The following is a 55,127-nucleotide window of genomic DNA, read 5'->3' as shown; positions in this document are numbered from 1 at the left end:
CCGCTTGAGGCCCTGGACGATCCGGCGGTCAGCGAGATCGTCGGCCGCAAGTCGGCGCAGGTGGCCTGGACTTCCGGTGTGCTGGGCAACGCACTGGGCAAATGGATCGACATCGATCCGTCGCCGATCCTGGTGCTGTTCCCCAAGGCGGAAGCGGCCAAGCAGTACGTCGGCGAGAAGCTTGAACCGATGATCGAGGCCACCCCACGGCTGCGCAAGAAGGTCGACCTGCGCAGCCGCAAGCTGCAGCAGCGGCAGGACTTCAAACGGTTTCCCGGCGGGTTCCTGAAACTGGTGGGCTCCAACAGCCCGGCCAGCGTGAAATCCACGCCGGTGCCTCGGGTGGCCATCGAGGAGCCCGACGACTGCAACCTCAACCTGCGAGGCCAGGGCGACAGCATCAAGCTGGCCAAGGAGCGTCTCAAGACCTTCCGGCGATCCAAGATCATCATCGGCGGCACACCGACCATCAAAGGCCTGTCGGCCATCGATGCGGAGCTGGAGCTGTCGGACAAGCGCGTCGGCCTGGTGCCGTGCCATGAGTGCGGCCAGGAGCACGCACTGAGCTTTGACAACCTGCACTGCGACGAGGATCCGGACTACCTCCACGAGGTGTACGGCAAGAAGCGCCCGGAGAAGGCGTTCTACTCCTGCCCGCACTGCGGTGCGATCTGGGACGACAACCAGAAAAACGCCAACCTCAAGCATGGGCGATGGTCGGCCACCGCCGAGTTTCGCGGCATCGCCGGCTACATTCTCAACGAGCTGTACGCGACGTTCTGGGGATCGCGCTTCCAGGTGCTGGTGGAGAAGAAGCTCCAGGCCGAACACGCGGCGGCGCAGGGCAACATCGGCCCGATGATCGCCTTCGTCAACAGCTCCAAGGGCGAGAGCTACGAATTCCAAAGCGACGCGCCGAAGTCAGACGAACTGGAGAAGCGCGCAGAGCCCTATGCCGAACTGACGGCGCCGAAAGGCGTACTGCTGGTCACCGTCGGCGTCGACGTGCAGGGCGACCGCCTCGCGCTGGTGATCACCGGCTGGGGGCGGGGCGAGGAGTCATGGCGGCTCTGCTGGGGCGAGCTGCATGGCAACCCCATCGACCCGCACGACAGCGTCTGGCATGAGCTGGACCGGGTCATCTCCCGGGCGATCCCCACCGAGGGCGGCGCGCAGCTGGCGGTCTCGGCGGTCAGCATCGACAGCTCGGACGGCAACACCAGCGATGCGGTGTACGCCTACGTGAGGGATCGCCAGCGCTACAACGTCATGGCGATCAAGGGCGCCTCCAAGGACAGCATCGACAAGGAGATCTTCACCAAGCCGCCGCAGTCCGTGGACACCTCGCAGGACAACACCAAGGCCGCCAAGTACGGACTGCGCGTGCACATCGTGGGCACCCACAAGGCCAAGACCCTGATCGACGGCCGGCTCCGGTTGAGGGGCGCCGGTCCAGGGCGCATGCACTGGTACAGCGAAATCCGCTCGGACTACTACGAGCAGCTCACCAATGAGGTGCTGGCCCCGCACCCGCGGACCCCGAGCAAGATGGTCTGGCAGAAGAAGGCCGGGCGCCGCAACGAGGCGCTGGACTGCGAGGTGTACGCCCTGCACGCCGCCCGGAGCCTGAAGACCCACCTGCTGCGCGATCACGAATGGGATCAGCTGGAGCAGCAACTGCTGCAGCCAACCCTGTTCAACAACGAACAACCCGTCGCCCCGATGCCGCGCCGAGCCGTGGCTCGCGGACGGGGCACCCGCAGCCGAGCGGGCTACTGAGGAAACAATCATGACAGACGCACAACAGCGCCTCGCGGAAGTGCGGGCGGCGATCTCTGACATCCTGAAAAAAGGGCAGCGGCTGCGCCGTGCGGACCGCGAGCTGCAGCGCGCCGAACTGAACAGCCTGCGCCTGCTGGAGCAGCAGTACGCCAGGGAGGTCGCTCTGGAGCAGGCCCAGCAGCAGGGCCGTGGCCGTAACCGCATCTCCTACCTGGCAATCTGACCATGGGCTTCTTTCGAAAGGATCCGGCCGAGCTGCTGATGCGCGAGGCCATCAAGCTCGCCAAGTCGGCCACCGGGGCACCGCCCATCGTCGCCCAGGGCGGAGGTGGCGGCGCCGAGACCCGCTGGCGTGGGGCCTCCCGCGTACTGCGCAGCATGGCCAGCTGGATCCCCGGCCTGGGCAGTCCGCGCCGGGATCTCGACCAGAACGAGCGGCGCATGCTGGTGGCCCGGTCGCGGGACGCCATGCGCAACCACCTCATTGCACGGGCGGCCATCACGCGTCTGCGCACCAATGTGGTGGGAACCGGCCTGGTCTGCCGCTCGCAGGTCGACCACTCGGCACTCGGCCTGAGCGAAACGCAGGCCGACGAACTCAATGCCCAGCTCGACCGGCTCTGGTCGCTGTATGCCGATGACCCGCGTGAGTGCGACGCAGAGGCGACCCTGAACCACTATCAGCTGCAGGCGCTGGTGATGGTCTCCTCCATGGTCGGCGGCGACGTGCTGATCGCCAGCCCCGACGACGAGCGTCCGGGCTGCGTCTTCAGCACGCGCCTGCAGCTGATCGAGTCGGATCGGGTGTGCAACCCGGCAGGCCGGCTCGACGGTGCGAACCTGGTGGACGGCGTCGAGTTCGACCGGCTCGGCGCGCCGGTGGCCTACCACGTCTGCAGCGGCTACCAGAACGAGTACACCAGCGGTCAACCGCTGACTTGGGAACGCCTGCCGGCGTTCGGGGCGCTGACCGGGCGGCGCCGGGTGATGCACGTCATGGCCGACAAGGAGCGCCCCGGCCAGAAGCGTGGCGCGCCGTACCTTGCGCCGGTGCTGGAGCCGCTGCAGAAGCTGGAGCGCTACAGCAGCGCCGAACTGATGGCGGCAGTGATCTCGGCCATGTTCACCGTCTTCATCAAGAAGACCAACGACTTCCAGGTCGGGAACCTGCCGATGACCGCTCTGGCGAATGAAGGCGGCGGCCCTGGTGGCGACACCACCGGGGATGGCGAACTGGCCTTGGGCGAGGGCGCGATTGTCGACCTGGGGCAGGGCGAGGAACCGATGATCGCCAACCCGGCGCGACCCAACGCGCAGTTCGACCCGTTCTTCACCGCCGTGGTGAAGGAGATCGGCGCCGCCCTGGAACAGCCGATGGAGGAGCTGCTGCTGCACTACAGCAGCAGTTACAGCGCGGCCCGCGCAGCGATGCTGCAGGCTTGGCGCTTCTACAGCCTGCGCCGCTGGTGGCTGATCTGCGACTTCTGCCAGCCCAGCCGCGAGCTGCTGATCGACGAGGCTGTGGCTCGGGGGCTGATCAGCTTGCCCGGCTATGCGGATCCCGCCACGCGCAAAGCCTACTGCCAAGCGATTTGGATCGGCCCGGCCCGTGGCGCCATCGATGAGCTGAAGGAGGCCAACGCCGCCGGCAAACGCATCGAGATCGGCGTCAGCAACGAGACGCTGGAGACCGCCGCGATGACCGGTGAGCCGTGGCAACAGGTGTACCGGCAACGCGTTCGGGAAGTCGAGCAACGCCGTAAGGACGGCCTGCACACCCTCCCCAAAGGGCGCGAACAGGAAGCGCCTCCCAACAAACCCGACGAGGAATAACCATGCCCCGCGCATTCGAGCTGGCTGCCTCGCAGCCGTGGCTGATGCTGCCCGGCGCCCTGGAAAACCTGCTGACCATCGCAGACCGAATGGGCGACCCGGCGGCTCTGGAGACCCGCACCGGCACGCGGCTGGACAACAGCCGCACCGTCAGCGTGCGCAACGGAGTTGCGATCATCCCGGTGGTCGGCCCCGTGTTCCGCTACGCCAACCTCTTCACCGAGATCAGCGGCGCGACCAGCACCCAGGTGCTGGCCACCGACCTGCAGAAGGCGCTGGACGACCCCAAGGTCAGCGCAATCATCCTGAACATCGACAGCCCCGGTGGCGTTGCCGCCGGCATCAACGAGCTGGCCGACCTCATCCATGCGGCCCGAGACCGCAAGCGCATCGTCGCCTACATCGGCGGCACCGGAGCCAGCGCGGCCTACTGGATCGCCTCGGCCGCCGGCGAGATCGTCATCGACGAGACCGCGCTCGCCGGCAGCATCGGCGTCGTGGTCGAGGCGGTGGTGGAGGGTGAGGCCGCCACCGGGCGCAAGCGCTACCAGATCGTCAGCCGCAACGCACCCAACAAGCGGGTGGATCTCTCCACCGAAGAAGGCCGGGCCAAGGTCGGCGAGACCGTCGACGCCATGGGCGACGTGTTCGTGGCCAAGGTCGCCCGCAACCTGGGCGTGGATCCGGAGCGCGTCCCCGAGATGGGCGACTTCGGCGGGTTGCGCGTCGGCGCCGCCGCCGTCGAGTCCGGCCTGGCCCACCGGCTGGGCTCGCTTGAAGCACTGATTACCGAACTGGCCAAAACGGCCACAAACCAACCGAGGAAATTCAACATGACCACCGTCAGCAGCACGGCGGAGTTGCGTGAGGCGCTGGCCGCCGGCACGGATCCGCAGACCATCCAGATCGCCCAGGCCAGCCAGCCGGATCTGGAGAGCATCCGCACCCAGAGCCGCGAGGAAGGCGCTACCGCCGAACGGCAGCGCATCACCGGCATCAACGCCCTGGCCAGCAAGGGGTTCGAGACCGAGATCGCCGCCGCCATTGATGCCGGCACCTCGGTCGAGGCCACCGCGCTGCAGTTGTTCAAGGCAGCCCAGGACCGCGGCATTTCCCTGAGCGCGATCAAGTCCGACGCCACGGGCACGTCGGCCTCGACACCGACCGGTGACGCTGGCCAGGGCGAGCGCAAGGCCGTGGTCAATGCCATCGTCGTGGGCGCCTCGCGCCGCTGACAGGAGAAGAGCATGAGCAATCCAGAACGCCAAACCTACGTGCCCGAGCAGCTCTCGGCGGGCGCCTTCCCCGTGATGATCGACACCGCCGTGATCGCCGCCGGCCAGAACCTTCCGCTAGGCGCGGTGCTGGGGCAGGTCAAGGCAAGCGGCGAGTACGTGCTGTGCAAGGCCGCAGCCAGCGACGGCTCCGAGGTGCCGTCGGCGATCCTCGACCAGGCCACGGACGCCAGCAAGGGCGCACAGGCGGCGCCGATCCGACTGACCGGCGAAGTGCTGGCCACCCAACTCACCCTCGGCGAAGGGCTCACTGTGGCGAAGGCGAAAGCCTCGCTGCGTGCCCTGTGCCTGTTCGTTCGCTAACCGGAGTTTCCGATGGATATTTTTGATACCCGCACCATGCTGGAAGCGGTCGAGCAGATGCCGACCGCACGCCGATTTCTGCTGAACACCTTCTTCAATGGCGGCAACCCGGTGACGTTCCCGACCAAGTCCGTGGACATCGACATCGTCAAGGGCAAGCGCAAGATGGCGCCGTTCGTCAATCCGCGCCTGCCGGGCAGCCTGTCGCTGCGCGAGGGCTACACCACCAGCACCTACTCGCCGCCGTACATCCAGCCCAAGCGCGAGACCACCGCCGAACTGGTGCTCAAGCGTGCAGCCGGCGACAACCCGTACTCCACCCGCACCCCGCTGGAGCGTGCCGGCCAGTTGCTGGGCAAGGATCTGCGTGACCTGGACGACGAGATCGTCCGCCGCGAGGAGTGGATGTGCGCCCAGGCGCTCACCACCGGCAAGGTCCGAGTGATCGGCGAGGGCGTGGACGACACCATCGACTTCCTGATGGCGAGCGACCACCGGATCAGCCTCGGCAGCGGGCAATGGAACACGGCCGACGCTGACCCCATCAGCAACCTGCGCACCTGGAAACGCAAGATCGCCAAGGACTCCGGCCGCACGGCCAACACCGTGGCCATGAGCGGCGAGGCGCTGGACGCCTTCCAGTCCAACGCGACGGTGATGAAGCAACTCAACACCCGCCGCGTCGACATGGGCATGATCAAGCCCGAGGAGCTGCCCGATGGTGTGACCTACCTGGGCTACCTGAGCGATCCGGGCGTCGACCTGTACGGCTATGACGAGTGGTATCTGGCCGATGGCGAAGAGGACGAAGAGCTGCCGATGATCCCCGCCGGTGGCCTGATCCTCGGATCCACCTCGACGCGCAACGCCATGCTGTACGGTGCGATCCAGGATCTGGCGGCCGTCGAAAGCGGCCTGGTCGAAGCGGCGCGCTTCCCGAAAAGCTGGGTCACTGAAGAGCCGAGCGCCCGCTGGCTGAAGCTGCAGAGCGCCGCCTTGGCCGGCCTGCTGGAGCCGGACGCCTTCATCTACGCCAAGGTGGTGTGACATGGCCAAGAAAGCCGAATACCTGGTGATCGACGGCTGCGTGCAGGACGGCCGCAATGTGGCGGTCAAGGGCCAGCCGTACAACCCGCCCAGCAAGGAGGTGGCGGACGCGCTGGTGGCCGAGGGGCGCATCGCCGCCATCAAGGATCCGCGTGCCCAGCAGTTGCTGCAGGAGAGCCCGGACGCAACCGACGACGCAGACGACGGTGCGTGACCGTGGGCTTTCGCGAGCTGAGCGACGACATGGATGCCCTGGTGCTGGATGGGCTGGGTGACACGGGAACGGTCGGCGGTCGGGAGATCGCCGGCTTCTTTTCCGCACCATGGCTGCAGCCACGCATGGGGCGGATCAACACGGGGCTCCGTGAGCCGCGTTTCGAGATCCGCGTCTGCGATGCGGACGGGGTCGAGGAGGGGCAACTGGTGGACATCGACCTGCCGGCGCAGGACGGTGGCGGCCTTTATGACCTGGTGAAGCTAGAACCTGACGGCGACGGCTGGGTGGCATTGCTGTTGAGGGCCAGATGATGAGCGTAGGCAGTCATTTCAAGCCATCGGCCAGCGGCGGGATGATCTCGCTGCAAGCCAACTCCGCAGAGCTGAAAGCGTTCCAGGACTTCGCGGCCCTGGTGCCCAAGGCCGCCGCCAACGCCCAGCGCAGGGCGATCAACAAGACACTGCGCTGGCTCGTCACCTACATCGCCAGGGCCGTCGGCCGTCAGGAGCGGATAGCGCTCAAGGCGGTGAGGCAGCGCCTGCGGGCCTATCCGGTCAGCGGCGGGGCCAACAGCGGCAAGCTGTGGTTCGGCCTCGACTCCATCGAGGCCAGCCGCATCGGCAGCGTCCGCCAGGGCAAGACCGGCGTGTCGGTTGCAGGCCGCCGGTACGCGGGCGCCTTCCACAAGAAGGTGTACGGCAGCCAGGCGGACATCTGGATCCGCACGGCCAGCAAGCACTTCGACGCCGCCGACTACCCGGACAGCGACGTCAGCGCGGCCGGCGGGGCCAGCTCCGGATGGATCGCCGAACACGGCAGCCGCTTCCCGCTGGCCAAGGCCAAGGTCTCACTGGAGCAAGCCCGGCCTCTTTTCGAGGCTTGGGTGCGAAAGGCGGATGAACACCTGGTGCATGTGCTGCAGCAGGAACTCAACTTTGAACTGCAGAAGCACCTGAAGGGGAACTGACGCGATGGACGAACCGGAAATCCCGTTCAGCCTTGAACGGCTGTTCCGGGCCATTGAGATGCGCATCCAGGCTCACCTGCCGGACGTGCGGACGGTGTCCATGTGGCCCGACATCAGGGATCGCATACCGCTGCCGGCGGTGCTGCTCGAACTGGCGGAGCTGGAGCCCGGCCACGATCCGGGCACCGGCGAAACCAGCCTGACCTGCAAGTTCGAGGCGCGGGTGATCACTGACCCGATCCACCGGGATCATCACCAGCAGGCTGTGTTCCTGGTCGGCCAACTGGCGGTGCTTCTGCGCCTGCAGACTTGGGGCGTGGAGGTCGAGCCCGCCGAGTTCGTGCAGGCCATGCCGGACTGGACCAAGCCCGAACTGGACGGCTACACCGTCTGGGCCGTGGAGTGGACGCAGCAGGTCTACCTGGGCGAGGCGCAATGGCCTTGGCCGGACCAACCGCCGGGCACCCTGGTGCTGAACATTGATCCGGGCGACGGCCCGTTCCGGCCGGAGGACGTGCCATGAGTTCGGGCTACGTCGCGGCCCAGCACGACCGCATGCTCGCCGGCCTGGTCAAGGACTGCTACGTGGTCGCGGTGGATCTCGCCGCGTCCCCTCCGGCCTGCCGGGTCTCGGACGGCGAATGGGTCAGCGGCTGGGTGCGCTGGCACAGCATCGCCGCCGGCAAGGCCCGGCACTGGCGGGCGCCGAGCCTGAACGAGCAGGGCACCCTGATCAGTGCCAGCGGCGACGTGGCCCAGGGCACGTTCATCCCGGGCCTTTACGGCAGCGGCGGGCCGCCGCCGGACAACCGCGACCACGTCGAGGTCTGGCGCTTCGAGGACGGCGGATCCCTGGTCTACGACTGGCAGGCCAAGAGCTACGCCATCAGCCTGCCGACCGGCACGGTCACCATCAACGTCGGGGGAACCCAGGCCGAGGTGACCGACAGCGCCGTCACGGTGAAGTCGGGAACGATCGATCTCGAAGGCAAGGTGAACATCAAGGGGCCGGTCAACATCGACGGCCCGCTGCACGTCACCCAGGACGTCACCGGCGGCGGGAAGATCCTCGACACCTCGGGCAACAGCAGCAACCACAAGCATTAGCGATTACCCATTGACCCGGCCCGCCCTGCGCGGGCCTTTTTCTACCCGGAGCAATCATGGCCAAACCCCAAGACGATCCAGCGGCGCAGGCACCTGCCGCCGTTCCGACGGTGCCGGCGGCCCCGTCGGTCACCTTCCGCGACACCCTCTACACCTCTCGCACCGTCATCCTGCCGGACGGCCGCACGCTCGCCGTGGCCGGCGCCCTGGTCACGGTCGAGGCCGGCGACGACACCGCGCTGAAGTGCCTCAAGGCCCATCCCGAATACGAGCAGCTCAAGGAGTAGTCCCGATGATCGGAATGGATCGCCACACCGGGCAACCCATCTCCGGCATCGAGCATCTGCGCCAGTCCATGGCGGACATCCTCGGCACCCCCTTGATGAGCCGGCGCGAGCGCCCGGAGTACGGCAGCAAGCTGCGGCGCATGGTCGACCTGCCCATCAACGAAGGCTGGAAGAGCGCCGCGCAGGCCGAGGCCGCCCGGGCGCTGCGCCAGTGGGAGCCGCGCCTGCGGCTTGAGCGCGTCGTCGTCATGTCGGTGCTGGGCGGCCAAATCAATTTCAAGATAAGCGGCGAATACCTCGGTGAGCGCGGCACGTTGGAGGTGTGGGTATGAGTACCTTGGTGGATCTGTCGGAGCTGCCGGCGCCGGACGTGCTGGAGCCGCTGGACTTCGAGGACGTGTACGGCGAGGCGCTGGAGGTGTTCCGGGGGCACATGGGGCAGAACTGGACGGCGTCGCTCGAGAGCGACCCGGTGACCAAGCTGCTGGAGGTCGGCAGCTACATCAAGCTCGGCAACCGGGCGCGGGTCAACGACGCGGCCAAGGCGCTGCTGCTGTCCCACGCCACCGGATCCGACCTGGACCAGCTGGCGGCCAACGTCAACCTGAAGCGCCTGGTCATCCAGGCGGCCGACCCGCTGGCCGTCCCGCCGGTCGAGGCGGTGAAGGAGTCGCACGACGCCCTGCGCGAGCGGGTGCAGTTGGCCTACGAGGGGCTGACCACTGCCGGCCCGCGCAACAGCTACATCCTGCATGCGCGCAACGCCTCGGCGCTGGTCGCCGACGCCACGGCGGAAAGCCCGGGGCCGGCCCGCGTCGACGTCACGGTGCTGGGGCTGGAGGGCGACGGCACGGCCGGTCCGGAGCTGCTGGCCCTGGTCGCGGCGGCGGTGAACGACGATGACGTGAGGCCGGTCGCCGACCGCGTCACCGTGCGCGGCGCCGAGATCCTGCGCTACAGCGTCGACGCCGTGCTGCACATGAAGGGCGCCGGCCCGGAGAACGACGCGGCGCTCACCGAGGCGATCCGGCGGCTGGGCCTGTGGATCAACCCACGGCGCCGGCTGGGCGTCGAGGTGGCGCGCTCCGGCGTCGACGCGCAGCTGCACGTCGCCGGTGTCGCACGGGTGGAGCTGCGGGGATGGCAAGACCTGAAGCCGACCAAGGCCCAGGCCGCCTACTGCACGGGTTACAGCGTCGTGCTGGGGGACTGACATGCGCAGCCTACTACCGCTCAACAGCACCCCCTTGGAGCGGGGCATCGAGGCCACGTTCGCCGAGACCACCCTGATCCCGCTGCGCGCCTTGTACAACCCCGACAACTGCCCGGTGCACCTGCTGCCGCACCTGGCCTGGGCCTGGTCGGTCGACCGCTGGGATCCGGCCTGGCCGGAGCCGGTCAAGCGCGCCGCGATCAAGGCCTCGTTCTACATCCACAAGCACAAGGGCACCATCGGCGCCCTGCGCCGGGTGGTCGAGCCGCTGGGCTACTTGATCGAGGTGCTGGAGTGGTGGCAGACCGCACCGGAAGGCGTGCCCGGCACCTTCGCCCTGAAGGTCGGCGTCCTCGACACCGGCATCACCGAGGAGATGTATCGGGAGCTGGAGCGCCTGATCGACGACGCCAAGCCGGTCAGCCGGCAGCTGACGGGCCTGGCCATCAGCCTCGAAACCAAGGGCGACCTGAACATCGCCGCGACCCTCTACGACGGCGACGAGATCGACGTCTACCCGCCGGTGATGCGTGACATCGAGGTCACCGGAAGCTTCGGCGTGGTCGGCCGCGAACACACCATCGATACCCTGGACATCTACCAATGACTGATGCGAACACGCAGTTCTTCGCCATCCTCACCAACGTGGGGAAGGCCAAGCAGGCGAACGCCGACGCGCTCGGCATCCCCTGGAGACTCTCCGACATGGGCGTCGGGGACGCCAACAACATCGATCCGGTCATCCCCTCCGAGGGGCAGACCAAACTGATCAACGAATGGCGGCGCCGGCCGCTCAACCGGCTGATGACCGATCCGGTCAACCCGGCGGTGCTGATCGCCGAGCAGGTCATCCCGGCCGACGAGGGCGGGCGCTGGATCCGCGAGATCGGCCTGTACGACGCCGACGGCGACCTGGTGGCGGTGGCCAACTGCGCGCCGAGCTTCAAGCCGCTGCTGTCGCAGGGCTCGGGCCGGACGCAGATCGTGCGGATGAACTTCATCGTCACCAGCACCGGCAACATCCAGCTCAAGGTCGATCCGGCGGTGGTACTGGCCACGCGGGCCTACGTGGAGGCGGCCATCCTGGAGGTGCTGCCCAAGAACAAGACTGCCGGACAGTACACGCGGGTCAAGGTCAACGAGCGCGGCATCGTCGAGTCGGGTGACAACCCGACAACGCTGGCGGGATACGGCATCACCGACAGCTACAGCAAGACGCAGGTTGATCAAAAGGTCAGCGATGCGCTGGCCGCCACGACTCCGAACCGCCTGCTTGGTCTCCGACGTATCCGATCCGCGCAGGGCTATACGCAGATCTACAACGCAACGCCAGGCACCGGTAAGGTCCGGGTTCGCGGCGAGGGCGCGGGTGGTGGAGGCGGCGGCGCGTACTCGACAGCCGCTGGGCAAATTTCCGGCGGTTGCGGCGGGAGCGCTGGGGCGTTCTTCGACACTTGGATCACCAGCGGCTTCAACGGCGTCCAGGTGACACTCGGCCGGGGCGGAATAGGCGTCCTGGCGGCCAAGGGCGGCAACGGCGGCGCCACGTCGTTTGGGGCTTTTGCCACGGCGCCGGGCGGTTATGGCGGCGGACTGGTGGGGAACATCGCGCCGCCGGTGTACCTGGGGCGCACGCCGAATTCAGAGTATGCGACTGGCGGGGCTTTCGCGAACAGCTCGGGGCAAGGCGGTGGTGGGTTCTTAGCTCCCATGGCCGGGTTCTGTGTATCCGGTGAGGGTGGCCCGAGCCGCTGGGGAGCGGGCGGCAACTCAATCTCTCAGAGCGGCAACGGTACTCCCGCTGGCACGCCTGGGGCGGGCGGCGGCGGGGCCGTGGCCCAGCCGTCCTACCCCTCACACCTGAAGGGCGGCGACGGCGGAGACGGTTGGATTGAGATCGAGGAATGGACATGAGTGTTTATGTGCGTGTGAGTGCCGGCGAGGTGTTCGAGCGGGTCGAGACGGACGGCGACATCACGAAAATGTTTCACCCGTCGATGGTCTTCGTCTGCATAGACGGCATCGAGCCGCCCCCTTTGGAGGGCTGGCAGGCCATCGAGTCCGGCGGCGCCTGGCGGTTCTCGCCGCCGGACGCGCCGGTCACGACGCCGGAGCAACAGGCCGCCCTGGTCGCGGCCGAGCGGTTCAAGCGCGAGGCGACCGGCGTCCTGGTCGACGGACTGTCCATCGAGACGACCCGCGACAGCCAGGCGCTGATCGCCAGCACCGGGCTGGCCGCGATCTACGACCCGGAGTACCGCTGCAACTTCAAGACCGCGACCGGCTTCGTCGAGATCGGCTCGGCGGAAATCGTCGCGATTGCCACGGCGGTGCGCGGCCATGTGCAGGCCTGCTTCGACCGCGAGCTGGAACTGCTGCGCCTGATCGAGGAGGGCGAATACCGCGACGAGCTGCTCCACCAGGGCTGGCCGGCACCGACGCCGCCGGATCCGCCAAAGCTGCAATGAACGCCCCGCACCGTCGGGGCGTTTTCCTGTCCGCTACAACCTGCACGACCCATCCAATAGCCTCGCTCACGCGGGGCTTTTTCGTTTCTGGAGATTGACCCTCATGAGCTTCTACCACGGCGTCACGACCGCCTCGGTCGATACCGGCGCACGCACCATCTCGCTGCCGTCCTCCTCGATCATCGGCCTGTGCGACACCTTCACCCCCGGTTTGCTCGGCGGCGGCACGGCCAAGGCCGGCGAGCTGAAACTGATCACCACCGAGCGCGAAGCCATCGCTGCGTTCGGCGCGGAATCGGCGATCACCAAGTCCTGTAAGGCGATCTACGCCAAGGCCAAGGTGGTCATCGTCGCCATCGGCGTGCCGAAGATGGACGACCCGGCGCTGCAGACCTCGGCGATCATCGGCGGCGTGCTGACCTCCGGGCAGCGCACCGGCTTGCAGGCGCTGCTCGACGGCAAGAGCCTGTTCAACGCGCAGCCGCGGCTGCTGATCGCGCCAGGACATTCGGCGACCCAGGCGGTGGCCACGGCCATGGACGGCCTGGCGCAGAAGCTGCGGGCCATCGGCATCATCGACGGGCCGGGCACCACCGACGAGGCCGCGATGGCCTACGCGAAGAACTTCGGCAGCCGCAACCTGTTCATGGTCGACCCCGGCGTGCAGTACTGGGACACCGCCGAAAGCAAGACCGTTGACGCGCCGGGCTCGGCGTGGGCAGCCGGCCTGTTCGCCTGGACCGATGCCGAGTACGGTTTCTGGGCCTCACCGTCGAACAAGGAGTTCACCGGCATCACCGGCACCGGACGGGCGGTCGAGTACCTGGACGGCGACGAGACCTGCCGGGCCAACCTGCTCAACAACGCGAACATCACCACGATCATCCGCGACGACGGCTACCGGCTGTGGGGCAACCGCACCCTGTCGAGCGACCCGAAATGGGCGTTCGTCACCCGCGTGCGCACCCTGTTCATGATCATGGACGCAGTGCAGGCCGGGCACAAATGGGCGGTCGACCGCTCGATCACCAAGACCTATGTCAAGGACGTCACCGACGGCCTAGAGGCGTTCATGCGCGACTTGAAGAACCAGGGCGCGGTGATCAACTTCGAGGTGTTCCCCGACGAGGAACTGAACACCGCGAGCCAGATCGAGCAGGGCAAGGTGTACTGGCGGATCCGCTTCACCGACGTGCCGCCGGCCGAGAACCCGAATTTCCTTTTTGAGGTCACCAACCAATGGATGACCGAAGTGCTTGAACCCGCCTGAGGAGGCCACTGATGAATCCTGAAGTTTTGTCCAACAGCGTGGCGTTTATCGACGGCGTCAGCTTCTCCGGCGAAGTCCCCAATCTGACGCTGCCCAAGGTGGTGCTGAAGATGGAAAGTTACCGGGGCGGCGGCATGGCCGGCGAGATCGAGATCCCGGTCGGTGTCGAGAAGCTCGAAGCCGGTTTCACCACCACCGGCGTGCGGCGGGAGGCGCTCAAGTGGTTCGGCCTGTCCGACCGCACCGCCTGCAACGCGGTGTTCCGGGGCTCGTTCAAGGGCTACAAGGGCAAGGTGACCCCGGTCATCGTCACCATGCGCGGCGGCCTCAAGGAGGTCGACATGGGCGACTGGAAGCCGGGCGAAAAGGCTGAGACCAAACACAACATGGCATTGACCTACTACAAGCTCGAAGTCGGCGGCCGGGTGGCCTTCGAGATCGACATGGTGGGCATGGTGCTGGTGATCGACGGCGTCGACCACCTCGCTGAAGAACGTGCGGCCCTGGGCCTCTAAGGAAGAGTGAAATGAACCAAGATATCCAACCGGTCTTCCCAAAAAAACTCCCCAAGTGGCTGCAGCTCTCGGAAGAGGGCTACCGCATTCGCCTCCGTTGGCCCATCGAGCTAAACGGCGTGAAGGTAGACACCCTGGCGATGCGCGCGCCTTGTGTGCGTGATGTACGTGCGGCGCAGGCGACCTCCAACGGCGACGCGGAACAGCGCGAGATCTCGCTGTTCGCCTCCCTAACCCAGACCTCCGAGGCGGAGCTGGGTGCGCTGAAGGTGATCGACTACGGACGATTGCAGGCTGGCTACTTTCGTCTGGTCGAGGACGACGAGGTGTGACGTGACCACGTTGAAGGCCCTGGCCAAACGCATGGCCAGGGAGACCGGGTTCTCGGCAGCCGAGATCACGGGCATGCCCTTCAACGAACTGGTGTGGTGGCTCTCCGACTGAGCCACCGCTCAACCCCCTTTGACGCATAAGGCACGCACATGGCGAAGAACCTCGCGCTCGGCTTTGTCATCGGCGGCGCCGTCGACCCGACGGTGGGCAAAGCTTTCAAGGACGTCGAAAGCAAGATCAAGCACCTGGAGTCCGTGGGCTCGAAGGCCCGCGTGCTGCAGAACACCATCGGCGACACCATGCGCCTGCGCGATGAGTGGCGCAAGGCGCACATGACCGGCGCCGAAGGCGCGGGCAAGCTGCTGGCCAAGTACGAAAAGAACCTCGAACTGCTCAAGAAACAGGGCGTCGAGGTCGGCCGCCTGAGCAAGGCCTACGCTACCTTGGGCCGCGTTGCCGCCGGCGCCGAACTCAAGGCGCTGGGCCACCAGCAGATCGAGGAAGGCCGGTCCGGCCTGAAAAGCTCCATCGGCCAGGCCGGCGCGCTGACCGCCGCCGTCGCCATCCCGACCAAGGTCAGTGCGGACTACGGCGCGATCATTCGCGACATCGCGATCAAGGCCAACATCGCCAACTCGTCAGAAGAGGCGAGACTGTCCAAATCCGTTATCGGCACGTCACGCGACACGGGCATGGCGCGTAACCAGGTGGCGGAGGTCGTCAACGCCTTGGTCGGTGCCGGCATGGAGCTGGACAAGGCTCAGTCCTATACGACGATGGCGGCCAAGTTCTCCGTGGGCCAGGGATCGGAAGGTGCCGTGACGGCCAAGATGATCAACGCCCTGGGGCAGAACGCCAAGATCACCGATCCGGCGATGATGCAGAAGGCGCTGGAGACTATCGCCTACCAAGGGCAGGCGGGCAGCTTCGAGGCGGTCGACATGGCCCGCTGGTTCCCCGAGCTGTTGGCCGGCATGGGCAAGCTGGGCATCACCGGGATGGACTCGGTGACGCAACTGGGCGCCATGCTGCAGGTGCAGATGAAGACGGCCGGCGGTTCGGACGAGGCGGCCAACAACCTCAAGAACTGGATGGAGAAGATTGGCTCCGGCGAGACGGTCAAGGCCTACGCTAAGGCCGGCATCGACTACAAGGGGTCGATGCAGACCGGACTGCAGAACGGCAAGTCCACGCTAGAGTCCAGCTTTGCGCTGGCCCAGAAGTACATCGAGGCGACCGACCCCAAGCGGGCCGCTGAGATGGCTAAGGCCACGGCTGCCATCAGCAAAGAGGCCGATCCCGAGAAGGCCAAGGCCATGATGAAGTCCCTGGAGGAGGCCCTGCGCACCGGCGACCTGTTCGCCGACATGCAGGTCAAGGCCGCCCTGACCGCGTACATGCAGAACAAGGATCTGTATGAGCAACTGAAGAAGGACTCGGCGGGTGCGACCGGGATCCTGGACAAGAACCTCGCCGAGCGGCGGCAGACCTCGGCGCAGAAGTGGGCGGAGATGGCCCAGTCCATGGACGACGCCATGCGCAGCATCGGCGATGCGCTGCGGCCGGTCACCGACGGCGTGGCCGACGGCATCAACAATGTCAGCCGCAGGCTTTCGGGACTGGCTGACGAGTTCCCACGGGTGACGCTCGGCATAGGGGCGGCAGTGGCCGGTCTGATCGCGCTCAAGGGCGCGGCGAGCGCCTTCAAGATAGGCAAGGGCCTGATGAACCTCGGGCGCGGCACCCTGCTTGGCAACCCGAACATCCCGCAGAAGGTGATCGTCACCAACCTGCCGGGCAAGGGAGGCGGGCTGGGTGCCGATGGCCTAGATGTCGGTGGCGACGACAAGAAGGGCAAAGGCGGCAAGGGTGACGGCCTCGGTCGTAGGGACAAGATCGTCAACGGCATGAAAGGCCCGGCGGCGCTGGCGGTGGTCGATGCCGGCCTCAAGGCATTGGACACCTACCAGAACGCCGAGACCCGCGATGAAAAGGCCGAAGGCTACGGCGAGGCGGCGGGCGGGCTGGCCGGCACGCTGGCCGGTGCGGCCGCCGGTGCAGCCATCGGGACGGCGGTGCCGATCATCGGCAACATCGTCGGCGGCCTGATCGGCGGCTACCTGGGTTACCTGGGCGGCGATGCGGCCGGCGGCTTCTTGGGCAAGAAAATGTTCGGCACTGACGAGTCGCTCAAGCGGGTGCCGGATGCCGGGCCGCTGATGATGGCCAACGCCGGGCAGAACCTGCCGCCGGTGATGGGTGACATCGCCCGGTCCTTTGCGCCGAAACCGGCCACCGGTCCGCTGGCCCCTGGCGCGGCGATGGGCGATGTGGCCCGTTCGCTGGCTGCACCTGCCGGTGCACCGGTTCCGCCGGCATTGCTGGCAGCACCGATCCCGGCGGCCAAGGCCGAAGCTACGAAGGTCGAGCAACGGGTCGAGATCACGGCGCCGCTGCAGATCACCGTGCAGGGCGACGTCAAGGATCCGGCCCAGATGGCGCGCGAGCTGCAGCCCTACATCGCGCAGCAGATGCAGCAGGCCACGCAACAGCTGCAGAACCGCACGCTGTACGACGAACCGCATGTGTAAGGAGGGCCGATGGCCTACATGGAACAGCTGCAGTCAGGGCTCAAGCAACTGGCGGCAGCGGGGGAGACCGGGCGGCGCAGCCTCGATGGCATGATGGGGCCGGTCAACGGCGCGATCAGCGAGATCAGCGGCGCGGCCTCGGAGCTTGAGGGCATCCCGATTGTCGGCCCGGCGGTCGGGGAAAAGCTGCAGCGCGTGATGCGCGGGGTGAACGCGGCCCAGGCCAAGGTCGGCCAGGTGGTGGCCACCTACAACAAGGCCACCCGCGCCCTGTCGCAGATCGACGAGCGCATGGGCGAGCTGAAGGAACAGGCGGCCCGGGCGTCCACCGCGATCAACAAGATCGCCGGCAAGGTCAGCCCCTCGCTGGGCAACATCCTGCCGACCGGTGCGCTGGCCGGCGACGCTACGCCGGTGCCCGAGGCGGTCAAGCCGTTCCCGCACCTGCTGATCATGCAGCCGCTGGATCCCAAGGAGGTGCCGTACTACTTCAACCTGGACACCGCCGCCTTCGACGAGCTGCGGCGCTCGACGGAGTACCGCTGGGCCTCGCAGGAGCGCCTGACCCGGCGGCCGGCGCAGCAGGCGGTGGGCATCGGCGAGGAAAAGATCACCCTCAAGGGGGCGATCTTCCCCGGCTTCAAGGGCGGCATCCGGCAGCTGGACACCCTGCGCAGCCTGGGCGCCCAGCTCCAGCCGCTGACACTGACCACCGGCTACGGCGACGTGCTGGGCACCTGGTGCCTGAAGAACATCGAAGAAGAACAGAGCGCGCTGCTGCAGGGTGGGATCCCGCGCAAGCAGGCGTTCACCTTGGAGCTTGTGCGCTATGGCGACGACCTGCAGAACGTCTGACGGAGACCTGCTCGACACCCTTTGCTACCACGCCTACGGGCACCTCAACGGCACAGTGGAGGCGGTGCTGGACGCCAACCAGGGGCTGGCCGACGAGCCGCAACCGTACCGCGCCGGCATCGTGATCGAGCTGCCGGATCTGCCGCCACCCGACGACAGCGAGGTGATGCTGTGGGGCTGACGCCTTGTTCGCCTGTCGCTGATCGACTCAACCGGCCCGCCCAGCGCGGGCCTTCCTTTGGATGGAATCATGACCCCAACCTTTCGCGTCGTCGCCGACGGCGCCGACATCACCCAGCGCATCAACGACCGGCTGCTGCAGCTCAAGACCACTGACAAGCCCGGCATGGAATCCGACGAGTTCGAACTGCGCATCGATGATCGCGACGGCGCGGTGGTGCTGCCTCCTCGCGGGGCCAGCATCGAGGTCTACCTGGGCTACGCGGAAACCAAGCTGACCCGCATCGGCCGCTACGTCGTCGACGAGATCGAGCTGTCCGGTCCGCCGGACACGCTGGTGATCACCGGCAAGGCCAGCGACATGCGCGGCAGCGGCAAGACCACCCGCAGCGGTAGCTGGGAGAGCGTGCCGCTGTCGCGGATCGTCGCCGACGTCGCCGCCCGCAACGGCTGGCAGGTGGTGTGCCCGGTGCAGACCAAGGTGCCGCGAGCCGACCAGCTCAACGAGTCGGACTTCAACTTCATCACCCGGCTGGCCAAGCAGTACGACTGCACGGCGAAGGTCGCCGACGGCAAGTTGCTGGTCATGCCGCGCCAGGGCGGACAGAGTGCCTCGGGCAAGGCGTTCGGCGTGGTGACGATCCAGCGCCCTGATGTCAGCCGGTTCCAGTTCAGGCTGGGCGACCGTAACACCCACAAAGCGGTCTCCGCCAAGCACCAGGACAAGAAGACCGGCAAGCTCGCCGTGGTCACCCTCGACAACGACGAGTCGCCGGACGGCCTGCCGCCGGTGCACATCGACCGCCACATCCACCCGAACAAGTCCGCCGCCGAAGCGGCCGCCCAGGCGCGCCTCACCGCGTTCAACCGCTCCACGGCCGGCGTCCGGCTGGAGATGGCGGGGCGCACCGACCTGTTCGCCGAGCGGACGATCAACGCCCAGGGCTTCAAGGTCGGGCTCGACGGCGAGTACCTGGTCGACTCGGTGGAACAGGTGTTCACCCAGGCCGGCTGGAGCACAACGGTCGAGTGCAACGGCGGCAAGAAGGGCAAGGCGAAAGCCAAAGGCAAGAAGAAAAAGGCGGCGAAGGAGCTGAAGGTCGTTCAGCTCTAGCAGTCGCGCCGCATCCCCAAAGACGAGGAGAACCCCATGTCACTGACGGAACAACAGCTGCAACGCATCATGCCCAACGCCCGCCGCCAAGCGGGCGTTTTTGTTTCCGCGCTCAACGCGGCGATGGATCACCGGCAGATCAATACGCCCAAGCGGCAGGCCGCGTTCCTGGCCCAGGTCGGGCACGAGTCGGGCCAGCTCAACTACGTGCGCGAGCTGGGCGGCGACCAGTACCTGAGCAAGTACGATACCGGCACCCTGGCCGCGAAACTGGGTAACACGCCCGAGGCCGACGGCGACGGCCAGCGCTACCGGGGCCGGGGCCTGATCCAGGTCACCGGCCACAACAACTACCTGCGCTGCAGCCTGGCGCTGTTCGGCGACGAGCGTCTGCTGCGCACCCCTGAGTTGCTGGAGCTGCCTCAGTGGGCCTGCGAGTCGGCCGCATGGTTCTGGTGGGTTCGCGGGCTGAATGCCTTGGCGGACCAGGGCGAGTTCGAGGAGATCACCCGCAAGATCAACGGCGGGCTGAACGGCCTGCAGGATCGTCTGCAGCTGTGGGAGCGGGCGAGGGCGGTGCTATGCGCCTCGGCGAACTGATCCCGGCGCCGTACCGGCTGCTGGCCATGGGTGTGCTGCTGGCCATCGTTGCCGGCGGATCCGCCGCGCTGGCCTGGCAAGTGCAGGGTTGGCGTTACGGCGAGCGGCTGGCCGAGCAGGCGCGCCTGCATAGCGAAGTCCTCAACCAACTGACCCTGGCCGCTTCCACTGCGCAGCAGGCCGAACAGGATAACCGCCAAGCGCTGGAGCAGCGCCTGGCGACCAGCGAGCAAACCCACTACCGAGCCTTGAGCGATGCCCAACGTGATCAAGTTCGCCTGCGCGACCGCCTTGCCACTGCTGATCTGCGCCTGTCAGTCCTACTCGCCACCGCCGATGCCGGCGGCACCGGTGCGGTGCCAGCCTCCACCGCCTCCGGCAGCGTGGTTCATGGCCCCGCAAGAGCCGAACTTGACCCGGCGCATGCTCAACGAATTGTCGGCATCACCGACGACGGCGACCGGGGGCTGATCGCCCTTGCGGCCTGCCAAGCCTACGCCAAAGAAATCTCAGCACCGAAGTGAAAAAGAGCGGCCGACCCGGATGCGCCAACATCCGCCCCGGCCGCTGTCCCTGCAGAATGTCCCTGCAAGTCCAGCCAAGGCTCTTGCTCCGTGCACAAAGCGCGGCGAGCCTATCACCTGTTTATCCATACAGTAAAGGTCTTGCTTTCAATGTCTTCACCCATCATCCCTTGGATGGGCGGCAAACGCCGCCTGGCCGACCGCCTCCTCCCGCTCTTCCCGCCACACGAATGCTACGTCGAAGTATTTGCCGGCGGTGCCGCGCTGTACTTCATGAAGCCCCAGCCTTCGCCGGTCGAAGTCCTCAACGACATCAACGGCGACCTGGTGACGCTCTACCGCGTCGTGCAGAACCACCTCGAAGAGTTCGTGCGCCAGTTCAAATGGGCGCTCAGCTCGCGGCAGGTGTTCGAATGGCAGAAGATGACCCGCCCCGAAACCCTCACCGACATCCAGCGCGCCGCGCGGTTCTTCTACCTGCAGCACCATGCCTTCGCCGGCAAGGTCTCAGGGCAGTCGTTCGGCACCGCCACTACCGCCCCGGCCATCAACCTGCTGCGGATCGAGGAGAACCTCTCGGCCGCTTGGCAGCGCCTGGCTGGCACCTACGTCGAAAACCTTCCTTGGCTTGAATGCGCCGAACGCTACGACCGTGCGCACACCTTCCACTACATGGATCCGCCTTACTGGCAGACCGCCGGCTACGGCGTGGACTTTCCGTTCGAAAACTACGAACGGATCGCCGACTTCATGCGCCGCTGCAAGGGCAAGGTGATGGTCAGCATCAACGACCACCCGGACATCCGGCGGGTGTTCGAGGGATTCCACGTCGTGACTCTGGACATCCGCTACTCCACGACCAACCAGCGTGAGGGAAAGGCCGAGGTCAGCGGCGAACTGGTGATCATGAATTGGGAGCCTGCTGCTTTCGGACAACTCTTCTAGTCACCAGAGGTGAAGATTGAGATACAAGAAAATCAACAAATTTATAAGGCGAATGGTTTCGATATAGGCGGTTATCAATAGAGGGGTGATCATAAGTTTAGCTCGCAGGTGCACGTCGCTTCGTTCGAAGAAGTGGCGTGTGTTAGTTGTAGTGGCGACGGGCGTGAACATACCGCTTGCAGAATAAGTGTGTCAATTAATTGTGAGTTTTTTTATCGGAGGTCTGGGTAATACCGTATTACCAGGTGCTGGCATGAGGAGAGGGTGTGACTCTTGACTGGACTCTATTGAGTAGGTGTCAGTGCGCAAAAAAAACGCGGGTAAGCAGTTGCAAAGATGCAAAGGTACAAAGGTACAAAGGTACAAAGGTACAAAGGTACAAAGGTACAAAGGTACAAAGGTACAAAGGTACAAAGGTACAAAGGTACAAAGGTACAAAGGTACAAAGGTACAAAGGTACAAAGGTACAAAGGTACAGAGGTACAAAGGTACAGAGGTACAGAGGTACAAAGGTACAGAATTACAAAGGTACAGAGTTGCAAAGGGCAAGTTGAGAAGATGATAAATGAAGAAATGAAGAAATGAAGAAATGAAGAAATGAAGAAATGAAGAAATGAAGAAATGAAGAAATGAAGAAATGAAGAAAGATAGAAAGATAGAAAGGTAGAAAGATAGCCTGGGAGGTTCGTTTACCGTGCGGGCGGCGGTGGGCTACCTCCTCTACACGTGCATTGATCGGAGCCACAAGATCTTTGGCCTAGTGCGGACGCCACCCTCAACGCACCATGTCCGCGTGCAGAAATCCTTCCTCCAGGTGAAAGAGCGCGAGCTGTGTGGTGGGGGCGGCGTTGTAGCGTTCGAGGGGCTGAACCCGACGTGATTGACGAGTGCGTTTGGCATGCTCAGCGCCGCGACAAAGTCATGGATACCGCTGTACTGGGAGAGTCGTCCGCACATGGTTCGGCCGCCTGTCAGATATTTCCTACAGAAATTGACCGCAAGGCCAACGGAAAGTTAACTGTATGTTCGTACAGTATTGGAAGTCGTGCGTCATGAGTTACTCAATCTTAGGTCCGGTCGCTGAGGGCGGCCTAAAGGTGCCGCGGTGCTTATTCCGGGTTCCGGCCGGCTTCCCGTCGCCGGCGGCGGATCACATCGAGGCGCAGATCTCGTTGGACGAAGTGCTGAACATCCGAGCACCGCACGTCTACCTGGTGTCGCTCACGGGCGAAAGCATGCAGGGCGCCGGGATCTATGAGGGAGACCTAGCCATTGTCGATCGATCCATAGAACCGGCGCACGGCCACATCGTGATTGCGCTGCTGAACAACGATCCCGTCTGCAAGCGTCTCTGCCGGCGAGGCGACCAGGTGATCCTGCTGTCGGAGAACCCCAAGTATCCGCCGCGCTACGTGCTTGAGGGCGATGAGCTGTCAATCTGGGGCGTGGTCACCAGCAGCGTGCGCAGCCATGTCTAAGGCCGCGCCGGTGTTCGGCCTGATCGACTGCAACAGCTTCTACGCCAGCTGCGAGCGTGTGTTCCGTCCAGACCTGGCCAAGGTGCCCATCGTGGTGCTGTCGAACAACGACGGTTGCGTCATCGCACGCAGCTACGATGCCAAGCCCTACGTGAAGATGGGCGAGCCGTACTTCCAGATCAAGCACAAGCTGAAGCAGCACGGCATCGTTCCGTTCTCCTCGAACTACGCGCTGTACGGCGATATGAGCGAGCGTGTCATGACACTGACCGAATCAATGGTGCCGGCGGTCGAGGTCTATAGCATCGACGAGGCATTCGTTGAGCTGACCGGCATCAGCGACTTGGACGGCCTGGGCCGCCGGATCCGCAGCCACGTTCTGCGCTGCACGGGCATCCCGGTCGGCGTCGGCATCGCACACACCAAGACGCTGGCCAAGCTGGCCAACCACACCGCCAAACGCCTGCAGGCCCAGACGGGTGGAGTCGTGAATATCTGCGACCCGGCCAAGCGAGACTGGGTGCTGCGCAACACGGACGTGGCCGGAGTATGGGGCGTCGGCCGCCGCATGAAAGCGCACCTGGACACCATGGGCATCAAGACCGCCATGGATCTGGCCAAGGCGGATCCATGGACGCTGCGGAAAAACTTCAGCGTGGTCATCGAGAAGACGGCCCGCGAGCTGTCTGGCACGGCCTGCCTGGAACTGGACGAGCCGGATCCGCCGAAGCAGGAGATTTGTTGCAGCCGGATGTTCGGCAAGCGCCTGACGGAGCTGCAGCCCATCAAGGAGGCTGTGGCCACGTACGTGATGCGCGCCTCGGAAAAGCTCCGGGCCCAGAACTCACTGTGCAAGAAGATCCGCGTCAGCATCCGCACCGGCATGTTCAATCCGGAGGAGGCGAAGTATGCAAACGGCGTGCTGATCGAGCTGCCGTACCCGACCGACGATGTCCGTCTGCTCACAAGGGAGGCCGTCAAGGCGATCGACCGGGTGTTCCGGCCGGGGTTCAGGTACAGCAAGGCCGAGGTGATGCTGGTCAACCTTTGCCAGCCTGGTGAGTTCACCGAGGATTTGTTCGCCAGCAGGCAGTCAACGGAGGCAGCGAACCTGATGTCCGTGCTGGATAAGATCAATGGAAAGTGGGGTAGGGGAACGCTACGATCTGCAGGTGTACCGATCAAGCCGGATTGGGGGATGAAGCGCGAGATGATGAGCAAAAGTTTTACAACCAGGCTTGATCAGCTTTGGAAGGTGAAGTGTTAGTAGAGATGCAGATGGAGCAGTTTTTGAGGCGGCGCACTGTGCGGTAGAACTCCGAAAGGTTTTGTTCTGCAGCTGTTTCGAAAGATAAAGTTTCAAGGAGAGCATTTAAAGTGAGTTCGTGCAATGCATATTTCACAGGGAGGAAGCAGCGATGACTTTTGAAGATTGGATGCGTCATCGTGCGCTATCGCAATCATCAGTGAAAAAGTATGAAGGTGCTATTCGTGGAGCGCTGTCAGATTGGGCTATTGCTAATGACCTTGTTCAAGGCCCACTCACTTCTTTGACTAGCAAGTCTGCGTTTGATGGAATTGCAACAAAAATTCGTGAATTGCCAGTCTTTAAGCAGAGAAATGAGAGCGGTCATCACATGTATAGCAGCGCGCTCTTAAAATTTTCCGAATATCTTTCAGATGGCTATAGTGGTGATATTGAGTCGGATATTGATGATATTCTGAGAGATTCAGATATCGGCGAGACAGAAAAAAGCAACCTGATTAAGTCTAGAATTGGTCAAGGGGCTTTTAGGCAAAAGCTGGTGGCCTATTGGAATTGTTGTTCAATAACTGGGTTCAAAGATGTAAGCCTATTGGTTGCTTCGCACATAAAGCCATGGCGTGTCTCATCAAACTCTGAGCGGCTGGATCCTTTTAATGGCTTCTTGCTTACTCCAAATCTAGATAGAGCATTCGATGCGGGTTATATAACCCTGTCGCCTTCTGGTGGAGTAGAGATATCTCCTCTCTTGACGGAGTCTGAGTTGTTGGGTATTTCTCCGGGGATGCGGATTTCATTAGTGCCACAACATGAACCGTTTCTTGCGTTTCATCGTTCTAATGTATTTCGTGCCGGATGAGGAGTGCTTGAAGATGCTTATGTACCTTTACAAGAGGTGGAAATTTATTGGGTGATAGCAATGTCCGCAGCGCTGCACGGGCATCCTGGTCGGCGTCGGCATCGCGCACACCAAAACGCTACCTAAGCTGGCGAACCACACAGCCAAACGCCTGCAGGCGCAAACGGGCGGCGTCGTGAACATCTGCGACCCGGCCAAGTGAGACTGGGTGTAGCGCAACGCGGACGTGGCTGAAGTATGGGGCGTCGGCCGGCGCATGAAAGCGCACCTGGACGCCATGGGCATTAAGACGGCTATGGATCTGGCCAGGGCGGATCCCTGGACGCTGCGGAAAAACTTCAGCGTGGTCATCGAGAAGACGGCCCGCGAGCTGTCTGGCACGGCCTGCCTGGAACTGGACGAGCCGGATCCGCCGAAGCAGGAGATTTGTTGCAGCCGGATGTTCGGCAAGCGCCTGACGGAGCTGCAGCCCATCAAGGAGGCTGTGGCCACGTACGTGATGCGCGCCTCGGAAAAGCTCCGGGCCCAGAACTCACTGTGCAAGAAGATCCGCGTCAGCATCCGCACCGGCATGTTCAATCCGGAGGAGGCGAAGTATGCAAACGGCGTGCTGATCGAGCTGCCGTACCCGACCGAGGATGTCCGTCTGCTCACGAGGGAGGCCGTCAAGGCGATCGACCGGGTGTTTCGGCCGGGGTTCAGGTATTGAGGTGATGCTGGTCAACCTTTGCCAAGCAAGCGAGTTCACCGAGGATCTGTTTGCCAGCAGTCAGTCAGCCGATACGAGTAAGCTTATGTCCGTGCTGGACAAAATCAACGGAAGGTGGGGTAGGGGAACGTTGCGATCTGCAGGCGTGCCGATCAATCCAAATTGGGGGATGAGGCCCGCGATAGGCCGCTTGAGGACAAAGGATCGAGCAGAAATGCCCGTTTTTGTTGGCCTTAAGCGGCCTATGGCAACAACGGAAGGGGTTCGAATCCCTATCGTTGATGATTGAATCAAATTTAAAAAAGAGATGCGCGCTGAAGAAGTTGCTATGTTCAGCGCGCTAAGCTCAATTTTATGTGTTAGCTGTTAGCTGTTAGCTGTTAGCTGTTAGCTGTTAGCTGTTAGCTGTTAGCTGTGTCGGGCAAGTTCGTATTGAATGCTTAGCATCAACTCATCCAATACAGCCTGTTGTAATGCAAACCAAGGCTCCCTCACCTGAGATATTGATTTTCCTTCTAAATCTAAATCCAGGTAGTTTTTTAGTTGTGTTTCAACCTGGGTATTAAGAACTAAATGCAAATCGTTATTTCGATAAACTTTTATTCTGTGTAATGCAGACCAGAGGTCTGGGTACGTTGTTTTTATAGTTTTCCAGAAGTAATTGCTATCGTTTTGGCTTTTTCCAAAACTCTCTACTGACTCAACGAAGCAGCGGTTGCATATGTTAATAAAAACTACAAACGACTCGTTGTCTGTAGCAGGCTGGATATTCGAAAATCTTTCAGCTTCAGGAAAGTCGCCAAACCCAAATAGTGATGGTAATGAGGCTTTCTTTATTTCTTTTGTGAGGGTTCGCAGCTCTCTGCTAATGGTTCTTGAACGGTTCGATACCCAAGAGGAACGCTGTTCCAGAGGGATTAGTTTCCGTATTAGCTGACGTTTTTCTCTGCGCGCCAACTCTCTGCCCACGTATTCTCCAACAACGGGGATCTCAAAGGTCGGACGTTTGTAAGTGTCAAATCTTAGAAGTCCGTAATCTCGAAGATGCCTTGTGTACTCTGGTTCTTCCGATAGCTCGCGGACGTCTGCTATTTGCCCACTGGCAAGCATTTCTAACATGGCGTACTCATCGGCGTAGAATCTTTGAAGCTCTCCTACTACGTGGCGGCAGTAGAACAAAAGCTCTTCATCTCTTTGGCCTTCAGTTGTACTAAGATCGGCTGCCGTTATAGAGGCTGGTCTATCAGTATTTGTGCGCTCAAGGGATTTGTGGACCTCACTGCACGCCATGCGAATTAGTAGGGGGTGCCCCCCATACCTTTGAAGAAGGTAAGTTTGAGCATCCGGTTCGAAAGTAATTCCCATTCGCTTTCCGAAGAACTTAAGCATTCCCTTAAGCTCCTCCAACTCAAAGCCTCTCAAGTACTTTGGCTGAACGATTCCAAATATAGGATTTTGAACCTCGTCGACTGTGTCCATTTCAACTACTTTTGGATTTACGCCAACAATTATATTTGAAAGTCTGCGTATTTGACTTTGAACGGCCCACAGGGTCTGCCAGAATGGGACAAAGTCTTTGTGCCAGTGGATATCATCTTTGGCAATGGGAGAGATGAATTCGATTTCGTCAAAAATAAGTACAGTAAATTTGTTCTCGGGTGTGAGTTTCAAAACTTCCATTAAAGCATCGGATACATGCTTTTTGTCATCAACTCCGTCTGGTACCTTAATGCCATTCTTGGCGGCGATGTCTCTTGTTATTTTTGCCAAGAGCTCATTCCAGCTAAGCATCCTTATGGAAGGTAATTTTGCATCGTAGTAAAAAACCGAGCCTACATTGTCTCGATTTATGATGCGTTGAAGTTTATAGAGTACGGAGGTCTTACCGGTTTTTCGAAGGCCGAATAGGCCGCGATTCTGTGATCGCTTTACTGCATCAAGATAATCAGCGACGAGCTGATCACGACCAAAAAAAAACAAGTCAGAGTCAATCGGAAGTTGGTTGTCAAATAGGTTTCTTGAAAATAGCTGCTCTCTTATCTTATTTCTTACAAACCAAGAATCGGATGCTGTGCGAGTAAGTTCGTTTGAGTTAAAAACTACTGATAGGCGAGTGTCTGGGTTTGCTGCAGTGTAGTCGACCATCCACTGTCTTCCACTGTCGGATGGCGAACAAAGGAAAAATAGTGACTGTTCTACACGTCCTTTCGCCGGCGTGTCTCTCAACGTTTGGTCAACTGCCTGGAGCACTCGCGGTTCTAAGCTAGGAAAGTCCGTTATAAATAGAGCAATTTCTTGATCGATGCCAAATGTCTGAGAAATGAATGCCTCTGGAAGCAGGAAATAAACTGCTATATCTGTTCCAAAAGATCTATGGCTGGCACCCCAGGTTACATCAAAGCCGTTTAGAAAAGGAATGAGTAGCGTCCTATCCTTTGGGCGTCGGGCTAATAGTCCTGTTAATACGTCATTCTTGATTTGTCCCATTGCTCACTCCTGATTTTTTATTTTGCGTCTCTAAATGATATTTGTAAAACTCTACGTCAGTTTTTTACGCGCAGTAACTGCCCATGCCGCGAGGTTAAGGCGAACGCTTCATAGATGATCGAGGTGACAAAATTTTTTGGATGGATTTTTACTAAGCTCGTCTAAATGGGTAGTCTCTTTTTTGCATAGTCATATCATGTAATTGTCCGTTAGTCGATACTACTTTGGTTGGTGTTTTGCACTTAATGGGGGGGGCTCGCAGTCGAGCAGTGATGATCCAATAGCATTCGTTTGAGATCGATAGCAGAGCTCCTGAGGGGGCGCTATGAGCTAATGAGGGACGATTCAAGGTAAGAAGGAGGTCTAAACCATGTCGAAATACGCTTAGGGCTAATTCATAGGAGTTGAAGGGGAGGCATATTTGACGGCCTGAGGTGGCGAAGGCTGGCAGCAGAAGGGTGTCGAATCTGATTTATATCTTGTGCAGAAGCTAGGATGAGGGGGCGGCTCTCAAAGATTTTTGCTTCGTAGCTTTGCCAAGCCTTGCTTGATGTAACCGGCGTTCTCTCCAATCTTCCACAAGCTTCCACGAACGTTTTCCCCGGCCTCGGTCATTCCTTGCTTTTCAGCTAGAAGCGTCAATTCCATGAGCGCTGCCTCCAATCCAAGCTGATTCTGGTAGATCCTTTCCAGCACATCCGATAGCGAATACTCGTTTGACATGGGAACACCTCACTTCGAAATCTACCAAGCATAGCAGAGCGCCACGAGGGTGCTGGTCGCTTAATAATTGCTACAAAAGGAAGGTTGAGATGCCGGAAGTGTAGATAGGCAAGGGACGATCGGTTGGACTATGCCCAATCCATCATCGGCGCGACGGAAAAACGGCGGGAGAGCGGAGCGGGTGCGGCGGTAATCGGGGACATGGGCGGTTCTGGAGTGGGTGGGGCTGGGAGGTGGGGGAGTTTATCAGGATTGGAAGCGCGAAGGGCTCAAGGGCTTTGGCCAGACGGACAGGTTGCCGGTGAGAGGATTTTTCTATCCAGAAGTCCTGCTTTTGCGGTTTTTTCTTTCTGTTTTAAAGCGCGGTGTTACCGTGCCTGGCTTCACATGCCATTACCTTGGACTGCTAGAAATGAGAAAGGGATTTAACGTTTCGATTTGCGTACTGACGATTGTCGCGTTTTGCATACTGTTTTTCGGAGTGCCTGTTGCTGGCGTCTACAGCCACCCAAGAATTGCGACCTATGCAGCATTTTTAAGTTGCTTTGTATTGTTCCTGATGCTTCTTGAAATGAGGCAAGACCGCGTGTTGAAAGGGGTGTTTCTGATAGGCGCAGGTGTGCTTTATCAAGTGGTCTATCCAAAGTTTTTCTATATCTTTGTCGACAAGTCGATCATGCCCTCTGATGCCGTAGACCATTTTGAGATTTTTGGACAGGTCATTTCGCTGGCCTGTGCGGGGGCCGGCGGTAGCATCATTGCTGCCTATGCCGATAAAACCTCCAGCGACAACGAACAGGCCTTGGTGTCGAGTCTGGCACCAGAAAGGACCGTGATTGAAAGAACGGTGATAGACAATACGTTGCATATCAAACAGCTAGTAGAAAGCAATACGACCCTGAGCAAGAAAATCACTGCACTGGCGGTTGTGGTCGCCGTGATGCTTGTCGTGGTGATGATTGGGGCGATGGTTTTGTTGTTTCGTTAGAGCGGCGCAAGATTGCTGAATGCAAAATTAAACAGCAATGGTCGGTGCATGTTTAAGCATTGGTTTGTGTTGTCGGCTACTGCCCACGTAGCCTTGCACCACCCCCTACACCTAAGCCAGAATCCGCCGACTTGTGCGTCTAGGGCACGGGTTTTATCGTTCCAGGGTCACTGAAAACCAGTGATCGGGTTTGGTAGCCCGTTTCGTTTCTAGATGTGCAGTGTCCCCATGTGCAGCCGCTTTTTCAGGGCTTCGGTTTCATGGTGGTCATGCGTGGGGCCCATCCGTGGGCGCCGGGTTCTAGTGCGACCGGTCTACCAACCCGCGTATGGCCGCCACCCTCGTTTGGTAGCGAGGTTGATGGCTTCCCCAATGTTCGCGCTAGAGGTTCCATCCATGATCAAACCAACACCCAACCCACCCCACACCGACCCCGCATCCCCCTACGAATCCATCGATTCCCGAAAACTCAACGAAGCCGCCGAGCGCGCCCTCGACCATTACCTCAACCCTACCGCGCAGATCATGGGCACTCCTCATGAATCCGAACCCATGTACCTGGCCAACCCGGTGTACGACACCGAATCCCTGCTGGCCAACGCCAGCGAGAACCTCGGGTCGGCGTCGGAGATGCTCAATAACTTCGCCGCCGTGCTGGGCGCCGGGCAGCGGCGGATGGCGTTGGGCATTGCGCAGTTGGTGATGTTGAGCGAGGTGGCGGTGAATCAGGCGCTGGATAACGTCGAGCCGAAGACGTAAGCCACGGCCCGGCGAATGGCCTAGGACAGGGCGGCAATGCTGAACCCCGGCTGTCGAGCCGTGAAGTTTCATGTTGCCGCCCACCCCGGGCGCCTAGGATGGGAGCGACAAGACCGCACCCCAAGGGAGCCCAGCCATGCATGCCCGACTTATTCACGCGTTGTTGATCGTCGCCGCCGTTTCAGCCTTGAGCGCCTGTTCGGGCGGCGGCATGACCACCACCACGTGCTTCTCCGCCGACTGCCAGTCGTTGGACGGCCGTAACGCCAACACCCTGAAGTTCGGCGGGAGCAGCATCGGCAACAACTTCAACCAGTACAGCTCGGGCCTGTTGCACGACGATTGAGGTCACGGCGCCGTGGGCGCGGCGATCCATTCGCCCAGCACTTTCTGGTACTTGCCGGTCACCTTGCTCAGGTGCAGCCACTGGTCGACGTAGAGTTTCCAGCCGATGTCGTCGCGGGGCAGCAGGTAGGCCTTTTCGCCGTACTGCATGTACTTGTCCGGGTTGACGGCGCACAGGCCCGGTTTGAGTTTCTGCTGGTAGCGTGCTTCGGACGCGTCCGTGATCATCACGTCGGCCTTGTTGTCGAGCAGTTGCTGGAAGATCGTCACGTTGTCGTGCAGCGCCAGTTGCGCCTTGGGCAGGAAGGCGTGGACGAAGGCTTCGTTGGTGCCGCCGGCGGGTTCCACCAGGCGCACGCCGGGCTGGTTGATCTGTTCGACGGTCTGGTACTTGGCCTGGTCGGCGCAGCGCACCAGCGGGATCTTGCCGTCGACGTCGAGGGTGTTGCTGAAGAAGGCCTTTTTCTGCCGCTCCAACGTCACCGAGATGCCGCCCATGGCGATGTCGCATTTGCCCGCCAGCATGTCCGGCATCAGGGTTTTCCAGGTGGTCGGCACCCATTCGGCCTTGACCCCGAGGCTGTCGGCCAGGGTGCGGGCCATGGCGATGTCGATGCCTTCGTAGTCGCCGTCTTCGCGTTTGAAGGTGTAGGGCTTGTAGTCGCCGGTGGTGCAGACGCGCAGCCGGCCTTGTTGCTGGACGCTGTCCAGGTGCGAGGGGGTGGGCTCTGCTTGGGCGACGCCGGCCAGGGTCAGCAGGCCGCAGAAGATCATCCGGGTGGTTGGGGTGGTCATGGGTGAGGGGCTTCTGTGGGAAGTGGAAGTGGACGCAGTGTAGTGCCAGGGCGTTCCGGAAGGGGCGGGCATCCATGAAAAAGGGCGATCTTGCGGATCGCCCTTTGGTTTTGCGGCCGGTGGATTACGTCGGGTTGTTCGAGGTCATCTGCTGGACGACGTACGCCTGGAAATCCTGCTCGGACAACTGCGGCGCCAGTTGCGCGTCCGGGAAGTTGTGCCAGTTGGAGCCTTCCTTGCGGGCGAACGTGCGGTGCCACTTGAGGATGTTCGTGCCTTCGCGCACGGAGCGCGAGGACGAGTTCTCGGAGTTGTCGCGGTTCTTGATCTGGAGGATTTTCCAGTCGCCCGAGCCGTCGTCCGCGCGCTTGATGAAGTCGGCCTTTTTGGTGGTGTAGCCGGAGCACTGCACCCAGCCGGTGGGTTCGGCTTTGCTGGCGATGTAGTCTTCGAGCAGGTCGCCGGTGAGGTTTTCGGCGGCCATGGCGATGGCATGGGCGGTCTGCATCTTTTGCAGCTCTTCGGGCGCGAAGTTGCCGTGGGCGCCCATGATCACCGGGATGATCGGATCTTGGACGGTTCTGGGCAGTATCAGCTGTTTGGCGGCGCGGCCGTTGGAGAACTTTTGCGCCAGCCGGCCGATGTAGGCTTCGCTGCCCAGCGGCGCCGCTTTGGTGGCCTTGGGGGCGAACTCGGGGTTGGCGCTGAGGAACTCGACGACCGTGGCGAACGGGTCGACCAGATCCGGGTTGACGTCTTCCATGGCCGCACGGGCGGCGGCTTGGGCATTGGCTGGGAACGGCATGCGGTGTCCATACATCGTGGAGGGTGCGGGGTTGATATCACTTTGATGTTGTTTTGTACAACACCTGGATCCAATCACTGTCCCTCCATCTCGGGACTCAACGTCCCCAACCACGCCACCAACCCCACGATCACCAGCGCAATCCCCAACTCCACCGCCACGCTGCGGCGCAGCGCGTTCGCCGCCACCCGGTGCTGACCGTCGCGCAACGACCGCTCCAGCAATGGCCCCAGATGGAAGCGGTTCAGCGCCGCCAGCACCAGCATCCCGGCAAACAGGAACACCTTGACCGCCAGCAGGATGCCGTAGGCGCCGAGCAGGATGTTGCCCAGCGTCGGGCCGACGATGAACAGGTAGTTCGCCACGCCGGTGACCGTGAGCGTCACCACAATCACCGCGCCCACCCATTCGAAACGTTTGACGGCAAAGGCCAAAAGCCTAAGCCGCGCTTCGTCGAACTTGGCGTCGGTTCGCGCCATCAGCACCAAGGCGAGCAGGGCGCCCAGCCATGCGCCGGCGGCGAGCAGGTGCAGGATGTCGCTGAGCAGGTGCCACACGCGGCGTGACCCTTCGTCCATCGCGCCGTGGCCGCTCCAGGCCAGCGAGGCGAGGGCGACGGCGCCGGCCAGCGAGGCGATCCACAGGCTCAGGCCGGGCCTGCGCGGATGGATCGTCAATGCCAGCCCCACCAGCGCTAGCGCGCCGACCCGCACCGCCCAGGCCATTCCCACATCGGTTTCGCCCAACATCATTTGCAGGTGCGGCCACAGGGCGGCGAGGTCGGTTTCGCCACTCATGCTGCGAGTCATCATCACCAGGCCGGCCACCGACAGCAGCGCGCCCAGTGCGGCCAATAAGGCCAGCATCGGGCGCAGCGCCAGCACCGCGCCGGAGCGCCGCTGTTCGCCGCTAAGGCTGTACACGCCGAACGACGCCACGCCGAACACCAGCAGCAGATCCCCATACAACGCCAGGCGCAGCAGGCCGTTGATCAGCGCATCCATCGGTCACTTCACCTTGAACGTGACGTTGCCGGTGATCGGGTGGGTGTCCGACGACACCGCGCGCCACTGCACCTGATAGGTGCCGGCCGGCAACGGCGCCAGCGGGGTGACCAGCATGGTCTTGGGGTCGCTGCCGGCGCTGATCCGGGCCTTCATCGGCATGGGCGAGTGGGCCATGCCGGGCATTTCGGTCATCACCAGTTTGGCGCCAGAGAACTGGGTCGTCAGCGGCTCGGAGAAGCGCAGTTCGATCTTCTCGGGGGCGGCGCCGTCCGCGCCTTCGGCGGGGGTGGACGACAGCAGTTTCGGGTGGGCCAGGACCTGGGCGCTCAGCAGCAGTCCGGTGGCGAGTACGACGGCGGTTTTGATGGTGCGCATGCAAGGCCTCTTTCCGCTCGGGGGCGGTGTTTTTTTGGGATGGGTGAAGGGGTCAGAACCACAGCCGCACGCCGAGCACCAGGCGCGTTTCGCTGCGGTCTTCGCCTTCCTCCCGTGCGAAATCGGCGGTGTTGCCGTAGGTGCGGTTCCAGGTGACGCCGATGTACGGCGCGAATTCGCGGCGGATCTCGTAGCGCAGGCGCAGGCCTGCCTCGGTGTTGGCGAGCCCGGCGCCGATGCCGCGCTGCGGGTCGTTCTGCCCGTAGACGTTGAGTTCGGCGGTCGGCTGCAGGATCAGGCGGTTGGTCAGCAAGATGTCGTAGTCGCCCTCCAGCCGGATGGCGCTCTGGCCGCCCTCGCCGAGGAACGCCGTGGCTTCGGCCTCGAAGTTGTACAGCGCCATGCCTTGCAGGCCGAACGCGGCCCAGGTCTGCGGGGCGCCGGGCTTGAAGTCCTGGCGCACGCCGCTGACCACGTCCCACCACGGCGAGATCGCGTGGCCCCAGAGGGCCTGGAGCTCGGCGTCTTCGGTGCGGCCGTTGCTGCGCTCGCCCTCGGAACGCAGCCACAGCCGATCGGTGTCGCCGCCGATCCAGCCGGATACGTCCCAGGCCAGCACGCTGGCGTCGTCGGCGTCCTGCCATTCGAGCTTGTCGGCGAGGAAATAGCTGTGGACGGCGCTGTCATGCACCTTGTGCCCGCCGGGGCTGTTGAACACGGCGGCGCGGTCGGCGTCGGTCAGGGCCGGGATCGGCGTGCGGCTTTCGGTCGGCGCGGCGGGTTGCATGCCGCCGTCATCCATCGACTGCAGGGCGGATGCGTCCATGCCGGGCATCTGGCTGTGGTCCATGCCGGCCATGTCGCTGGCGGCCATGGCCGTGGACAGGGTGCCGGTGAGCAAAACGGGTAACGCTGCGAATCGGATCATGGTCGGCCCCTCATTCTTCCACGCGGACTTCACGGAACATGCCCATTTCCATGTGGTACAGGAGATGGCAGTGGTAGGCCCAACGGCCGAGCGCGTCGGCGGTCACCCGGTAGCTGCGGCGGGTGCCGGGGGGCATGTCGATGGTGTGCTTGCGCACCTGGAAGTCGCCGTTCTCGTCCTCCAGGTCGCTCCACAGGCCGTGCAGGTGGATGGGGTGAGTCATCATGGTGTCGTTGACCAGCACCAGGCGGATGCGCTCGCCGTACTTCAGGCGCAGGGGCTCGGCGTCGGAGAACTTCACGCCGTTGAACGACCAGACGAACTTCTCCATGTGCCCGGTCAGGTGCAGCTCGATGGTGCGGCCGGGGTCGCGGCCGTCGGGGTCTTCGAAGGCGCTGCGCAGGTCGGCGTAGGTCAGCACCTTGCGCCCGTTGTTGCGCAGGCCCAGGCCCGGGTCGTCGAGTTTCGGGGCGGTGGTCATGGCTTGCATGTCCACCAGCGGGTTGTCCTTTTCGCTGGCGGGGTGGGCCTGCATCGGGCCCATGCCCATGGCCGAATGATCCATGCCGGCCATGTCGTCCATGTTCATGCTGCCGTGGTCCATGCCGCCCATGCCCATGTCGTCCATGGTCACCAGCGGCCGCGGATCCAGCGCCGGCACCGCCGCCGACAGGCCGGCGCGGGCGGCGAGGGTGCCGCGGGCGTAGCCGGTGCGGTCCATGGCCTGGGCGAACAGGGTGTAGGCCTCGGCGGCGGGCTCGACGATGACGTCGTAGGTTTCCGCCACGGCGATGCGCAGCTCATCCACCGTGACCGGTTTGACGTGCAGCCCGTCGGCGGCGACCACGGTCATCTTCAGCCCCGGAATGCGCACGTCGAAGTAAGTCATGGCCGAGCCGTTGATCAGGCGCAGGCGCAGCTTTTCGCCGGGGCGGAACAGGCCGGTCCAGTTGGCGTCGGGCGCCTGGCCGTTCATCAGGAAGGTGTAGGTGGCGCCGCTGACGTCGGCGATGTCGGTGGGGTTCATGTTCATCTGCGCCCACATCGTGCGGTCGGCGACGGTGGCGCCCCAGCCCTTGTCGCTGACGTCGTGGATGAAGTCGGTGACGGTGCGTTTGTGGAAGTTGTAGTAGTCGGACTGCTTCTTCAGGGTCTTCATCAGGCTGTCCGGGTCTTCGTCGGTCCAGTCGCTGAGCATCACCACGAAGTCGCGGTCGTAGCGGAACGGCTCCGGTTCCTTGGCGTCGATGATCAGCGGGCCGTAGACGCCGGACTGTTCCTGGAACCCGGAATGGCTGTGATACCAGTAGGTGCCGTTCTGCCGCAGCTTGAACCGGTAGACGTACACGCCGCCGGGCTCGATGCCGTGAAAGCTCAGCCCCGGCACACCGTCCATGTCGGCCGGCAGCAGGATGCCGTGCCAGTGGATCGAGGTGCTGTCCTTGAGCCGGTTGCGCACGCGCAGCGTCACGGTGTCGCCCTCGCGCCAGCGCAGCAGCGGGCCGGGCAGGCCGCCGTTGATGGTCATGGCGGTGCGGGGAGAACCGGTGAAATTGACCGGGGTCTCGCCGATGAACAAATCGAATTCGCTGCCGCTCAAGGCGTTGGGCAGGCCCGCGTCGCCCTGGGCCCAGACCGGCGTGCGCCACAGCCCGAGGCCGCCGAGCAGCCCGCCGGCGGCCAGTCCCTTTACGAAAGTGCGTCTGGAGGTGTTGGAATGCATGCGCGGAAATCCCCGTCGAGCCGTCTGGTTCGGCAATGACGGGGAGGCTAGCGGCCGGCAGCTTTCAGTTGGCTGAGGGGCGGATTACAGTTTTGACAGCTTCACCGGTTGAGCGCGTCCGCCAGCGCACGGGCCTGTTGCGCCGCTACCGAGCGCGAGGCGCGGTCGACGTCTTCGCCCAGGATCGTCTTCTCGACGGTCAATCCGTGCACGTCAGTGACACCGATGAAGTTCAGCCAGGCTTCCACGTAGGGCTTCTGAAAGTCGAAGGTGTCGGCGGGCGTGAGCGAACCGGCGGAGAAGTCCATGCCGCGCGCATAGGCCACCACGGCGGTCTTGCCCTCCAGCAAACCCTGCAAGCCGCGCTCGGGGTCGAAGCTGAAGAGGATGTCCTTCTGCGACACCAGATCGATGAAATGCTTGAGCTTGTACGGGATGCTGAAATTCCACAGCGGCACCGACAGCACCAGCACGTCGGCGCGGTGCAGTTGGGCGGCGAGCGCCTTCAGACCGTCCCAGGCGGTTTGCTGCGCCGGCGTCAGGGGCGTGCCGTTGAGGCCGGCGTACTTGGCGTTCATCGCCTCTTCGTCGAACTCCGGCAGCGGCAGGCTCCACAGGTCCAGGGTTTCGACTTCCGTCTGCGGCCGGTGCTGCTGGAAGCGGTGGATGAAGTGGCGGGCGGTTTCCAGCGATGCGGAACGTTGTTTGCGGGGCGAGCATTCGATGTGCAGAAGGGTGGTCACGGTAGGCCTCGAAATCCGGGTGGGAGAACTCGAGCCATTGCAACATAGCTGGATTGAAACTATAAATCGCGAATATTCAGTCGATTGATCACAAAGCAAACTATGTTCGATGCCTTGCTGTTGAAGACCTTCGTCACCGTGGTCGATGAGGACGGCTTCAGCCGTGCCGCCGAAAAACTGCATTTGACCCAGTCCGCCGTCAGCGGCCATTTGCGCCGCCTGGAAGAGCAGCTCGGCAAGCCGTTGCTGGTCCGTACCACCCGTTCCCAGCGCCTGACGGCGGACGGCGAACGCCTGATCGCCTATGCGCGCACGATTCTGGCGTTGAACCGCGATGCCTGGGCGCAGCTCACGCGCACGCCGTTCCGGGGGCGGGTGCGGATCGGTGTTTCGGAGGATTTCGTCGAGCCCCGGCTGCTGCGTGCGTTGCAGGACTGCGCCGCGCAGCATCCGGGCATGGTGATCGATATGCAGGTGAACATTCCCGGCACGCTGCTGGGCCAGATGAAGCGAGGCGAGTTGGAGTTGGTGATCGGTTCGCTGTGCGAGTCCCGCGAGCCGGGTTTGCTGCTGTGGCAGGAGCCGTTGGTGTGGGCCTGGTCGGCGCAGGCGGTCGTTGAGTTGCCGACGCCGTTGCCGCTGGCGCTGTTTCCCGAACCTTGCCCGTACCGCGAAGCGGCGTTGACCCGCCTGGCCCAGGCCGGCATCGCCCAGCGCACCGCCATGCTCTGCACCAGCACCGCCGGGCTGCGCGCCGCCGCGTTGGCTGGATTTGCCGTGGCGCCCATGGCCGCCAGCCAGTTGGGGCCGGGGCTGGAGGCGCTGGATGCCAGGTTAGGGTTGCCGCCGCTGCCGGATGCGGAGTTTCGCCTGTACACCGCGGATCATGCCGACCCGCAGATGATCGAGGCGGTTTCCCGGGTGATCGTCGAACACTGTTCGTCGCGGCGGCGTTGAGGTTTCCTACAGCCCCAGCCCTTCCTGAACCACCAGCAGCAGGTTGTTTTCCGTCAGGGCGATGGCGTCCAATTGCTGTCCGGTTTCAAGGGTCTGCAGCCACCAATGGCTTTCGCCGTGCTCATCGACGGTGCGCAGCAGCGAGGTCTCCTTGCCCGGCAGGTTGATCTGCACGCGGCCGGCGCCGTCTTCGGTGAACCGCGCAATCGGGTCGAACGTCAAGCTGTGCTGGTTGGCGTCGATCACCAGTTGGTCGATGGCGTAGTCGTGGGTTTCGCCGTCGGGCGAGGTTTCGCAGACATGGGTGGGGTTGCGCCGGATCTTCAGGCCGACTTCCGCCACCGGTTGCAGCCAGCCTTCGATGCGGTGGTAAAGGGCATAGACTTGCGCGGGCCAGCAGTCGATCTCCAGTTCGGCGCAGGTGATTTCGTCTGCATGGGTGTGCCGGGTCTGTTTGAGTTTCGCGGCCAGTTCGTCTGCTTTACTCATGTCGGTTCCCTGTGGTGATGACAGCTCAATCGTAGTCCTTTCAAAGTAATGCACGTTTTGCCCTGCGTCATGCGCTTGCAACACAAGCGTGCCCCAATCGACTCCTGGCCCGAACCGGGTCAGCTCACCAAAACCACGGACGCAGACGTCCCAAGGAGCGGGAACATGAAAAAGCTTTTTACAATTCTGGCGCTGATCGCGCTGACGGCCGGTGGCCTGCAGACGGCTTCGGCGCGCCAGAGCCATGCCAGCAAGCAGGCGGCCACGGAGTCGGTGGCGGGGGTGTTCGACTACTACCTGCTGACGCTGTCGTGGTCGCCGACCTTCTGCCTGACCCACAAGGACGATGCGCAATGCTCCGGCAAGGGCTACGGCTTCGTCCTGCATGGCTTGTGGCCGCAGTACGCCGGGGGTGGCTGGCCGGAGTCATGCCCGCCGGTGACGACACTGTCGGCGGCGGAAACCGCCAAGGGCATGACCCTGTTCCCGACGCCCAAGCTGCTCAACCACGAATGGGCCAAGCACGGCACCTGCAGCGGCCTCGGCGCGATGGGCTATCTGGATGCGGCGGACAAGGCTGTGGCCGCGGTGAAGATTCCTGAAGAGCTGCAGCCGTTCAGCAAGTCGTATTACTTCGAGGCGCAGGAGATCGCCGACCTGTTCCGCAAGAGCAACCCGGGCATCCCGGCGAACGGCATCGCCGTGATCTGCAGCGGCCCGGAGCTGTCGGAAGTACGGGTGTGCATGGGCAAGGACCTGCAGTTCGGCGCCTGCGGCAAGGGCGTGAAGACCCAGTGCCGCTCCGGTGACATCCGCGTGCCGCCGTCGCGCTGATCCGGGCGCCAGACAGACCGCCATCGCCAGCAGGCTGGCTCCTACAGAGAATTTGGGTGAATGCCGAATCTGCGGCCACCGCAACGCCATGTGGGAGCCAGCCTGCTGGCGATGGCGGAGTGTCAGGCAGCAGAGATGTCGGCAGTGTCGGCCTCATCGCGGGCAAGCTCGCTCCCACAGTGGTTTTCGGTGATCCACGATACCTGTGGGAGCTGCGGTGCGACGACTCGACTTGCCAGCGATGGCGTCAGCCCATCCAGCCTAGATGCGTCAGACATTCCACCACCGCCGGCAGGCCGGTTCCTACAGTTCCCTTCGCATCGCCGCTCAAGAAAAATAAATCGACGCGCAACGGTTATCCAAAACCGTTATGTGCCGATATCCATCGGGCCGGGATTGTGCCGGTAGCACCCGGTTGCCCCTTACAATCGGGTGGACTACGCTCACGGAAACCAAGGGTTTCGGGCCCGCGCCCTTGCAGTACCTGCCCAGGACACGTTTTTGCCAATCCCAATCCACGACCCGCACCAGCCGCCCGGCGGCACGTTGAAACGCCTGCCGCTGCGCAAAGCGGCGGTGCTGTTCATCGTCGCGGTGTGCCTGTGCCTGTTCGGCCTGCTGTACCTGCAACTGGAGCAGTCGCGGCGCCAGGACCTGGCGATCGCGCAGATGGCCTCGGCCAACCTGACGCGGGCGATGGCCCAGCAGGCCGAAGACACCTTCCAGGCGGCGGACCTGGTGCTGACCAGCCTGGTGGACTGGATCCAGGATGACGGCTACGGCGCGGCCCAGCGGCCGAGACTGCAGAAGACCCTCGCCCGGCGGGTGCAGCAACTGGAGCAACTGCACGGGCTGTTTCTGTTCGACCGCCAGGGGCAGTGGGTCATCACCTCGTTCCCCGACTTGCCCCGGGGCAATGGCGTGGCGGACCGCGAGTACTTCAAGTTTCACCAGCAGAACGAGTCGACGGTGGCGCACATCGGCCCGGCGATCCGCAGCCGGGAGAACGGCGAGTGGATCATCCCGATCTCCAAGCGGGTGAACGACCGGCTCGGCAACTTCCAGGGCGTGCTGCTGGCCGGGATCAAGATGTCGTACTTCGACCGCTTTTTCAAAAGCTTCAGCCTCGACGACAACGGCACCATGTTCCTCGGCCTGACCGACGGCACCTTGCTCGCCCGCCGGCCGTTCGATGACGCCTTGATCGGCACGTCGCTGGCCCAGGGCGAAATCTATCAGCGGCTGCTGCCCAACGCGCCGGCGGGCACCGCGATGATCGATTCGGTGATCGACGGCGTGACGCGGCTCTACGGCTATCGGCAGTTGCAGGCCTTTCCGCTGGTGGTCGCGGCGTCGTCCTCGCGGGACACGATCCTGGAGGGCTGGCACGCCCGGGCCTTTCAGTCCAGCGTGATCGTCGCGCTGGTGATACTCGGCGTCGGCCTGTTCGGCTGGGTGTTCATCCATCAGGTGCGCGACGGCGAGCGGATCGAGAAGAACCTGCGCAAGGCACAGCGTGCGCTGGAGCAGATCGCCACCCATGACAGCCTGACCGGGCTGGCCAACCGGCGCCTGTTCGAGCAATCGTTGGCGGTGGAGTTCGCCCGGGGCGCGCGGCAGTCGAGCCCGGTCAGCCTGATCATGCTCGATATCGACTTCTTCAAGCGCTACAACGATGCCTATGGCCATGTGGCGGGCGATCATTGCCTGGCGCAGGTCGCCCAGGCGGTGAAGGGCTGCTGCCAGCGCAAATCTGATCTGGCGGTGCGCTACGGCGGCGAGGAATTCGCGGTGCTGTTGCCGGACACCGACATCAACGGGGCGTTGGCGATTGCCGGACAGATCCGGCGCGCCGTCATGGACCGGAACATTTCCCACAGCGGTTCGCCCACCGGCTACCTGACGGTGAGCCTGGGCTGCTACGCCTTCATCCCCAATGGCCGGGACAGCATCGAAACGTTCATCCAGCGCGCCGATGCCGCTCTCTACCAGGCCAAGAACGCCGGGCGCAACCGTGCGGCGGTGTTCTCCTACGACGGCGGCATCGGCGAGCTGATGCGCTCGGATCGCTGATCGCGTGCAGGGGCCGGTTCAGTCGCCGACGGCGTAGCCGGCCAGTCTTTTTTCCAGGTTCAGGCGCACCTGCGGCCATTCGTCGTCGATGATGCTGAAGCGAACCGAGTTGCGCTTTCGGCCATCGGGCATGATCCGCTCGTGGCGCACGATGCCTTCTTGCTGTGCGCCGAGGCGCAGAATGGCGTTGCGCGACTTTTGGTTGGTCTCGTCGGTGGTGAACTGCACCCGCACGCAGCCGAGCACGTCGAAGGCGTGGCGCAGCATCAGGTATTTGGCTTCGGTGTTGACGAAGGTCTTCTGCCAGGTTGCGGCGATCCAGCTGCTGCCGATCTCCAGCTTGCGGTTGAGCGGGTCGATCTTCCAGAAGCGGGTCGAGCCGATCACCTGGCCGGTGGCCTTGAGCACGATCGCAAAGGGCATCACGGTGCCGGCGTCGCGCCCGTCCAGGGCCTTCTTCAGGTAGCCGTCGACGGTGAGCGCCGAAGGCACCACGGTGACGGTCAGGTTCCACAGTTCGCCGTCGGCGGCGGCCTGGAGCAGGGCGTCGGCGTCGGCGTATTGGAGAGGGCGCAGGACGATGCCCCGGCCTTCCAGGGTGGTTTGCATGGCGGGTGGCTCTCGGCGGTTCGGGCGGGCGACCATTACGCCGCACCGGGCGGGCCTCATGCAAGCGGGGAGGTGGATCGGACCCTGAAAGAGCGCCCGAAGCGATTGGCGAAATCAATTGTCGATCCCAGGTCGGGATCCCGTATACATGTCGGCCATCGGCGGAATGATCCGCGGCCCCATGCATAAGGACCCAGCAATGACCGAGCCACGCCTGAGCGATTCGACCCTGTATCTGCGGCGCCTGGGCTTCGAGGCGCCCCCGGCGCCGACCCTCGAGACCCTGCGCCAGTTGCAGTTGCGCCATACCGGCGCCTTTCCCTTCGAGAACCTGTCGACGATCGCCGGCCGACCGGTGCCGATCGACCTGGCGTCGGTGGAGCGCAAGGTCCTGCATGAAGGGCGCGGCGGCTACTGCTATGAACTCAACAACCTGTTCCTGGCCTTGCTGCTGGAGCTGGGCTTCGACGCCCGCGGCATCAGCGGCCGGGTGGTGATGAACCAACCCGAGGGCAGTTGGACGGCGCGGACCCACCGCCTGAGCCTGGTGACCCTCGCCGGTGTGCGCTACATCACGGACGTCGGCTTCGGCGGCATGGTGCCCACCGCGCCGTTGGCGCTCGACACCGAAGCGCAGCAGCGCACGCCCCACGAACCCTACCGCATCGAGGTGCAGGCCGACGGCTACATGCTGCAAGCCAATGTCGCCGGCGAGTGGCGGCCGATGTACCTGTTCGACCTGCAGCGCCAGGAAGACATCGATTACACCCTCGGCAACTGGTACGTCTCGACCCACCCCGACTCGCCGTTCGCCCAGCGGCTGATGGTTGCGCGCACCGGGGACGGCTGGCGGCGCACGTTGAACAACGGCAGCTTCGCCATCCACCGCATCGGTGCCGAAAGCGAGCGCCGCGAGGTGACGGACGTCGATGAGTTGATCGGGCTGCTGGAGCGCGAGTTTGGCCTGCGGGTGCCCATGCACGAGCAACTGCGCCCGGCGCTCGAAAGGCTGATCCGGCCGTCGTGAGCCCTAGGGCTTGGCGTCCGGCTCCAGCACCCGGCGGATCTCGCCTGCGGCCGCCGCCAGTTTCTTTTCCAGGGCCTTGAGGTCGGCGGCACTGATGCCTGGCTTCAGGCGCCCGCCGTCACCGGCCTGGGCGGATGTGCTGCTGCTGTCGAGCAAGCTGTGGCGCAGGGTGTTGTTGATCACCGTCTGGTAGCCGTAGCCCTCGCGCTCGGCCACCGTGCGGGCGGCGTCGATGACGGCGTCGTCGAGCATGATGGTGATGCGCGTCTTGCCTTTGGAGGCGGCGACGGATCCCCGTTTGGCCTCGCTGAAGTCGTATTCGTCTTTCATGGTTCAAGTCTCCCAAAAGTACTGGCGCCGCTCGCTCGGCGTTGCGGTGCGCGCAGAAATGATTCGAACGACATTCGGTTCCCGGTAGCTGTACGCGACCGCCAGCAGCCGGCCCTTGCCATCGAGGCCGAGGGTGATCCAGCGCGGTTCGTCATGGTCGTTGTCTTCCAGCGTCAGTGCGCGTTCGTCGTGAAACACCGGTTCCGTCTCGGCAAGGCTGATGCCCTTGTGCTTGAGTTTGTTGGCGGCGTTCTTGGCTTTGTCGTATTGAATCTCGAATGAACTCATTATGCATACTTTATATGTATATAGAAGTGAACGGCGCTACCGCCGGTCGCCATGAACACTTCAGCCTAGAGTGATAACGAGAGGAGCCCGGCGCGGATGTATTGCCGGATTTGTGGGGGGTGAAAGCACCGGGCCACAAGGTCGGGTGGCTGCCGAACCATTTTGTGACTGGCAAGTTGTATACAAGTCTATGGACATTTGTCCCGACTCTTGAATACAGTGTGCGCACAACAAAAACCAGGGAATCCCCCCACCATGAAAACGCCCCATGTCTCACACCCACGGCCCGAGGACGAAAATCTCGGGGTCGGCGCGAATATGGCTTACGGCCTGCAACATGTTTTGACCATGTATGGCGGTATCGTCGCGGTGCCTCTGATCATCGGCCAGGCGGCCGGGCTCTCGCCGGCGGACATCGGTTTGTTGATTGCTGCGTCGTTGTTTGCGGGGGGATTGGCCACGTTGCTGCAAACCCTGGGGCTGCCGTTCTTCGGCTGCCAGTTGCCGTTGGTGCAGGGCGTGTCGTTCTCCGGCGTCGCGACCATGGTGGCAATCGTCAGCAGCGGCGGGGAGGGCGGCTTTCAGTCGGTGCTCGGCGCCGTGATCGCGGCGTCGCTGATCGGCTTGCTGATCACCCCGGTGTTCTCACGCATCACCAAGTTCTTTCCGCCACTGGTCACCGGCATCGTCATCACCACCATCGGCCTGACGCTGATGCCGGTGGCGGCGCGCTGGGCGATGGGCGGCAACAGCCATGCGGAGAACTTCGGCAGCATGGAGAACATCGGCCTGGCGGCGGTGACGCTGGTGCTGGTGCTGCTGTTGAGCAAGATCGGCAGTGCGACCATTTCGCGCCTGTCGATCCTGCTGGCGATGGTGATCGGCACGGTGCTGGCGGTGTTCCTCGGCATGGCGGACTTTTCCGGCGTCAGCCAGGGGCCGATGTTCGGCTTCCCGACGCCGTTCCATTTCGGCATGCCGACGTTCCATTTCGCCGCGATCCTGTCGATGTGCATCGTGGTCATGGTGACGCTGGTGGAGACCTCGGCGGACATTCTGGCGGTCGGTGAGATCATCGACACCAAGGTCGACTCCAAGCGTCTGGGCAACGGCCTGCGGGCGGACATGCTGTCGAGCGTGCTCGCGCCGATCTTCGGCTCCTTCACCCAGAGCGCGTTCGCCCAGAACGTCGGGCTGGTGGCGGTCACCGGCATCAAGAGCCGCTACGTGGTGGCCACCGGCGGCCTGTTTCTGGTGATCCTGGGCCTGCTGCCGTTCATGGGCCGGGTGATCGCAGCGGTGCCGACCTCGGTGCTGGGCGGCGCCGGCATCGTGCTGTTCGGCACCGTGGCGGCCAGCGGCATCCGTACCTTGTCCAAGGTCGATTACCGCAACAACGTCAACCTGATCATCGTCGCCACCTCGATCGGCTTCGGCATGATCCCGATTGCTGCGCCGAACTTCTACGATCACTTCCCGAGCTGGTTCGCGACCATTTTCCATTCCGGCATCAGTTCCTCGGCGATCATGGCGATCGTGCTGAACCTGACCTTCAACCACTTCACGGTCGGCAACTCGGATCAGCAGTCGGTGTTCGCGGCGGCGGCCGAGCGGGTGCTGCGCTATCAGGACCTGGCGGCGCTGCGCGAAGGGGACTATTTCAGCGACGGCAAGCTGCACGACTGCGACGGCAATGAAGTGCCGGTGGTCGAAGCGGATCATGACCATGGGCACGGTGCCCCGAAGGCGCACAGCAAGAGCGGCGAGCACGTCTGACCGGCGCCTGAAATGAACAACGCCGCACTGTCGACAGGACAGCGCGGCGTTTTGCTTGGCGGAGCTTTTCCGTCGGCCACAAAAAAGCCCCTGAACCTTTCGATTCAGGGGCTTTGCTATTTGGCTCCACAACCTGGACTCGAACCAGGGACCCAGTGATTAACAGTCACTTGCTCTACCAACTGAGCTATTGCGGAATTGGTGCGTATCTTACTGATTTAATTGGACTAGTCAAGCATCCGCATGAAACTTTTTGGCCAAGGCGCATCAGCCGCCGAAGGTCAGGGTGCCCATCAGCAGTTTGGCGTACAGCGCCGTGGCCCCCAACTGCACCAGCCACAGGGCCAGGCCGCCGAGAAACACCCCGGCCGCCACTTGCAGCACCAGGCTGCGCTCGCGCTTGCCGGAAGCACGTGGAGGATAGTAGTCGAGCTCGTCGCGGTCGGCGCGCAGGTCGTCGTTTTTCATGTCGGTTCTCGCTGGGATTCAAGAAATGCGCAGGGCTCCGAGGGAGCGGGCGATATGTGCAGTCTAGAGGGTGTGGAGGATTATTCCGCGCCAACAAAAAACGGGAAGCCCGAAGGCTTCCCGTTCTTCAGCGCAAGGCCGGATCAGATGACCTGGACAATGGCGTCCGTCACGACCTTGATGTTGTTCTGGTTCAGCGCGGCCACGCAGATGCGGCCGGTGTCCAGGGCGTAGATGCCGAACTCGTTGCGCAGGCGGTGAACCTGTTCGACGCTCAGGCCCGAGTAGGAGAACATGCCGCGCTGGCGGCCGACGAAGCTGAAGTCGTGCTGCGGCGCCTTCTGCGCCAGCAGGTCGACCATCTGGTCGCGCATGCCGCGGATGCGCAGACGCATTTCCGCCAGTTCGGCTTCCCACTGGGCGCGCAGTTCCGGGCTGTTCAGCACGGCGGCCACGATGCTTGCGCCGTGGGTCGGCGGGTTGGAGTAGTTGGTGCGGATCACGCGCTTGACCTGCGACAGCACGCGCGCGCTTTCTTCCTTGGACTCGCTGACGATCGACAGGGCACCGACGCGCTCGCCGTACAGCGAGAACGACTTGGAGAACGAGCTCGACACGAAGAAGGTCAGGCCGGACTCGGCGAACAGGCGCACCGCGGCGGCGTCTTCGGCGATGCCGTCGCCGAAGCCCTGGTAGGCCATGTCGAGGAACGGAATGTGGCCCTTGGCGCGGACGGCTTCCAGGACGTTCTTCCAGTCTTGCGGGTTCAGGTCAACGCCGGTCGGGTTGTGGCAGCAGGCGTGCAGCACAATGATCGAGCCGTTCGGCAGGGCGTTGAGGTCTTCGAGCATGCCGGCACGGTTCACGTCGTGGGTGGCGGCGTCGTAGTAACGGTAGTTCTGCACCGGGAAGCCGGCGGTCTCGAACAGCGCGCGGTGGTTTTCCCAGCTCGGGTCGCTGATCGCCACGACGGCGTTCGGCAGCAGTTGCTTGAGGAAGTCGGCGCCGATCTTCAGGGCGCCGGTGCCGCCGACGGCCTGGGTGGTGACCACACGGCCGGCCGCCAGCAGCGGCGAGTCGTTGCCGAACAGCAGTTTTTGCACGGCCTGGTCGTAGGCGGCGATGCCGTCGATCGGCAGGTAGCCACGGGAAGCGTGCTGAGCGGCGCGAATGGTTTCGGCTTCGATGACGGCGCGCAGGAGTGGAATTCGCCCCTCTTCGTTGCAGTAGACACCTACACCCAGGTTGACCTTGTCGGTGCGGGTATCGGCGTTGAATGCTTCGTTGAGGCCCAGGATTGGATCGCGGGGTGCCATTTCGACAGCGGAGAACAGGCTCATTATTACGGCGGCTCTGAATGGAGTATGGAGGGACGTGTCACGCTCCAGCCGAATGCACTAGAGCGGTGCACAAACGGGGAGCTAGTATAGAGGCCATCGGCGACCCGTGGCGACAGGCGAATCGGCATTTCGCTTAAGTTTTTCCGATTATTTCTCGACCGGCAGTCGAACGGTCATGGCCGGGTCTGCGCGGGATGTAGGACGTTTGCCTTGAAACGTGAAGAATTAGCCTTCACATTGGGTACATTCTCCGTTTTTCCTTGAACGACACCGGTCGTTGACGGTCTTCCCCGTGAGGCTCCGGTTTGCCCGGAACGCCGCGCTGCCAGAGGTGTGTATGTCCGAATTCCAGCTTGTCACCCGTTTCGCGCCGGCCGGCGACCAGCCGGAGGCCATCCGCCAGATGGTCGAAGGCATCGAAGCCGGGCTCGCGCACCAGACGCTGCTCGGTGTGACCGGTTCGGGCAAGACGTTCAGCATCGCCAACGTGATCGCCCAGGTGCAGCGCCCGACGCTGGTGCTGGCGCCGAACAAGACCCTGGCCGCGCAGCTGTACGGCGAGTTCAAGTCGTTCTTCCCGAACAACGCCGTGGAATACTTCGTTTCCTACTACGACTACTACCAGCCCGAAGCCTATGTGCCGTCGTCCGACACCTTCATCGAGAAGGACGCCTCGATCAACGACCACATCGAGCAGATGCGCCTGTCCGCCACCAAGGCGCTGCTGGAGCGCAAGGACGCGATCATCGTCACCACGGTGTCGTGCATCTACGGCCTGGGCAGCCCGGAAACCTACCTGAAGATGGTGCTGCACGTGGACCGCGGCGACAAGCTCGACCAGCGCGCGCTGGTGCGGCGCCTGGCGGACCTGCAGTACACCCGCAACGACATGGACTTCGCCCGGGCGACCTTCCGGGTGCGCGGCGACGTGATCGACATCTACCCGGCGGAATCGGACCTTGAGGCGATCCGCATCGAGCTGTTCGACGACGAAGTGGAGAGCATCAGCGCGTTCGACCCGCTGACCGGCGAAGTCATCCGCAAGCTGCCGCGCTTCACGTTCTATCCCAAGAGCCACTATGTGACGCCGCGCGAGACCCTGCTCGATGCCGTCGAGGGCATCAAGGTCGAGCTGCAGGAGCGTCTGGAATACCTGCGCAACAGCAACAAACTGGTCGAGGCCCAGCGCCTGGAGCAGCGCACCCGCTTCGACCTGGAAATGATCCTGGAGCTGGGCTACTGCAACGGCATCGAAAACTACTCGCGCTACCTGTCCGGCCGGCCCGCCGGGGCGCCGCCGCCGACCCTCTACGATTACCTGCCGGCCGACGCCTTGCTGGTGATCGACGAGTCCCATGTCAGCGTGCCGCAGGTCGGGGCGATGTATAAGGGCGACCGCTCGCGCAAGGAAACCCTGGTGGAGTACGGCTTCCGCCTGCCGTCGGCGCTGGACAACAGGCCGATGCGCTTCGACGAGTGGGAAGGGGTGAGCCCGCAGACGATCTTCGTCTCGGCGACGCCCGGCAACTACGAGGCCGAGCACGCCGGACGGGTGATCGAGCAGGTGGTGCGGCCCACCGGCCTGGTGGATCCACAGGTCGAGGTGCGGCCGGCGCTGACCCAGGTCGATGACCTCCTCTCGGAAATCACCAAGCGGGTGGCGTTGGAGGAACGCGTGCTGGTCACCACCCTGACCAAGCGCATGGCCGAAGACCTCACCGATTACCTGGCCGACCATGGCATCCGCGTGCGCTACCTGCACTCGGACATCGACACCGTGGAGCGGGTCGAGATCATCCGCGACCTGCGCCTGGGCACGTTCGATGTGCTGGTGGGGATCAACCTGCTGCGCGAAGGGCTGGACATGCCGGAAGTGTCGCTGGTGGCGATTCTCGATGCCGACAAGGAAGGTTTCCTGCGCTCCGAGCGCTCGCTGATCCAGACCATCGGCCGGGCGGCGCGCAACCTCAACGGCCGGGCGATCCTGTACGCGGATCAGATCACCGGTTCGATGGAGCGCGCCATCGGCGAGACAGAACGGCGCCGCGACAAGCAGATCGCGTTCAACGCGGCCAACGGCATCGTGCCCAAAGGCGTCGTCAAGGACATCACCGACATCATGGAAGGCGCCAACGTGCCCGGCTCGCGCAGCAAGAAGCGCAAGGGCATGGCCAAGGCCGCCGAGGAAAACGCCAAGTACGAGGCCGAACTGCGCTCGCCGAGCGAGATCACCAAGCGCATCCGTGCGCTGGAAGAGAAGATGTACCAGTTGGCCCGGGACCTGGAGTTCGAAGCGGCGGCGCAGATGCGCGACGAAATCGCCAAACTGCGCGAGCGCTTGCTGAACGTCTGATCCCACAGTGGCACGGCATGCATCAGTCCATTGTGGGCTACTGGCTTGCCGGCGATGAGGCCGGCACTGCTGGCATCTCTGTTGCCTGACCCACCGCCATCGCCAGCAGGCTGGCTCCCACAGGATCGGTGGTGGCCGGCCATTTCTGCGGGCACCGCTTAACCTTGTGGGAGCTGGCTTGCCAGCGATGAGGCCGGCACTGCCGACATCCCTGTCGCCTGACCTACCGCCATCGCTGGCAAGCCAGCTCCCACAGGTTCCAAGTCGTTCTCAGATGCGGGGTTGAACCCAAACCGTGTAGGAGCTTGCCTGCAAGCGATGAGGCCGGCACTGCCGATATCGCTGTTGCCTGATCCACCGCCATTGCCAGCAGGCTGGCTCCCACAGGGAAGGATGTTGGCTAGTGCGCCTCTCCGGCCTTCAGCCCCGCCGGCAGTTTCTTGGTCAGCAGGATCGCCAGCATGCTGATCCCCAACGCAATCCCGACAAAATGGAACGCATCGTTGTAGGCCATGATCAAGGCCTGTTGGTGGGCGATCTCATTCAGTTTGCCCAGCGCCGCCGTATCGCTGCCGAACCGGTCGGCCATCGACGCCAGCCGCTCGGCCACCTGCGGATTGGTGGGCACGATGGATTCGCGCAGGTAATCGAAATAGGTCTTGGTGCGCGCATCGAGCAGGGTGGCGAGCAGGGCGATGCCGATGGCGCCGCCGAGGTTGCGCAGGATGTTGAACAGGCTCGACGCCGACCCCGCATCCTGCGGCAGGATGTAGGCCGTGGCGATCAGCGAGATGGTGACCATGATCAACGGCTGGCCGAGGGCGCGGATGATCTGGATCTGGTTGAACTGCGGCCCGGCGAAATCCGGGTTGAGCACGCCGGACGAAAAGCTCGCGAACCCGAACAGGCCGAAGCCGAGGGTGCACAGCCATTTCGGCGAGACGAACTTCATCAGTTTCGGCACCAGCGGAATCAGGAACAGCTGCGGCACGCCCATCCACATGATCACATTGCCGATCTGCAGGGCGTTGTAGTTCTGGATCTGCGCCAGGTACAGCGGCAGCAGGTAGATCGAACCGTACAGCCCGACGCCCATGCCGAGGCTGGAAATGCTAGACAGGCCGAAGTTGCGGTTGCGCAGGATGCCCAGGTTGATCAGCGGATGGGGCTTGGAGACCTGCACGATCACGAAGGTGATCAGGCTCAGCAGGGCGATGCTGCCGAGGGTGACGATCAGGCTCGATTCCAGCCAGTCCTTGCGGTGGCCTTCCTCCAGGAACACCTGCAGGCAGCCGAGGCCGACGCCGAGGGTGAGGATGCCGGCGTAGTCGGTGCTTTTGAGCAGCTCCCAATGCGCTTCCTTCTTCTCCAGCCCGTACATCAGCCCGGCGATCATGATCAGCCCCGGCGGGATGTTGATGTAGAAGATGTACTCCCACCCCCAGTTCTCCGTGAGCCAGCCGCCCAGGCTCGGCCCGATGGACGGGGCGAACGTGGCCGTCATGGCGAACATCGCCATGCCCTTGGCGCGGTGGTGCTCGGGGAGCTTGATCAGGGTCAGGGTGAACGCCAGCGGGATCAGTGCGCCGCCGGTGAACCCTTGCATGGCACGGAACACGATCATGCTCTCCAGGCTCCAGGCCATCGAACACAGCAGCGACGAGACCAGAAAGCCCAGCGACACCCACACCGCCAGCCGCCGCGCCGAGAGCAGCTGCACCAGCCAGGCGGTCAGCGGAATCATGATGATTTCCGCCACCAGATAGGAGGTGGAGATCCACGAGCCTTCCTCCAGGGTCGCCGACAGCGCGCCCTGGATGTCCTTGAGCGAAGAGTTGGTGATCTGGATGTCGAGCACGGCCATGAACGCGCCCAGCATCACGCTCATCACCGCGATCCAGTCTCGCCGGGTCGGTTCGCCGACCGGGCGGATCAGCGGGTCACCGGCCATTGTCCGGGGCGTCTTTGATGTTCACGGTGGCGGTGACCGACATGCCCGGACGGATCTTGCCGCGCAGCGGATTGTCGGCCTTGAACGTCAGCTTGACCGGAATCCGCTGCACGACCTTGGTGAAGTTGCCGGTGGCGTTGTCCGGCGGCAACAGGCTGAACTGCGCGCCGGAGGCGGCGAACAGGCTGTCGACCCGCGCCTCGATGGGCGTGTCGCTGTAGGCGTCGAACGTCAGCTCGGCCTTCTGGCCCGGCTGCATGCGGCCGATCTGGGTTTCCTTGAAGTTGGCCTGCACCCAGATGTCCTCGTCCGGCACGATCGACAGCAGGTAGGCGCCGGCCTGGACGACCTGGCCGTTGCGTGCGGCGCGCTGGCCGATCAGCCCGCTGATCGGGGCGTGGATTTCGCTGCGGGTGAGGTTCAGCTGGGCCTGGGCCAGGTCGGCCCGGGCGTTGGCGATCTGGGCGTCGAGGCGCTTGACCTCCGCCGTCAGCGCGTTGACCTGCTGGCGCTGGCTCTGGGCATCAGCCTGGGCCTTGGCCACTTGCGAGCGGGCGATGTGGGCGTCGGCGGAGAGGGTGGTCACCCGTTCCTCGGAAATGAAGCCTGGCTTGCGCAGGGCCTGGGCGCGGTTCAGGTCGATCTGCGAGCGGCCCAGGGTGGCTTCAGTGGTGGCGACCTGCGCTTCGCTGGCGGCGATCAGGCTGGATTGCTGGGTCAGCTTGCTCTGGGCCTGCTGGCGTTCGGCTTCGCGGGTGGCGAGGGCGGCATTGGCGCGGTCCACCGCCAGGCGGAAATCGTCGCCTTCGAGGCGCACCAGCAGTTGGCCCTTTTCCACGTGCTGGTTGTCCTGCACCAGGACTTCGTCGACACGCGCGCTCAACTGACTGGAGATGCGCGTGATTTCGCCCTGCACGTAGGCGTTGTCGGTGCTCTCGTAGAAGCGCCCCTTGAAGAACCAGTGGGCGAACAGTCCGCCGGCGATCAGCAGGACCAGCAGCAGGAACAGGGACAGGCGACGCTTGAGTTGGGCAGGCATGGGGCAAACTGTAGTCGAGGAATTGTAAGGAAAATTATCAGGGGTCGAATCTGGCAGATAGCCGACAAGCGGTAAATGCCATCGGCTGATAGGCGGTCATTCAGGCGGGGCAAAAGGCGTTATAGGCGCAACCTTGGCTTAAATGCCCTGCCTGCTGGAGCGGGGCGGGTGTCGCCTGTTACCATTCGCCGCTTGATTGTTCTTTGCTTTTCATTCTTTTCGAGACATGCCATGACCACCGTCCGCACTCGCATCGCGCCATCGCCTACCGGGGATCCCCACGTCGGCACTGCCTACATCGCACTGTTCAACTACTGCTTCGCCAAGCAGCACGGCGGTGAGTTCATCCTGCGGATCGAAGACACCGACCAGTTGCGTTCGACCCGCGAGTCCGAACAGCAGATCTTCGACGCCCTGCGCTGGCTCGGCATCGACTGGAGCGAAGGCCCGGACGTCGGCGGCCCGCACGGCCCGTACCGGCAGAGCGAGCGCGGCGACATCTATAAGCAGTACTGCCAGCAACTGGTCGACATGGGCCACGCGTTCCCGTGCTTCTGCACCGCCGAGGAGCTGGACCAGATGCGCGCCGAGCAGATGGCCCGCGGCGAAACCCCGCGCTACGACGGCCGTGCGCTGCTGCTGTCCAAGGAAGAGGTCGCGCGTCGCCTGGCCGCCGGCGAGCCTCACGTGATCCGCATGAAGGTGCCGACCGAAGGCGTCTGCGTGGTGCCGGACATGCTGCGCGGCGATGTCGAGATCCCGTGGGACCGCATGGACATGCAAGTGCTGATGAAGACCGACGGCCTGCCGACGTACTTCCTGGCCAACGTGGTCGACGATCACCTGATGGGCATCACCCACGTGCTGCGCGGCGAAGAGTGGTTGCCGTCGGCGCCGAAACTGATCCTGCTGTACGAATACTTCGGTTGGGAAAAGCCGACCCTGTGCTACATGCCGCTGCTGCGCAACCCGGACAAGAGCAAGCTGTCCAAGCGCAAGAACCCGACCTCGGTGACCTTCTACGAGCGCATGGGCTTCATGCCTGAGGCGATGCTCAACTACTTGGGCCGCATGGGCTGGTCGATGCCGGACGAGCGCGAGAAGTTCTCGCTGCAGGAGATGGTCGACAACTTCGACCTGTCGCGCGTATCGCTGGGCGGGCCGATCTTCGACATCGAGAAGCTGTCGTGGCTCAACGGCCAATGGCTGCGCGACCTGCCGGTGGAAGAGTTCGCCGCGCGCATCCAGAAATGGGCATTCAATGCCGACTACATGATGAAGATCGCGCCGCACGTCCAGGGCCGCGTCGAAACCTTCAGCCAGGTCGCACCGCTGGCCGGGTTCTTCTTTGCCGGCGGCGTGAGTCCGGATGCCAAGCTGTTCGAATCCAAGAAGCTGTCGGGCGACCAGGTCCGGCAACTGATGCAACTGATCCTGTGGAAGCTGGAAAGCCTGCGTCAGTGGGAGAAGGACACCATCACCGCGACGATCCAGGCGGTGGTCGAATCCCTTGAGCTGAAACTGCGTGACGCGATGCCGCTGATGTTCGCGGCGATCACAGGCCAGGCCAGTTCGGTGTCGGTGCTCGATGCGATGGAAATCCTCGGGCCGGACCTGACCCGCTTCCGGTTGCGCCAAGCCATTGATTTGCTGGGCGGTGTCTCGAAGAAAGAAAACAAAGAGTGGGAAAAACTGCTGGGCGCCATCGCTTAATCGCGGTTGGCGTTCGGTGGAGCCGCCGGGGGTTGCGATCTTTTGATCCTGCCCTGCGGCGGTTTCCCCCCGTATTTTCGGGGGGAGGGCGGTAAGTGATTGTTATGCCGACAAAAAATTTTAAAATTTTTGAAAAATAAGTTTGACAGGCTTCCGATACGCCCTTAAGATTCGCCCCGTCCTCAACGACGAAGCAACAACGAAGCGACATTGAGGGGCTATAGCTCAGCTGGGAGAGCGCTTGCATGGCATGCAAGAGGTCGACGGTTCGATCCCGTCTAGCTCCACCAAATTTACACTTCAAGGTCTGGCCAATTGGGCCTTGAAGCGATCAACACTCAGCGTTGATCAGATGTACAGAAGGGTTTGCGTCCCCTTCGTCTAGTGGCCTAGGACACCGCCCTTTCACGGCGGTAACAGGGGTTCGAGTCCCCTAGGGGACGCCA

The 55,127-nt window shown here is 63.1% G+C and carries 57 protein-coding genes, 3 tRNA genes and 3 pseudogenes (1 of these 63 running past the window's edge); 43 read left to right on the top strand and 20 right to left on the bottom strand.

Annotation, left to right across the window (positions count from 1 at the left end; all coding sequences use genetic code 11):
• The 27 genes from CAG31_RS20190 to CAG31_RS20060 all read left to right on the top strand — a co-directional run.
• Window positions 1-1,779 carry the 3' portion of a phage terminase large subunit family protein gene (locus tag CAG31_RS20190; RefSeq protein ID WP_085584640.1) on the top strand. 111 nt of this gene lie to the left of the window's left edge, so only the last 1,779 of its 1,890 coding nucleotides appear in the window; the start codon falls outside the window, past its left edge; its stop codon occupies window positions 1,777-1,779.
• Window positions 1,780-1,789: 10 nt separating this feature from the next.
• On the top strand, window positions 1,790-2,005 hold the full coding sequence (locus CAG31_RS20185) for a hypothetical protein (RefSeq protein WP_085584418.1): 216 nt from the start codon (window positions 1,790-1,792) through the stop codon (window positions 2,003-2,005).
• 2 nt (window positions 2,006-2,007) lie between these two features.
• Window positions 2,008-3,615 carry a phage portal protein gene (locus tag CAG31_RS20180; protein WP_085584416.1) on the top strand — a complete coding sequence of 536 codons (1,608 nt, stop codon included), beginning with the start codon at window positions 2,008-2,010 and terminating at the stop codon, window positions 3,613-3,615.
• Between the two features lie 2 nt (window positions 3,616-3,617).
• Window positions 3,618-4,850, top strand: coding sequence for a S49 family peptidase (locus CAG31_RS20175; RefSeq protein WP_085584414.1), 1,233 nt, complete (start codon window positions 3,618-3,620; stop codon window positions 4,848-4,850).
• A 12-nt stretch (window positions 4,851-4,862) separates the two neighbouring features.
• On the top strand, window positions 4,863-5,213 hold the full coding sequence (locus tag CAG31_RS20170) for a head decoration protein (protein ID WP_085584412.1): 351 nt from the start codon (window positions 4,863-4,865) through the stop codon (window positions 5,211-5,213).
• A 12-nt stretch (window positions 5,214-5,225) separates the two neighbouring features.
• The gene (locus CAG31_RS20165; RefSeq protein ID WP_085584410.1) at window positions 5,226-6,260 is read left to right on the top strand and encodes a major capsid protein; all 1,035 of its coding nucleotides are present in this window, start codon (window positions 5,226-5,228) and stop codon (window positions 6,258-6,260) included.
• 1 nt (window position 6,261) lies between these two features.
• Window positions 6,262-6,474, top strand: a complete 213-nt coding sequence (locus CAG31_RS20160; protein ID WP_085584408.1) for a hypothetical protein — start codon at window positions 6,262-6,264, stop codon at window positions 6,472-6,474.
• 2 nt (window positions 6,475-6,476) lie between these two features.
• The gene (locus tag CAG31_RS20155; protein WP_085584406.1) at window positions 6,477-6,788 is read left to right on the top strand and encodes a hypothetical protein; all 312 of its coding nucleotides are present in this window, start codon (window positions 6,477-6,479) and stop codon (window positions 6,786-6,788) included.
• Window positions 6,788-7,444, top strand: coding sequence for a hypothetical protein (locus tag CAG31_RS20150; protein ID WP_085584638.1), 657 nt, complete (start codon window positions 6,788-6,790; stop codon window positions 7,442-7,444). The genes CAG31_RS20155 and CAG31_RS20150 overlap by 1 nt, the downstream gene beginning before the upstream one ends.
• A gap of 4 nt (window positions 7,445-7,448) precedes the next feature.
• Window positions 7,449-7,967: a hypothetical protein gene (locus CAG31_RS20145; protein ID WP_085584404.1), complete on the top strand. Its 519-nt coding sequence runs from the start codon at window positions 7,449-7,451 to the stop codon at window positions 7,965-7,967.
• Window positions 7,964-8,551, top strand: coding sequence for a phage baseplate assembly protein V (locus CAG31_RS20140; protein ID WP_085584402.1), 588 nt, complete (start codon window positions 7,964-7,966; stop codon window positions 8,549-8,551). Before CAG31_RS20145 ends, CAG31_RS20140 begins: the two co-directional genes overlap by 4 nt.
• Before the next feature lie 56 nt (window positions 8,552-8,607).
• Window positions 8,608-8,838: a hypothetical protein gene (locus tag CAG31_RS20135; RefSeq protein ID WP_085584400.1), complete on the top strand. Its 231-nt coding sequence runs from the start codon at window positions 8,608-8,610 to the stop codon at window positions 8,836-8,838.
• Between the two features lie 5 nt (window positions 8,839-8,843).
• On the top strand, window positions 8,844-9,170 hold the full coding sequence (locus tag CAG31_RS20130; protein ID WP_085584399.1) for a GPW/gp25 family protein: 327 nt from the start codon (window positions 8,844-8,846) through the stop codon (window positions 9,168-9,170).
• Window positions 9,167-10,051 carry a baseplate J/gp47 family protein gene (locus CAG31_RS20125; RefSeq protein ID WP_085584397.1) on the top strand — a complete coding sequence of 295 codons (885 nt, stop codon included), beginning with the start codon at window positions 9,167-9,169 and terminating at the stop codon, window positions 10,049-10,051. Before CAG31_RS20130 ends, CAG31_RS20125 begins: the two co-directional genes overlap by 4 nt.
• 1 nt (window position 10,052) lies before the next feature.
• Window positions 10,053-10,658: a phage tail protein I gene (locus tag CAG31_RS20120; RefSeq protein ID WP_085584395.1), complete on the top strand. Its 606-nt coding sequence runs from the start codon at window positions 10,053-10,055 to the stop codon at window positions 10,656-10,658.
• On the top strand, window positions 10,655-11,965 hold the full coding sequence (locus CAG31_RS28740) for a phage tail protein (protein WP_256575471.1): 1,311 nt from the start codon (window positions 10,655-10,657) through the stop codon (window positions 11,963-11,965). The genes CAG31_RS20120 and CAG31_RS28740 overlap by 4 nt, the downstream gene beginning before the upstream one ends.
• On the top strand, window positions 11,962-12,519 hold the full coding sequence (locus tag CAG31_RS20110) for a DUF4376 domain-containing protein (protein ID WP_256575472.1): 558 nt from the start codon (window positions 11,962-11,964) through the stop codon (window positions 12,517-12,519). Before CAG31_RS28740 ends, CAG31_RS20110 begins: the two co-directional genes overlap by 4 nt.
• Before the next feature lie 103 nt (window positions 12,520-12,622).
• Window positions 12,623-13,789 (top strand): phage tail sheath family protein, encoded by a 1,167-nt coding sequence (locus CAG31_RS20105; protein ID WP_085584393.1) that lies wholly within the window; start codon window positions 12,623-12,625, stop codon window positions 13,787-13,789.
• Window positions 13,790-13,800: 11 nt separating this feature from the next.
• Window positions 13,801-14,304, top strand: coding sequence for a phage major tail tube protein (locus tag CAG31_RS20100; protein WP_085584391.1), 504 nt, complete (start codon window positions 13,801-13,803; stop codon window positions 14,302-14,304).
• A gap of 11 nt (window positions 14,305-14,315) precedes the next feature.
• Window positions 14,316-14,636, top strand: coding sequence for a phage tail assembly protein (locus CAG31_RS20095; RefSeq protein WP_085584390.1), 321 nt, complete (start codon window positions 14,316-14,318; stop codon window positions 14,634-14,636).
• 150 nt (window positions 14,637-14,786) lie between these two features.
• Window positions 14,787-17,228 carry a phage tail tape measure protein gene (locus tag CAG31_RS20090; protein ID WP_085584388.1) on the top strand — a complete coding sequence of 814 codons (2,442 nt, stop codon included), beginning with the start codon at window positions 14,787-14,789 and terminating at the stop codon, window positions 17,226-17,228.
• A gap of 9 nt (window positions 17,229-17,237) precedes the next feature.
• On the top strand, window positions 17,238-18,083 hold the full coding sequence (locus CAG31_RS20085) for a phage tail protein (protein WP_085584386.1): 846 nt from the start codon (window positions 17,238-17,240) through the stop codon (window positions 18,081-18,083).
• Complete coding sequence (locus tag CAG31_RS20080) at window positions 18,058-18,264, top strand: tail protein X (protein WP_085584383.1); 207 nt, start codon at window positions 18,058-18,060, stop codon at window positions 18,262-18,264. Before CAG31_RS20085 ends, CAG31_RS20080 begins: the two co-directional genes overlap by 26 nt.
• Before the next feature lie 69 nt (window positions 18,265-18,333).
• The gene (locus CAG31_RS20075) at window positions 18,334-19,377 is read left to right on the top strand and encodes a phage late control D family protein (protein ID WP_085584381.1); all 1,044 of its coding nucleotides are present in this window, start codon (window positions 18,334-18,336) and stop codon (window positions 19,375-19,377) included.
• Between the two features lie 36 nt (window positions 19,378-19,413).
• Window positions 19,414-19,977, top strand: coding sequence for a glycoside hydrolase family 19 protein (locus CAG31_RS20070; RefSeq protein WP_085584379.1), 564 nt, complete (start codon window positions 19,414-19,416; stop codon window positions 19,975-19,977).
• A complete protein-coding gene (locus tag CAG31_RS20065; protein ID WP_085584377.1) occupies window positions 19,959-20,501 on the top strand; it encodes a lysis system i-spanin subunit Rz in 543 nt (180 codons plus the stop codon). Before CAG31_RS20070 ends, CAG31_RS20065 begins: the two co-directional genes overlap by 19 nt.
• 150 nt (window positions 20,502-20,651) lie before the next feature.
• A complete protein-coding gene (locus CAG31_RS20060) occupies window positions 20,652-21,446 on the top strand; it encodes a DNA adenine methylase (protein WP_085584375.1) in 795 nt (264 codons plus the stop codon).
• Between the two features lie 760 nt (window positions 21,447-22,206).
• Here CAG31_RS20060 and CAG31_RS28735 read toward each other — a convergent pair.
• Window positions 22,207-22,403 (bottom strand): annotated as a pseudogene (locus tag CAG31_RS28735) (DUF159 family protein); the annotation flags it as partial.
• A gap of 95 nt (window positions 22,404-22,498) precedes the next feature.
• Between CAG31_RS28735 and CAG31_RS20050 the strand changes: the two are divergent.
• From CAG31_RS20050 to CAG31_RS28565, 4 genes and pseudogenes are all read left to right on the top strand, one after another.
• Window positions 22,499-22,924, top strand: coding sequence for a LexA family transcriptional regulator (locus CAG31_RS20050; protein WP_085584634.1), 426 nt, complete (start codon window positions 22,499-22,501; stop codon window positions 22,922-22,924).
• The gene (gene umuC / locus CAG31_RS20045) at window positions 22,917-24,191 is read left to right on the top strand and encodes a translesion error-prone DNA polymerase V subunit UmuC (protein ID WP_085584373.1); all 1,275 of its coding nucleotides are present in this window, start codon (window positions 22,917-22,919) and stop codon (window positions 24,189-24,191) included. The genes CAG31_RS20050 and umuC overlap by 8 nt, the downstream gene beginning before the upstream one ends.
• A 151-nt stretch (window positions 24,192-24,342) precedes the next feature.
• Window positions 24,343-25,047 (top strand): HNH endonuclease, encoded by a 705-nt coding sequence (locus CAG31_RS20040; RefSeq protein WP_085584371.1) that lies wholly within the window; start codon window positions 24,343-24,345, stop codon window positions 25,045-25,047.
• 70 nt (window positions 25,048-25,117) lie between these two features.
• Window positions 25,118-25,931: pseudogene (locus CAG31_RS28565) on the top strand (DUF4113 domain-containing protein); the annotation flags it as partial.
• 233 nt (window positions 25,932-26,164) lie between these two features.
• On the opposite strand, the gene CAG31_RS28270 reads toward CAG31_RS28565, so the two are convergent.
• From CAG31_RS28270 to CAG31_RS29035, 3 genes and pseudogenes are all read right to left on the bottom strand, one after another.
• A complete protein-coding gene (locus CAG31_RS28270; RefSeq protein ID WP_139831325.1) occupies window positions 26,165-28,243 on the bottom strand; it encodes an ATP-binding protein in 2,079 nt (692 codons plus the stop codon).
• Between the two features lie 510 nt (window positions 28,244-28,753).
• Window positions 28,754-28,966, bottom strand: coding sequence for a hypothetical protein (locus CAG31_RS20030; protein WP_085584369.1), 213 nt, complete (start codon window positions 28,964-28,966; stop codon window positions 28,754-28,756).
• Between the two features lie 134 nt (window positions 28,967-29,100).
• Window positions 29,101-29,169, bottom strand: a pseudogene (locus CAG31_RS29035) (hypothetical protein); the annotation flags it as partial.
• 17 nt (window positions 29,170-29,186) lie between these two features.
• Here CAG31_RS29035 and CAG31_RS28265 point away from each other — a divergent pair.
• From CAG31_RS28265 to CAG31_RS20015, 3 genes are all read left to right on the top strand, one after another.
• Window positions 29,187-29,954 (top strand): hypothetical protein, encoded by a 768-nt coding sequence (locus CAG31_RS28265; protein WP_139831326.1) that lies wholly within the window; start codon window positions 29,187-29,189, stop codon window positions 29,952-29,954.
• 396 nt (window positions 29,955-30,350) lie between these two features.
• On the top strand, window positions 30,351-30,713 hold the full coding sequence (locus CAG31_RS20020; RefSeq protein ID WP_085584366.1) for a DUF6124 family protein: 363 nt from the start codon (window positions 30,351-30,353) through the stop codon (window positions 30,711-30,713).
• 136 nt (window positions 30,714-30,849) lie between these two features.
• Window positions 30,850-31,059 carry a hypothetical protein gene (locus CAG31_RS20015; RefSeq protein ID WP_085584364.1) on the top strand — a complete coding sequence of 70 codons (210 nt, stop codon included), beginning with the start codon at window positions 30,850-30,852 and terminating at the stop codon, window positions 31,057-31,059.
• A gap of 2 nt (window positions 31,060-31,061) precedes the next feature.
• On the opposite strand, the gene CAG31_RS20010 is transcribed toward CAG31_RS20015, so the two are convergent.
• The 7 genes from CAG31_RS20010 to CAG31_RS19980 form a co-directional block, all read right to left on the bottom strand.
• Entirely contained in the window at window positions 31,062-31,853 is a 792-nt protein-coding gene (locus CAG31_RS20010; RefSeq protein WP_085584362.1) for a transporter substrate-binding domain-containing protein, read from the bottom strand.
• A 124-nt stretch (window positions 31,854-31,977) separates the two neighbouring features.
• On the bottom strand, window positions 31,978-32,658 hold the full coding sequence (locus CAG31_RS20005; RefSeq protein WP_170929995.1) for a SinI family restriction endonuclease: 681 nt from the start codon (window positions 32,656-32,658) through the stop codon (window positions 31,978-31,980).
• A 74-nt stretch (window positions 32,659-32,732) separates the two neighbouring features.
• Window positions 32,733-33,662: a copper homeostasis membrane protein CopD gene (gene copD / locus CAG31_RS20000; RefSeq protein ID WP_085584358.1), complete on the bottom strand. Its 930-nt coding sequence runs from the start codon at window positions 33,660-33,662 to the stop codon at window positions 32,733-32,735.
• A gap of 3 nt (window positions 33,663-33,665) precedes the next feature.
• Window positions 33,666-34,040 (bottom strand): copper homeostasis periplasmic binding protein CopC, encoded by a 375-nt coding sequence (gene copC / locus CAG31_RS19995; protein ID WP_085584356.1) that lies wholly within the window; start codon window positions 34,038-34,040, stop codon window positions 33,666-33,668.
• A 52-nt stretch (window positions 34,041-34,092) separates the two neighbouring features.
• Window positions 34,093-34,968 (bottom strand): copper resistance protein B, encoded by an 876-nt coding sequence (locus CAG31_RS19990; RefSeq protein ID WP_085584354.1) that lies wholly within the window; start codon window positions 34,966-34,968, stop codon window positions 34,093-34,095.
• Window positions 34,969-34,978: 10 nt separating this feature from the next.
• Window positions 34,979-36,691, bottom strand: coding sequence for a copper resistance system multicopper oxidase (locus CAG31_RS19985; protein ID WP_085584352.1), 1,713 nt, complete (start codon window positions 36,689-36,691; stop codon window positions 34,979-34,981).
• Between the two features lie 101 nt (window positions 36,692-36,792).
• Window positions 36,793-37,434 carry an FMN-dependent NADH-azoreductase gene (locus CAG31_RS19980; RefSeq protein ID WP_085584350.1) on the bottom strand — a complete coding sequence of 214 codons (642 nt, stop codon included), beginning with the start codon at window positions 37,432-37,434 and terminating at the stop codon, window positions 36,793-36,795.
• Window positions 37,435-37,536: 102 nt separating this feature from the next.
• On the opposite strand from CAG31_RS19980, the gene CAG31_RS19975 reads away from it, so the two are divergent.
• Complete coding sequence (locus CAG31_RS19975; protein WP_085584348.1) at window positions 37,537-38,391, top strand: LysR family transcriptional regulator; 855 nt, start codon at window positions 37,537-37,539, stop codon at window positions 38,389-38,391.
• A 6-nt stretch (window positions 38,392-38,397) separates the two neighbouring features.
• Here CAG31_RS19975 and CAG31_RS19970 read toward each other — a convergent pair whose 3' ends face one another.
• The gene (locus CAG31_RS19970; protein ID WP_085584346.1) at window positions 38,398-38,880 is read right to left on the bottom strand and encodes a hypothetical protein; all 483 of its coding nucleotides are present in this window, start codon (window positions 38,878-38,880) and stop codon (window positions 38,398-38,400) included.
• 165 nt (window positions 38,881-39,045) lie between these two features.
• Between CAG31_RS19970 and CAG31_RS19965 the strand changes: the two genes are divergently transcribed.
• Both CAG31_RS19965 and CAG31_RS19960 read left to right on the top strand, forming a co-directional pair.
• On the top strand, window positions 39,046-39,714 hold the full coding sequence (locus CAG31_RS19965) for a ribonuclease T2 (RefSeq protein WP_085584344.1): 669 nt from the start codon (window positions 39,046-39,048) through the stop codon (window positions 39,712-39,714).
• Between the two features lie 501 nt (window positions 39,715-40,215).
• The gene (locus CAG31_RS19960; RefSeq protein WP_085584342.1) at window positions 40,216-41,787 is read left to right on the top strand and encodes a sensor domain-containing diguanylate cyclase; all 1,572 of its coding nucleotides are present in this window, start codon (window positions 40,216-40,218) and stop codon (window positions 41,785-41,787) included.
• An 18-nt stretch (window positions 41,788-41,805) separates the two neighbouring features.
• On the opposite strand, the gene CAG31_RS19955 is transcribed toward CAG31_RS19960, so the two are convergent.
• Window positions 41,806-42,396 carry a GNAT family N-acetyltransferase gene (locus tag CAG31_RS19955; RefSeq protein ID WP_085584340.1) on the bottom strand — a complete coding sequence of 197 codons (591 nt, stop codon included), beginning with the start codon at window positions 42,394-42,396 and terminating at the stop codon, window positions 41,806-41,808.
• 199 nt (window positions 42,397-42,595) lie between these two features.
• Here CAG31_RS19955 and CAG31_RS19950 point away from each other — a divergent pair, with 199 nt between their 5' ends.
• Complete coding sequence (locus CAG31_RS19950) at window positions 42,596-43,423, top strand: arylamine N-acetyltransferase (RefSeq protein ID WP_085584338.1); 828 nt, start codon at window positions 42,596-42,598, stop codon at window positions 43,421-43,423.
• Window positions 43,424-43,426: 3 nt separating this feature from the next.
• On the opposite strand, the gene CAG31_RS19945 is transcribed toward CAG31_RS19950, so the two are convergent.
• Window positions 43,427-43,753: a BrnA antitoxin family protein gene (locus CAG31_RS19945; protein WP_085584335.1), complete on the bottom strand. Its 327-nt coding sequence runs from the start codon at window positions 43,751-43,753 to the stop codon at window positions 43,427-43,429.
• Between the two features lie 3 nt (window positions 43,754-43,756).
• On the bottom strand, window positions 43,757-44,041 hold the full coding sequence (locus CAG31_RS19940; protein ID WP_085584333.1) for a BrnT family toxin: 285 nt from the start codon (window positions 44,039-44,041) through the stop codon (window positions 43,757-43,759).
• A 255-nt stretch (window positions 44,042-44,296) separates the two neighbouring features.
• Between CAG31_RS19940 and CAG31_RS19935 the strand changes: the two genes are divergently transcribed.
• Window positions 44,297-45,817 (top strand): nucleobase:cation symporter-2 family protein, encoded by a 1,521-nt coding sequence (locus CAG31_RS19935; protein WP_085584331.1) that lies wholly within the window; start codon window positions 44,297-44,299, stop codon window positions 45,815-45,817.
• 121 nt (window positions 45,818-45,938) lie between these two features.
• On the opposite strand, the gene CAG31_RS19930 is transcribed toward CAG31_RS19935, so the two are convergent.
• The 3 genes from CAG31_RS19930 to CAG31_RS19920 all read right to left on the bottom strand — a co-directional run bounded on the left by CAG31_RS19930 (window position 45,939) and on the right by CAG31_RS19920 (window position 47,625).
• Window positions 45,939-46,014 (bottom strand) — tRNA-Asn (locus CAG31_RS19930).
• Between the two features lie 70 nt (window positions 46,015-46,084).
• Window positions 46,085-46,285: a hypothetical protein gene (locus CAG31_RS19925; protein ID WP_085584329.1), complete on the bottom strand. Its 201-nt coding sequence runs from the start codon at window positions 46,283-46,285 to the stop codon at window positions 46,085-46,087.
• A gap of 143 nt (window positions 46,286-46,428) precedes the next feature.
• A complete protein-coding gene (locus CAG31_RS19920) occupies window positions 46,429-47,625 on the bottom strand; it encodes an amino acid aminotransferase (protein ID WP_085584327.1) in 1,197 nt (398 codons plus the stop codon).
• 337 nt (window positions 47,626-47,962) lie between these two features.
• Here CAG31_RS19920 and uvrB point away from each other — a divergent pair, with 337 nt between their 5' ends.
• Window positions 47,963-49,978, top strand: coding sequence for an excinuclease ABC subunit UvrB (gene uvrB, locus CAG31_RS19915; RefSeq protein ID WP_085584325.1), 2,016 nt, complete (start codon window positions 47,963-47,965; stop codon window positions 49,976-49,978).
• 400 nt (window positions 49,979-50,378) lie between these two features.
• On the opposite strand, the gene CAG31_RS19910 is transcribed toward uvrB, so the two are convergent.
• Together CAG31_RS19910 and CAG31_RS19905 are read right to left on the bottom strand one after the other, a co-directional pair.
• The gene (locus CAG31_RS19910; protein ID WP_170929998.1) at window positions 50,379-51,869 is read right to left on the bottom strand and encodes an MDR family MFS transporter; all 1,491 of its coding nucleotides are present in this window, start codon (window positions 51,867-51,869) and stop codon (window positions 50,379-50,381) included.
• Between the two features lie 49 nt (window positions 51,870-51,918).
• Window positions 51,919-52,968, bottom strand: coding sequence for an HlyD family secretion protein (locus tag CAG31_RS19905; protein ID WP_085584321.1), 1,050 nt, complete (start codon window positions 52,966-52,968; stop codon window positions 51,919-51,921).
• A gap of 231 nt (window positions 52,969-53,199) precedes the next feature.
• On the opposite strand from CAG31_RS19905, the gene gltX reads away from it, so the two are divergent.
• The 3 genes from gltX (at window position 53,200) to CAG31_RS19890 (ending at window position 55,127) form a co-directional block, all read left to right on the top strand.
• On the top strand, window positions 53,200-54,681 hold the full coding sequence (gene gltX, locus CAG31_RS19900) for a glutamate--tRNA ligase (protein ID WP_085584319.1): 1,482 nt from the start codon (window positions 53,200-53,202) through the stop codon (window positions 54,679-54,681).
• A gap of 214 nt (window positions 54,682-54,895) precedes the next feature.
• Window positions 54,896-54,971, top strand: a tRNA-Ala gene (locus tag CAG31_RS19895).
• An 80-nt stretch (window positions 54,972-55,051) separates the two neighbouring features.
• Window positions 55,052-55,127: transfer RNA gene (locus tag CAG31_RS19890), tRNA-Glu, on the top strand.

This window comes from Pseudomonas sp. R25(2017), assembly GCF_002112565.1.
In the GTDB taxonomy this organism is placed as follows: domain Bacteria; phylum Pseudomonadota; class Gammaproteobacteria; order Pseudomonadales; family Pseudomonadaceae; genus Aquipseudomonas; species Aquipseudomonas ekonensis.
Note: the sequence above shows the minus strand (reverse complement) of the source record. Positions and strands in the feature narration are given on the sequence as shown.

Coding starts and splice junctions, on each gene's coding strand:
- CAG31_RS19920 (WP_085584327.1), bottom strand. CDS start 47,625: ATGAGCCTGTTCTCCGCTGTCGAAATGGCACCCCGCGATCCAATCCTG.
- CAG31_RS20090 (WP_085584388.1), top strand. CDS start 14,787: ATGGCGAAGAACCTCGCGCTCGGCTTTGTCATCGGCGGCGCCGTCGAC.
- CAG31_RS20020 (WP_085584366.1), top strand. CDS start 30,351: ATGATCAAACCAACACCCAACCCACCCCACACCGACCCCGCATCCCCC.
- CAG31_RS19985 (WP_085584352.1), bottom strand. CDS start 36,691: ATGCATTCCAACACCTCCAGACGCACTTTCGTAAAGGGACTGGCCGCC.
- copC (WP_085584356.1), bottom strand. CDS start 34,040: ATGCGCACCATCAAAACCGCCGTCGTACTCGCCACCGGACTGCTGCTG.
- CAG31_RS20075 (WP_085584381.1), top strand. CDS start 18,334: ATGACCCCAACCTTTCGCGTCGTCGCCGACGGCGCCGACATCACCCAG.
- CAG31_RS28270 (WP_139831325.1), bottom strand. CDS start 28,243: ATGGGACAAATCAAGAATGACGTATTAACAGGACTATTAGCCCGACGC.
- CAG31_RS20050 (WP_085584634.1), top strand. CDS start 22,499: ATGAGTTACTCAATCTTAGGTCCGGTCGCTGAGGGCGGCCTAAAGGTG.
- CAG31_RS19975 (WP_085584348.1), top strand. CDS start 37,537: ATGTTCGATGCCTTGCTGTTGAAGACCTTCGTCACCGTGGTCGATGAG.
- CAG31_RS20160 (WP_085584408.1), top strand. CDS start 6,262: ATGGCCAAGAAAGCCGAATACCTGGTGATCGACGGCTGCGTGCAGGAC.
- uvrB (WP_085584325.1), top strand. CDS start 47,963: ATGTCCGAATTCCAGCTTGTCACCCGTTTCGCGCCGGCCGGCGACCAG.
- umuC (WP_085584373.1), top strand. CDS start 22,917: ATGTCTAAGGCCGCGCCGGTGTTCGGCCTGATCGACTGCAACAGCTTC.
- CAG31_RS20100 (WP_085584391.1), top strand. CDS start 13,801: ATGAATCCTGAAGTTTTGTCCAACAGCGTGGCGTTTATCGACGGCGTC.
- CAG31_RS19925 (WP_085584329.1), bottom strand. CDS start 46,285: ATGAAAAACGACGACCTGCGCGCCGACCGCGACGAGCTCGACTACTAT.
- CAG31_RS19945 (WP_085584335.1), bottom strand. CDS start 43,753: ATGAAAGACGAATACGACTTCAGCGAGGCCAAACGGGGATCCGTCGCC.
- CAG31_RS20150 (WP_085584638.1), top strand. CDS start 6,788: ATGAGCGTAGGCAGTCATTTCAAGCCATCGGCCAGCGGCGGGATGATC.
- CAG31_RS20120 (WP_085584395.1), top strand. CDS start 10,053: ATGCGCAGCCTACTACCGCTCAACAGCACCCCCTTGGAGCGGGGCATC.
- CAG31_RS19965 (WP_085584344.1), top strand. CDS start 39,046: ATGAAAAAGCTTTTTACAATTCTGGCGCTGATCGCGCTGACGGCCGGT.
- CAG31_RS20135 (WP_085584400.1), top strand. CDS start 8,608: ATGGCCAAACCCCAAGACGATCCAGCGGCGCAGGCACCTGCCGCCGTT.
- CAG31_RS28740 (WP_256575471.1), top strand. CDS start 10,655: ATGACTGATGCGAACACGCAGTTCTTCGCCATCCTCACCAACGTGGGG.
- CAG31_RS19905 (WP_085584321.1), bottom strand. CDS start 52,968: ATGCCTGCCCAACTCAAGCGTCGCCTGTCCCTGTTCCTGCTGCTGGTC.
- CAG31_RS19955 (WP_085584340.1), bottom strand. CDS start 42,396: ATGCAAACCACCCTGGAAGGCCGGGGCATCGTCCTGCGCCCTCTCCAA.
- CAG31_RS20080 (WP_085584383.1), top strand. CDS start 18,058: ATGGCGACGACCTGCAGAACGTCTGACGGAGACCTGCTCGACACCCTT.
- CAG31_RS19940 (WP_085584333.1), bottom strand. CDS start 44,041: ATGAGTTCATTCGAGATTCAATACGACAAAGCCAAGAACGCCGCCAAC.
- CAG31_RS20060 (WP_085584375.1), top strand. CDS start 20,652: ATGTCTTCACCCATCATCCCTTGGATGGGCGGCAAACGCCGCCTGGCC.
- CAG31_RS20085 (WP_085584386.1), top strand. CDS start 17,238: ATGGCCTACATGGAACAGCTGCAGTCAGGGCTCAAGCAACTGGCGGCA.
- CAG31_RS20005 (WP_170929995.1), bottom strand. CDS start 32,658: ATGCCGTTCCCAGCCAATGCCCAAGCCGCCGCCCGTGCGGCCATGGAA.
- CAG31_RS20105 (WP_085584393.1), top strand. CDS start 12,623: ATGAGCTTCTACCACGGCGTCACGACCGCCTCGGTCGATACCGGCGCA.
- CAG31_RS20170 (WP_085584412.1), top strand. CDS start 4,863: ATGAGCAATCCAGAACGCCAAACCTACGTGCCCGAGCAGCTCTCGGCG.
- CAG31_RS20175 (WP_085584414.1), top strand. CDS start 3,618: ATGCCCCGCGCATTCGAGCTGGCTGCCTCGCAGCCGTGGCTGATGCTG.
- CAG31_RS20125 (WP_085584397.1), top strand. CDS start 9,167: ATGAGTACCTTGGTGGATCTGTCGGAGCTGCCGGCGCCGGACGTGCTG.
- CAG31_RS19950 (WP_085584338.1), top strand. CDS start 42,596: ATGACCGAGCCACGCCTGAGCGATTCGACCCTGTATCTGCGGCGCCTG.
- CAG31_RS20070 (WP_085584379.1), top strand. CDS start 19,414: ATGTCACTGACGGAACAACAGCTGCAACGCATCATGCCCAACGCCCGC.
- CAG31_RS20165 (WP_085584410.1), top strand. CDS start 5,226: ATGGATATTTTTGATACCCGCACCATGCTGGAAGCGGTCGAGCAGATG.
- CAG31_RS20110 (WP_256575472.1), top strand. CDS start 11,962: ATGAGTGTTTATGTGCGTGTGAGTGCCGGCGAGGTGTTCGAGCGGGTC.
- copD (WP_085584358.1), bottom strand. CDS start 33,662: ATGGATGCGCTGATCAACGGCCTGCTGCGCCTGGCGTTGTATGGGGAT.
- CAG31_RS20095 (WP_085584390.1), top strand. CDS start 14,316: ATGAACCAAGATATCCAACCGGTCTTCCCAAAAAAACTCCCCAAGTGG.
- CAG31_RS20130 (WP_085584399.1), top strand. CDS start 8,844: ATGATCGGAATGGATCGCCACACCGGGCAACCCATCTCCGGCATCGAG.
- CAG31_RS20185 (WP_085584418.1), top strand. CDS start 1,790: ATGACAGACGCACAACAGCGCCTCGCGGAAGTGCGGGCGGCGATCTCT.
- CAG31_RS20030 (WP_085584369.1), bottom strand. CDS start 28,966: ATGTCAAACGAGTATTCGCTATCGGATGTGCTGGAAAGGATCTACCAG.
- CAG31_RS20040 (WP_085584371.1), top strand. CDS start 24,343: ATGACTTTTGAAGATTGGATGCGTCATCGTGCGCTATCGCAATCATCA.
- CAG31_RS19990 (WP_085584354.1), bottom strand. CDS start 34,968: ATGATCCGATTCGCAGCGTTACCCGTTTTGCTCACCGGCACCCTGTCC.
- gltX (WP_085584319.1), top strand. CDS start 53,200: ATGACCACCGTCCGCACTCGCATCGCGCCATCGCCTACCGGGGATCCC.
- CAG31_RS20065 (WP_085584377.1), top strand. CDS start 19,959: ATGCGCCTCGGCGAACTGATCCCGGCGCCGTACCGGCTGCTGGCCATG.
- CAG31_RS20140 (WP_085584402.1), top strand. CDS start 7,964: ATGAGTTCGGGCTACGTCGCGGCCCAGCACGACCGCATGCTCGCCGGC.
- CAG31_RS20145 (WP_085584404.1), top strand. CDS start 7,449: ATGGACGAACCGGAAATCCCGTTCAGCCTTGAACGGCTGTTCCGGGCC.
- CAG31_RS20010 (WP_085584362.1), bottom strand. CDS start 31,853: ATGACCACCCCAACCACCCGGATGATCTTCTGCGGCCTGCTGACCCTG.
- CAG31_RS19935 (WP_085584331.1), top strand. CDS start 44,297: ATGAAAACGCCCCATGTCTCACACCCACGGCCCGAGGACGAAAATCTC.
- CAG31_RS20180 (WP_085584416.1), top strand. CDS start 2,008: ATGGGCTTCTTTCGAAAGGATCCGGCCGAGCTGCTGATGCGCGAGGCC.
- CAG31_RS19970 (WP_085584346.1), bottom strand. CDS start 38,880: ATGAGTAAAGCAGACGAACTGGCCGCGAAACTCAAACAGACCCGGCAC.
- CAG31_RS20015 (WP_085584364.1), top strand. CDS start 30,850: ATGCATGCCCGACTTATTCACGCGTTGTTGATCGTCGCCGCCGTTTCA.